Raw genomic sequence first — 57,671 nt, 5'->3', positions numbered from 1 at the left:
GAATATCAGTTCGGAAAATACGAGGCAACACCGTGAGTTGGTTTTTCATATGGATCGGTTTGATCCCGGGAATAATAGGAACGGTAATCCCTACATCGCGACAACGTTTCACGAAGTCAAAATATTTGCTGTTATCGAAAAACATCTGTGTCACAAGGTATTCAGCACCGTTATCCACCTTCATCTTGGTATAATAGATCTCCGACTCCATATTGGGCGACTCCTCATGTTTTTCGGGATAGCAAGCCATCCCATAAGAAAACAGCTCTTCGGGAGGCGTAAAAGAAGAACCGTCGAACGTGATCCCTTTATTGAAATTGTTCACCTGTTCCTGAAGACCGGTAGCATATGGATGGCAATCCATTTTCCGTTGCTCCGCATCCAGTTTCTTGGTATCACCTCTCAGCAGCAACAGATCGGTAACCCCCAAAAAGGAGAGGTCGATCAGCGCATACTCAGTCTCTTCCTTCGAAAAACCCTGGGAGATAATATGAGGTACTGCCCGTATTCCATACTTGTTCTGTATGGCGGCAGCAATAGCTACTGAACCGGGACGTCTTCGTACATTTACTTTCCGGTAAGTACCGTTTTCATCTTCCTTATAGATACTTTCACTGTGGTGCGTCGTAATATTGATATATTTCGGGTCGAACTCCTTCAGGCGGTCGATAGCATTGTACACTTGCTGAATACTGTTTCCCTTCAACGGGGGTAATAGTTCGAACGAAAAAGCAGTCTTCCCTGTATTGTTAATTAATTCCGAAACCCTCATCTCACATTGATTTATAGATTTGCTGATTTACTGATTTGTTGATTGTATGCAACTAAAGCGGAGACCTTTAGAGGCTTTGAGCAGTGCTAATTAAAAATAGCCCTTACCACATCCATACCATTTGCATACAAGACCAGCGCCAGTAGCAGGATCATCCCTGCCACTTGGGCATATTCCATAAATTTCTCGTTAGGCTTCCGCCGGGTGATCACCTCATAAATAAGGAACATCACATGGCCTCCGTCGAGTGCCGGAATAGGCAGGATATTCATGAAGGCGAGGATTACCGACAGGAAAGCGGTCATCATCCAGAATGCCTTCCAGTTCCACTGTGCGGGGAAGAGGTTTCCGATTGCTCCAAATCCACCTAAAGAAGAAGCACCTGCTTTGGTGAATACATATTTAAATTGTGCTACATAATCTTTTAATGTCTGTATGCCCAATTTTACCCCTGCCGGGAATGACTCGAAGAATCCATACTCAATTGTAACGGTCTGATAAACCTGTCCCAATCCCATTGCATAGAAACCTAAAGTTCCGGCTGAATCCACCTCTATAGTTGCGGTTTGTAATGTTCCGTTCCGGTAATAATCGAGCGTAACCTGTTGGTTGCGATTGTCGTCAAGAACTGCCCGCAGGTCACTGAAAACCGGTGTAGCAATACCGTTCACTCCCACAATACTGTCACCGGTAGTCAGTCCTGCTCGATCGGCAGCACTTCCCTCCATTGTCTGATACACAACAGCAGGAATCCTCTCAACGGCAAACCCTTCCTTATCTTTCAGCAGGTTTTCCATCAATCCTTCCTGCATGGTTAGTTGCACTTCCTCACCATTACGCAGTACTGTCACCTTTTCTGCATTGGCTACATCAAGCAGTGTACGCACACCGAAGCGTTCCAGTTCCTTATTGTCGGCCCTGAGCAAAATATCCCCGTCCTGAAAGCCGGCCCGGTGTGCCGCCTGGCTGAACTCCATACCTTGAGTCACATTTTTCAGGGGAAGATAGGTATCATTCCAGGTAAATAGCACCATAGAGTAGATAAAAAATGCCAGCAACAGGTTAAATACTACACCTGCAACCATTACCAGCAGCCGTTGACCGGCAGGTTTAGAGCGAAATTCCCACGGCTCTGCGGGACGTGACATCTGTTCCTTGTCCATCGACTCATCGATCATTCCTGCTATTTTCACATAACCGCCCAAGGGTAACCAACCGATACCATATTCAGTATGGCTGTTTTTGGGTTTGTAGCGGAAGAGTGCGAACCAGGGATCAAAGAAAAGATAAAATTTCTCTACCCTTATCTTGAACATCCTCGCAAAGATATAATGCCCAAATTCGTGTACAACCACCAATATCGACAAACTCAAGATGAGTTGTAACGCCTTAATTAAAAATGTCTCCATTCAGTTATTATTACACACACCTTACCGGCGTGCTATTTTTATCAATTAGTAAATTCAATTATTTGTTCTCTCGCTATTACTCTTGCTTCTGCATCGCTTTGCAGATAGTCGCTTAACGACGGTGATTGCACGAATGATACTTTCTGCATGGTTTTCTCTATTAAATGGCTCATTTGCATATAGCCTATTTTTTCCTGTAAGAACAGTTCCACCGCCACTTCGTTGGCAGCGTTCAGTATACAGGGCATATTCCCGCCTGCTGCAATCGCCTCATAAGCAAACAAAAGACCGGGAAATCTATCCGTGTCGGGTGCTTCAAATGTCAGCTGCGACAGTTCGAGGAAGTTCAGTGGCCTGACATCCGACCTGAGCCTGACCGGATACGAAAAGGCGTACTGGATAGGCATACGCATATCGGGGTCTCCCAATTGGGCTATCACAGAGCGGTCTTCGAACTGTACCATGGAATGAATGATCGACTGCGGATGTACGAGCACTTCGATTTGCGACGGTTCTACTCCAAACAACCATTTGGCCTCGATCATCTCTAATCCCTTGTTGATAAGGGTAGATGAGTCGACGGTGACCTTTTCGCCCATACTCCAATTAGGATGTGCCAACGCCTCCTTGCGGGTAACATGCCGTAATTGCTCTTTCGACAGAGTACGGAAAGGACCTCCCGAAGCCGTAAGCAATATTTTTTCCACCTTATTGTCGCCTTCACCGTTCAGGCACTGAAAAATAGCGGAATGTTCCGAGTCGACCGGCAAAATAGGCGTTCTATGTTTCAATGCCAATAAAGTTATCAGTTCACCAGCTACTACCAACGTCTCCTTATTTGCCAGTGCGATGGTCTTTCCCGCTTTTATTGCGTTTATAGTAGGTTGCAAACCCGAGAAACCGACCATGGCCGTAAGAACCATATCAATCTGTTCGTCCTGCACCACCTGCTCAACCGCTTTGCTTCCACACCACACCTTGATGGGCAGATCACTCAGGGCATCTCTCAACTGCTCATATTTCGATTCGTTGGCAATCACCACCACTTCGGGGAGATAGGTGCGTGCCTGTTCAATAAGCAGCTCGACCCGGTTATTAGCGACCAAAGCATATGCCCCGAATCGGTCGGGATGACGTGATATAACCTCCAGCGCCTGCGTTCCAATAGAACCTGTAGAACCTAAAATGGCGATATTTCGTTTTCCATCTTCCATAGGGAAATGATCATCTGCAGTAAAGCATGCAAAGATAATAAAAATTCAGGGTGGTTTTTTCCCGGATCGGGCAAGGAATTACGATTATTCCGGTCATACCGGTTTCATTCTTCGATCAATCCTTCCGGGAGATACATTTCAATCAGATTGTTCTCTTCATCGATAGCAACAATAAAATCCTCCGTAGCCGGGATCAGGTATTCCTTCCCATCTTTTCTCACCACAAAGAGCACATTCAGGGTGGAATCATCTACCTCCTCTATAACACCTAATTTTACTCCATGCTGATCGATAACAGTGAACCCGGTGAAGTAATCCCAATCGGCCATTGTTTGCTCTTCCTGAGATTTCACCAATTCCCGCGGCAGATAAACATCGGTGTTGACGTATCGAGCCGCCGCTATCTCATCGTCGACATCTTCAAACTTCACCCGGGCAGTAACATCGGTTGAATAAGTAAACTCCTCAACAAAGAAGGGCACGGGAATACCCTCTATTTCCAGAAAATAATATTCTGTTTCCACATCGGCATACTCCGCCTTACGAAACCGGATAATTATTTCACCCTTTATTCCGTAAGGTTTCTGTGTACTTCCAACCTGAAGGATATCTTTTCTGGAAATCACTCTCTGTTATTTTCTGCGTTGATACTTGATATTTTTCAATTTATCCCGGTTGGTATTTACTTTTACCTCGGGGATCACATACTCTTCGGTATCGATCTTTATTTTGCCTTCCGACAATACGTGCAGGTCGTGAAATATCTTCCGATCATCCGCCTCTTTGTTCCATTGGGAATAGGAGCGTTTCATCTGGCTGAGTAATAACTTCACCAGGTAGTTTTTCTTATCGCCTTCCTCCATATTGGCAGCGATCCTGATCATCCTTTCCATGATTTTGCCATAATGGCGGTACTGCATTGTGGGGCGGCTGTAATCAAGATGTCCCGGAGGAGTATTCAGATCCTCCCTGGTGATCACTTCATAGGGATATTCGATATCGAGTTTAAAGTCCGACATAATAGCCAGATGATCCCATAGAATATGTTTGAAATTGTTGACATCACGAAGGTGGGGGAACATACTCCCCATAATATCGATAACAGTATAGGCACATTTTTTGCGTTCTTCGGGATCTTCAATGCCCACGCAGTGATCTACCATATTCTGGATATTGCGTCCATACTCCGGCAGTGCCAGCTTTTTCATTTGTGTGTTGTATTGCATCTCTGTATTACTTTATTATTTATCCGGAAATACCAGAAACATATTCTGGCACCCGGTTTTACTTTTGTTATATATTATTTATCAGATTTCATTTTAAAATTTGACTACGTCGATTTGGCTCCGTCAAACGTTGTTTCAATTTAAAATTTCATCATTAAATCGTTAAATCATCACATTGGCACTACCAAATTACTTTTCCACCTTTCCACTTCAAAATCATCTCAACTTCAGAATATCACCCTCTTCGGGGACATATTCATAGCTTTTTTTATTAAGCCGGTATAAATTACGCAGCTGAATACCATATTTCTGTGAGATACTGTACATGGATTCTCCTACTTGTACAGTATGGAATTCATACGGCTTATCAGCACGCGTTTTCTTCTTTTGAAAATAGACTATATCACCTTCGCTCAGCGGAAAATCTTCAGGCACTTCGTTGAATTTCAACAGGTCTTTTTCTTTGAACCCGAATTCCCGTGCGATACTACTGAACGTATCGCCATCAACTGCAATCACGTATACCAAATCGTGTGTGATATACGGCTGATGCGTCCAGGTTACCTGCGCCGCCTCTCTTTCTCGTTGCTCATTTCGTTCCCTGCGACTAACTCCTTTACGATACTTTGTATCATCAAAACGATACAACTCGTAATCCTCGATCAGCTTTATCAATTTGTTGGCATACGCCCTGTCGGTGGCATAACCCGATTTTTGTAATCCCCTTGCCCATCCCTTATAATCAGTAATAGAGAGATCGAACAAAGCTTTATAACGACTACTATAGGCCAAAAACTCAGAGTGATCCTGATAAGAATCCTCTACGCTTTTATACTTCCGAAAGCAATCGTTGGGCGTATCATCGGCAGCATATACCGTTCCCCCATTCCATCCTCGATGGCATTTAATTCCGAAATGGTTATTGGAGCGGCGGGCCAGATCACTCAATCCTGCTCCCGATTCGAGTATCCCCTGCGCCAGTGTAATGGATGCAGGGATTCTGTATTTCTCCATATGCTCTACCGCCAGATCACTGTATTTACGAATATAATTCTCATAAGTGCTTACTCTGACCTGTGCCGCCAGGTGATGAGCAGGCGCAAATAAAAAGGAGAAAACAACAAAGAGCGGTAAAATATATCTATATTTGTGAAACAATTTCTGTAATATGCGATAATCAAGCATGTAACCCATTTTAAAGAGACTAGTTTGATGTGCTGATTTGATAATGTACTAATTCACTAATCGATAAACAGATAAATCAGTAAATCATCTGATTATTCTTTGCTCCCTTAATCAAAAAAATAATTATATGAGAGAAATCAATTTAACCACAAAGATAGCTGTTTATCCGTTAGTGGAATGCTCCGAAATGGAAAAAAAACTTATCGAGGCGGCAAAAGAGGCAACAAAAAAAGCATATGCACCTTATTCGGGGTTCAGAGTAGGTGCCGCTGTCTTGTTGGGAAACGGTGAAATTATTTCCGGCAATAATCAGGAAAACGCCGCTTATCCGTCGGGATTATGCGCTGAAAGGACTACCGTTTTTTTCGCCAATGCCACCTATCCTGATCAGAAAATTGAAGCTATTGCTGTCGCCGCCTGGTATAACGGCCGGTTCACCAATGAGGTGATTACTCCCTGCGGTGGTTGCCGACAGGTGCTGTTAGAGACGGAGAACCGCTTCAATGCGCCAATAAAGATATTGATGTATGGCAACGAAGCCGTCTATGTGCTGGAGAGTGCAAAAGATCTGCTACCGCTCAGTTTCGGAGATGAGATGTTAAAATGACGCTTCATACAGTGTCACCAAATACCACTTCTTATCGATCAGTGTAAAGTAGTAATCGGCATAAATACCATTATTGATCCCGCGGATCTCCACTACAGCGGTATCTTTCCCGTAGCGCACGCCTTGATAATACTGATCGTAAGGGCGTGTCAGATAAGTGCTATCATAGGTAAGGTCAAGCAGTTCCCATTCATACCTCCCGATCGTCTCTTCCATGGGAGCCATTCCTTCATCTTCATCATCAGGGACGATCACGTTGATCGGAAATTTGATCCGCTCCAGTTGGAAAGACTCCTGGGTACTGAATTTACGAATAAACTGATCGAAATTCTCCTCTCCGGAGATGTCTTCCTGTCCGCTGTCTGCCCTGCTTGCTTCCGTTTCAGCCTTTCCTTTACCCGCCATACGGCCTTTCTTTTCCGTAGCCTCCGTACAGGAGAAAAGGAAAAGGGCGAGCAAGCAGAAAAAGATATGATCCGAAATTTTCATTACTGAGTAGACATTTTGTGTTATTTATCACACAAAGGTATAAAAATTAAGGTGATAATCAAACAGCAATCCCACTATTTTTATTTCCCGGCACTTCCATAGAGAGTAAAAGAAAATATCCTTATCTTTGCTTTTATAAAAAATCGGTACTGAATGGATCTTCAAAGGGAAATAAGCCATTTGTTTTCTGCACAACAGATAGATTGGGAGCAATTAAGAGATGGTATTTTACAGTTGGATAACCTGCGGGAAAAAGAGTTTACATGGGGTGGCGATTACCAGGTAAGACTACAGTTCAATCCGGCACGGATGGTTTCTACAGCGGCAACAATCAGCAAAGAGGCGATTGAAAAGCGCCCCTGTTTTCTATGTGAGATCAACCGGCCCGCCAGGCAAAAGGGAGTTCCATTTATGGGAAAATATATCATTCTCTGTAATCCATTTCCCATTCTAAGAAACCATCTCACAATCCCACTCCATTCGCATGTACCACAACGTATCCGTAAAAAAACAGGAGACATGCTCACGCTGGCGGAACAACTTCCCGATTACCTGATCTTCTATAATGGTCCCAAATGCGGTGCGTCCGCACCCGACCACTTCCACTTGCAGGCAGGACTCAAAGTTCCTTTGCTTATGCAGGGTGATAACGAACTTCGTTCATGCCTGCAAATCGAAAGTGAAAACAAAAACGAAGCCCAGGAACTTTTTGAGGATGTATACCAGTACCTCCATCATCTTCAGCCGGAAGAGACGGAGCCTATGATGAACGTGATAGCTTTTACGGAGGATAACAAGTATAAACTCCACATCTTTCCGCGTAAAGCACACCGTCCGAGGCATTATTACGAGAAAGGAAAAAAACAGTTGCTCATCAGCCCGGGTGCGCTCGATATGGCCGGACTGATGATCTGCGTAAGAGAGGAGGATTTTGAAAAAATCAGAAAACAGGACATTGAAGATATTTATTCACAGGTATCTATGCCTGTTATTTGAAACGGGAAAAGAGACTGGCAACGAGGTTCAATGCTATAACAGTACAATATTATCGTAATAATAATGGAAAAATCAGAAATTATTTTGCTCAATATAAACGGAGAGGATAAGCCTGGTCTGACAGCGGCACTTACAGAAATTCTGGCCAGGCATGGCGCATTTATTCTCGACGTCGGGCAATCGGATATCCATAGGAATCTGTCGCTGGGTATCTTATTCAGATCGAAGACCAACATCTCCGGAGAGATAATGAAAGATCTATTGTTCAAAGCGTACGAGATGGATGTGAATGTCCGCTTCACACCTATTTCGGACGAAGAATACACCAACTGGGTGGGGCTGCAGGGCAAGAACCGGTATATTATCACGCTTCTGGGAAGAATACTTACGGCTAAACAGATCGCCGCCGTATCGAAGATTATAGCTGAGCAAAATCTCAATATCGATAATATAGTGCGTCTGACCGGCCGCATCCCGCTTGACGAGAAACAGCGGGCGGCACAGTCATGTGTGGAACTGTCGGTAAGAGGTACACCGGTCGACCGCCAACAGATGCAGCAAGCATTTTTGGAACTCACCTCTTCGCTCAACTTCGACATATCCTTTCAGGAAGAGAGTATGTTCAGGCGCATGCGCAGGCTTATCTGTTTCGATATGGACTCTACCCTCATTCAAACGGAGGTGATAGATGAACTGGCCGAAAGAGCGGGTGTGGGTAGCCAGGTAAAAGCTATTACCGAGCAGGCTATGCAGGGTGAAATTGATTTCAATGAAAGTTTCCGGCAGCGCGTAAAATTGCTAAAAGGGCTGGATGTTTCCGTGATGAAAGAGATTGCCGAGAATCTGCCTATCACCGAGGGTGTAGACCGATTGGTGAAAGTATTACAAAAAGTAGGATTTAAAACCGCCATATTGTCAGGTGGATTCACTTACTTTGGCAATTATCTGAAAGAGAAATACGGATTCGATTACATGTATGCCAACGAATTGGAAATTGAGAATGGAAAACTCACCGGAGACTATCTGGGTGATATTGTCGATGGCAAAAGGAAAGCTGAATTATTAAGGCTCATTGCCCAGGTCGAAAGGATCGATCTTCGACAAACGGTGGCGGTTGGCGACGGAGCCAATGACCTGCCCATGTTGGGAATAGCCGGTCTGGGCATCGCTTTTCATGCCAAACCAAAGGTAAAACGAAACGCAGGACAATCACTCTCCACGGTAGGGATTGACGGCATCCTCTATTTTCTTGGATACAAGGATTCTATGCTCGATAGCGAAATTATCAACAGTTAATTTGTTCACTAAAAACAGGGTGGTATGGATTTTGCAGATATGTTATTAAATCGCTTCGACGGTGAGGCGGAAATGAAAAAAAACAATAGTGCATTGATCTGTTTCTCTATGTTGGAAACAGGTAAAATATTGACCAGGCTGGCCACCCGAATTATCCGGTCGAAATCGGAAAAATCGTCTATCACCCTTCTCTATTTTATCGATAAATCGGAGGAGATACGACTCAGTGAAGAGATGGACGAATATAAGCACAAGATCATCTCCGATCTTATCTCCACGGAAGAGAGGGAGAGGATTACTCTGCGCCTGTTCATTCAATCCTCCGACGATTACTATGCAGATATCATAAGGATCTCTGAAGAGCAGAAATCCAATCTGATTTTATTGGGTATCAATAACAATGAGTTTAACTCCAGCTTAATAAAAAAGTACGGACAACTCAAAAGTGATCCCAAGTACTCTGACTCCTTCATACTCGAACAATTCGAAGAGAAGGAAGCCGAAAACCTGAAAAGTATCAATGCTCTGTTCAGTCGGAATACAGTAGCTACCGGTCTGTTCATAGACAGCGGGATTACGCAGTTCAGGAAGTTATTTATTCCCATTCTGCAGAAATCCGATATACATATCTTCACTTATCTCTACCGGATTGCCCAGCAGGAAAATGTGAAGATCATGATCTGGGATGCGATCGGCATTATTGAATCCGATGCGAAAATGCAGAAACTCTACCAGTTCATCGCAAAGAAAACCGAAGGACGGATCTACTTATGGGACAATGACAAAAAGATAGGGTGCGACTTTATTAAGGAGCAGGATCTTGTTATCATCGGCACGGAAGGATGGAGTAAATTGATCTGTACCCCACTGCCATGGACAGACTGTCTCCCGTCGACGCTGATCATCAAAGAGACTACAAATTCAATCCAATTATGAATTCATCCGATATAAGGAAAAAACTGGCAACCATCTACTCATACATCGAACAAAAGCAACTGAAAGATGCCCTTGAAGGGATAAAAGAGCTTTCTACCATACAGCAGAGTTGGGCGGTTTCGGAAAAAATAGCCGAGCTGACTACCAATTATCAATTCATGCTTCACTATCTGATTGAAGGTAAAAAAGACCCGGAACAAAAACGTGTTTACAACAAATTGATCCGCGATATATATACTTTGGCGGAAGATGCAGCTGAACAACTACTCCTGCAGGAAAGTTCATCCATTTTCTTCGATAAAATGAGATTGATGGAAGTGCGTACACCTGTAACGATAGAGGAGTACAGGACTATTATCACCAAACAGGCAGACACCCTCTCTTTCATCGATCTGCTGGAGGATGGCCCGGAGAAAGAGTCCCGTATAAGGCAGACTACAATCACACGCGAAAACACGCAACAAGATCTGTTCTATACGGTCTTTGTCTCTCCCCGGGCAAACGACGATTTCATCACCTCGTGCCGTAATTTCATGGAAGACCAGTCGGTTCCGCAGCAGGATAAAGCGCTGTTTATCCCGGCACTAATGATGAATATCCTGCAACGATTCGACGCACGGAAAATTGAATTGTTGCTCGACCTCTGCAACCACCCGGAAGCGGAATTGGCTATCCGGGCGATAACAGGTATCATCCCCATATTCCAGATATATAACTCCCGGTTAGAACTGTATTCAGGGTGCTGCGACCGGCTGAAACTGCTGTCGGATGACAAAACCTTCGGACATCGTTTTATTGCAGCTATTATCGGCTTCATTCAGGCGCATGAGACGGAAAAGATCACAAAAAAACTGACGGAGGAGATCATTCCCGAAATGATGAAACTGAGTCCGATGATCGGTAAAAAGATAAAATTAGATGAATGGATGGGTGAAACCGGGTTCGATGAGAAGAATCCCGAATGGCAAAAGATACTGGATGAAACCGGGCTGACGGATAAATTACAGGAATTTACCGAATTGCAGTTAGAAGGTGCCGACGTCTTTCATTCTACTTTTTCAAATCTGAAGTCTTACCCCTTCTTTCAGCAAATGAGTAATTGGTTCCTTCCGTTCACACCTCGGCACAGCAGTATTCAACAACTCTTCGCCAACCGTTCCGAAAGAGATTCGCTCGTAGAAGCTCTTTCCGGATCGTCACTTATCTGCAATTCCGATAAATACTCATTCTGCCTTAGCATAATGATGATGCCTGAAAATTACCGGAAGATGATGGCTTCCCAACTAGGGGCCGAAAGCGATGAGCTGAAAAAGATGCAGACAGAAGAAGAGGCACTCAAGCCTTTCCAAAAAGAAGAAACGATGATCAAGCAGTATATTCAGGATCTTTATCGCTTCTTTAAACTGTTTCCCCGTCGCAGCGAATTCCCCGATATCTTTGAACTGCCGCTCAACTACCACCGTTTGCCGGCATTTCAACCGATAGTAATGCAACCCAATCATTTAGAAAAGATAGCTCTCTATTATTTCGAGAAAAATAATTTCAACGAAGCCCTCAGTGCCTATACCCTACTGGCAGAAACGGGAAGCGGCAAGAGTGAGATATGGCAGAAAATAGGCTACTGCCGGCAGATGCTGGCTGATATGAAAGGGGCATTAGAGGCCTACCTGCATGCCGATCTGATAGAAGAGAACAATACATGGGTGCTAAACCGCATTGCCTACTGCTACAGGGTACTGAAAGAACCTATCACCGCCCTGGAATACTACCGCCGTCTGGAACAGTTTCGTCCCGACGACCTAAATATTCAACTCAATATCGGACATTGCCACCTGGAATTGAAAGAGTACGAAAAAGCGCTCAACTATTACTTTAAGGTGGAGATGATCAACAGCAATAATACCCGTGCATGGCGCTCTATTGCATGGTGTGCTTTCCTGTCGCGCAAACTCGATGTGGCAGAGAGATATTACTCCCGCATATTGGAAGCTAAACCCAATGCTCATGATTATCTCAATGCCGGCCATGTGGCTCTATGCCTCGAACAGACGAAAAGATCGGTCGAACTGTATAAACTTTCGCTCGACAAAGCAGGCAGTTTTGAGATATTTCAATCGATGCTCGACGAAGATAAGAAGGAATTGAAAGAGGCAGGGGTAGATACTACCATACTACCGATCATTCTGGACAAGATCAGGTACGACAAGGAAGGATAAACCCATCTATCTTATTTCTTTCGGTATAGTCCGTTTTGGACTATAAAATCATACACTTTGGGAGGAAGAAAAGCGCGCATGTTTTTTCCGTCGCGGATACTTTCACGGATAAATGTGGAAGAGAGTTCAACTATGGGAGCTTCCACAAGCCGGACAGATACAGCGAATTCATCCGGGATCACCACCTCTTCACTCAGTCTCGGATAAACAAGGATCTGATAGTTTTTTATCAACCGGCCGGACTCTTTCCATCTGTGGAATTGCTTCCAGTTATCGCCGCCTATGATAAGGGTGAAGTCTTTATCCGGATACTTGTTCGTCAGTTTTGTCAAAGTATCTATGGTATAGGAAGGACGAGGCATATGAAATTCCACATCAGAGACAGTCATATGATCGAATTCTTCCAGCGCCAGGCGCACCATCTCCAGGCGCATATCATCATCCAACAGATCTCCGGCCTCTTTGAGCGGATTGTGCGGTGTGACCACGAACCACACCTCATCCAAATCGGTGAATTCGCAGATATAGTTTGCCAGAATGAGATGCCCGGTATGAACAGGATTGAATGATCCGGAAAAAATACCGATACGCTGTTTTTGCATAAATCGGGTTATCTTTTAAACAGAAAAAACCGATGTGCATACACTTACACATCGATTTTTTTATTATTTCTCAGGTGTTCCGTCACCTGTTCTTTTTAAAGAGGGAAACGATCCAGAGCAGCAATATAGCACCTACAAGCGCCGTAACAAGACTGCCTATGACACCATCTCCGGTACTGATTCCCAACAGGCCGAAGACCCAGCCTCCAATAACGGCACCCACGATGCCTACCAGGAGGTTCACAAGAAAACCAAAACCTCCGCCTCTCATCAAATTACCCGCCAGCCAACCGGCAACAGCACCTACAATAATCCACCATAACCAACCCATAACTAATTGTTTTTAATGTTAATACTTTTTGATTAATTGGAGAAAAACGAGCATGAGAACTATTCTCACACAAGAACACTTTAAAAGCGAAGCTTGTCCCGATACGTCGGGATTCCATATAATACCATTGAAAATAAATCTTTGAATCATATGAAATCAAGTTTCTCAATTTGTTAAACGCTATCAGTCTGGAAATTGTTTAAAAATATCAACGTTTTCGTTAAGCAATATGAACAGAAGACAAGCTTGCCTGGAATGTTTTCGATAAGCGAACACATAGGAAAAACAAGTTTTTACTATGTTGAGCGTAGAAAACAACTAAGTTTACTTGAATGTTTTCGATAAGCAAATACACCGGTTTATTTAACTCATCCTCTGTTTATAATCCTCATAACCGAACCGACGATAGAGTTCGAACTCTCCTTTTGTAGTCCAAAGTCCGATAGACGGGTGAGATACACCATTGAACATAGTAGTCTTTACGATCGTATAATGGATCATATCCTCAAAAACTATCCTGTCACCCACCTGTAGCGGTTCGTCGAAAGACCAGTCTCCCATAAAATCACCACTCAGGCAACTGTTTCCTCCCATCCGGTAGGTGGGTTTGCCGGGAACAGGATCCTGGCTGGCTCCACGGATGCGCGGCTTATAAGGCATCTCCAGGCAGTCGGGCATATGACAGGCAAAAGATACATTCAGCATGGCGGTCTTTATCTCCCTGTTTTCCACAATATCTGCCACCGTCGCCACCAGTACGCCGGTTTCCCAGGCGAAAGCACTGCCGGGTTCCATAATAATTTCCAGATGAGGGTAACGTTCCTTCAAGCCGGTCAGTACCTGTATCAGGTGTTCCACATCATACTGCTTATGCGTCATCAGGTGTCCTCCGCCAAGATTAAGCCACTGTATCTGCCGGAAAAGGTGTCCGAACTTTTGCTCCACTACCTCCAGTGTCTTCTCCAGATCGTAAGAGTTATTCTCACACAGATTATGCAGGTGTAATCCTGTAATACCTTCGGGCAACTGTGCTCCAATCCTGTCGGACGTAACACCGAGTCGCGAGCCGGGGGCGCTTGGATTGTACAGATCTGTATCCACCACCGAAAATTCAGGATTAATCCTTATTCCGCATTCTATTTTTCTCCCTGACGTTCGTACTTGCGGATAAAAACGCTCGAACTGTGATAGGGAATTAAAGGTAATATGGCTGCTATATTTCAGGAAGTATGGAAAATCGGAGTCAGTATACGCAGGCGCATAAGTGTGGGCGGGGCTCCCCATCTCTTCGAACGCTAACTGTGCTTCAGCCACAGAACTGGCAGTAGAATGCCCTATATATTCCCGTATGACAGGAAATGACTTCCACATGGCAAATGCCTTGAAAGCCAGAATAATCTGCACGCCGGCACGCTCCTGTACCGATCGTATCAACCGGAGATTATTGCGAAGTAGTTCCTCCTCCATAACAAAACAGGGAGAGGGTATTTTAGAAAAATCGATCATCAAATTAAATTATTAATTACTAATTACCAATGGATAATCAGCTAATTCTTCATTTCGTTATCAATTGTCAACTTTCAATTTTCAATTGTCATCCGGCCTATATGTTCCGATATGTACTTTTTCCCAATGAAGATTCTCCAGATCGGCCGGAGTTCTCTCCTTCTCTTTTTTACCAAAGGCTATCACACACAATACTTCCAATGGCATAGGGATCTCCAGCAGTTCATTGATATATTCACCTGCCGATATAGTGTCGGAATAATTCCGATTCCTCACCTGCACCCAGCAACTACCTATACCCAATTCTTCAGCCTGCAACTGCATATTAATGGCAGCGATGGAGGCATCCTCTACCCACGCATCGCTTATCAGCGGGTTTCCCAAAACCACAATGGACAGAACTGCATCGGTAATAAATGAAGCACTACCAGGCTTACAAACCGATAATTTAGCCAGAGTTTCTTTCTCTTCCACAGCAATAAACTCCCATGAGTGTCTGTTCTTGGAAGTAGGTGAAAGCAGGGCCGCCTCAATAATTTTCCGGATCTCATCGGGAGATAGCAGTTCTGCACTGAATTTCCTGATACTGCGGCGCCGGAGTAATAAACTTTGAAAATCGAACATTTTTTTTTAATTAGGAGCGCAATAATACAAAAAAATCCGGGATAAAGTATCATTTTTCGGAAAATCGAGGCGGCTTACCAGATATTAATATAGAACCATTCTAAATTACCATCTTTTTTTATTATTTTTGCACAACTATTTCACCAAATGAAGGCAGAGACAAAATTTATTCTAAATGTTTCCGCTAAGGAACAGGGTCAGAAATAGTGGGATATAATTCAAACAGCCTAACTTTAGTGAAAAAAATAGACTCCAAGGTATGTATCATTCTTCAAGAATAAGAGTAAAGCCATATATGAAAATGGCCGATCTGATTGACGGCAACCCTTACCTGTTGCTTATGTTGCAACATTTCAACATCGACTTCCGGGTAAGCGATCGCACCGTGTTGCAGCTTTGCAATCAGTATGATATCAGCGAGCGGCTGTTCGTCAGCATTGCCAATCTTTATAATGGCTCCGGAACCAGAGGAGAACAACCATTCACCAGAAAGGATCTGCTGCAGGTGATCGATTTTCTGAAGAGTAGCCACAACTACTACAGATTCGATAAATATCCGCAAATCAGCGCTTATATTCGTCAACTTCAGGAAAATCATCCCGAAAAAGAATTGAAGTTATTGGAAAAATTCTTCAATGAATATTTTACGGAGGTCAGGGAACATCTCGATTACGAAGATGAAGTGGCTTTTCCCTATTTCATTACACTCTTAGGCAGCGATAAATATAAGAACGACCAGGAAGTTTATTCCTCCAGAGAATACAGCGACCATCACACCGATATAGAGCTGAAACTGAAGGATCTGAAAAATCTCCTGCTTAAATATATAAAGATCGATAACGATTTGGATCTTCGTCGTAAATTGTTCATGTCGCTTTATGAACTCGAGTTCGATCTGTACATTCACTCTCTGATAGAGGAAACCATCCTGATTCCGTCGGGGGTGGATATTGAAAGGGAACAAAATGAATAAGTCTACACTCCATATAGCTATTTTGGAATCTTCGAAAATCATCTGCGAAGGTATACAGGCCATTCTTTATCAATCGGACATGGATTGCCGGATCCACAGGCTGGAAACATTGGACGACTTAATCGAACTTCTCGAATCCAATCCGGTTGACATACTAATAGCCAATCCGGTACAGTTTGTAAACCGGGAAAAGGAAATCAAGAAGATCAGGAAGAGTTATCCTTCCCTATCCGTTGCAGGCATCGATTTCGGCATGATGCATAAACCGTCGACACTGACCGACGTCACTTTCACTCTTTACGATTCAACCGAACATATTGTACACCTACTCCTGAAACTCGACAAAAAGAGCCAATCCCAGCCAAACGAAAAAGAGGGAGAAGAGAACCTCACCAAGAGAGAGATCGAGGTGCTGACCGGCCTTGTCAACGGAATGTTAAACAAGGAAATTGCCGATGCGCTGAACATCAGTATCCACACAGTGGTAAGGCATAGGAAGAACATTGCAATGAAAACAGGGATCCGCAGTCAGTCGGGACTCACTATCTACGCTATTTCCAAGAAAATCATCTCCATTGAGGATATTGATATTTAGTTTAACGAGAAAGTTATGATTTTGTTAAACAATTTAACGCAATGAAGCGTTCTCCATTAACACTATTGGATTTCTTAATTCAAAATAATTTAATAGCTTTACAACAATTTTTAATCATCATAAAATTATATAGGAAAAGGCCCCATGAAACGAGCATGACAATTGTTCCCTCACAGGAACGTTTTCGATAAACGAATACAGAGGAAAAACTTGTTTTTACTATGTTGAGTGCAGAAAACGACTAACTTTAGTGAACATGATTAAATGCGAGTTCCATACGATACCTTTGAACTATTCGCGTTAAGCTAAATAAGCAGAGCCAAGCTTGCTTGAACTATGCTATAGCGAGCGAATATCTAACTTTAGTGAAAATAAATAGTTTTAATCGTATGAAAATTCATGAATATCAGGCAAAAGAATTATTTGCAACGTATGGAATACCCGTCGACAGGAGTATTGTGTGCCGTTCAGTGGAGGATGCAGTCAAGGCGTACAGCCAACTGGATTCACAAAAGGTAATCGTAAAAGCACAGGTACATACCGGAGGCAGGGGAAAGGCCGGAGGAGTCAAGTTGGCTAACGGAGAAGTAGAATTACGCAAGCATGCCGCTGCAATTCTCGGGATGGATATCAAGGGATTCACTGTCGACCGTATCCTGGTAGGCCAGGCAATCAACATTGAAAAAGAGTATTATGTGAGTTACGTCATCGACAGAAAATCAAAATCCGCTATCCTCATGTTAAGCAAAGAGGGGGGGATGGACATTGAAGAGGTGGCCCGTATCTCACCGGAAAAGATCCATAAGTTCGTGATTGACCCTTCGACAGGTATGCCCGATTATCTGGCCCGCGAGGCAGCATTTAAACTATTTGACGACATCAAGCAGGTGCGCCAGGCTGCCGTAATCCTCCAAAAGCTCTATAAATTGTTTATCAGTACTGATGCCTCTCTGGCAGAAATCAACCCGCTGGTACTTACCAAAGAAGGAGAGATCATGGCCATCGATGCAAAGATGACATTCGACGACAATGCACTCTTCAGGCATTCCAAAATAGCGACTCTCAATGAACCGACAGAAGAGGAGAAAAAAGAGCAGAATGCCAAAAACAAAGGGTTCAGTTATGTGAATCTGGGAGGAGAGATAGGATGCATGGTAAATGGCGCCGGCCTGGCAATGGCCACCATGGATCTGATTAAGCTCTATGGCGGCAACCCGGCCAATTTCCTTGACATAGGAGGAAGTTCCAATCCGACAAAAGTGATTGAAGCAATGAAACTGCTGCTAAGCGACCAGAATGTAAAAGTGGTATTGATCAATATCTTCGGTGGCATCACCCGGTGTGACGACGTGGCAAAAGGATTGCTGGAAGCCTTCAAACAGATAAAAACAGATATTCCCGTTGTGATACGGCTTACCGGAACCAATGAAAAAGAGGGACGTGCACTATTACAGGGCAGCGGCCTTCATGTAGCCGAAACTATGGGAGAAGCTACCGAAAAAGCGGTCTCGATGTGCCAATGAGACTAATATACCAATAAGACTAATGTGTTGTGAATAATAACTTAATTGGCACTACTTGTCCCGATCTATCGGGATTGGCATATTAATAAATTAGCACATTTATTTTTGTTTTTCACTTTTAATTTACAAAATATGAGTATCCTGATAGATAGTAATACCCGAGTGATCGTACAAGGGATAACAGGCCGTGACGGAGGCTTTCACTCATCAAAAATGAAAGCATATGGTACCAATATAGTGGGAGGAACATCACCCGGTAAAGCAGGAGAGTCTGTAGACGGAATTCCTGTATTTAATACGGTAAGGGATGCAGTAGCAGAAACCGGTGCCGACACATCGGTCATCTTTGTCCCGGCTCCATTTGCGAAAGATGCCATGATGGAAGCTGCCGATGCCGGGATAAAACTGATCGTCACCATTACTGAAGGCGTACCTACACTCGATGTGATAGAAGCGTATCACTATATCAAACGCAAGGGTGCCAATCTCATCGGCCCCAATTGCCCCGGATTGATTTCACCGGAAAAGAGCCTGGTAGGGATTATGCCTTCCATGGTTTTCAAACAGGGAGGTACAGGTGTGATCAGTCGCAGTGGTACGCTTACTTATGAAGTAGTTTATAATCTTACCCAAAAAGGGATTGGACAATCCACTGCAGTTGGTGTAGGAGGTGATCCGGTGGTAGGGCTTTATTTTATAGAATTGCTTGAAATGTTCGAGAATGATTCTCAAACCGATTCCATCGTATTGATCGGCGAAATCGGGGGTGATGCCGAAGAACGGGCTGCAGCATATATCAGGGAACATATAACCAAGCCGGTAGCTGTATTTATTGCCGGTCAGCAGGCGCCCCCCGGAAAGCAAATGGGGCATGCAGGTGCCATCATTTCCAGTGGAAGTGGCACCGCAGCCGAAAAGATAGCTGCTTTCGAGGCTGCAGGAGTACCTGTCGCCCAAGAACCGAGTCAGATCCCGGAGCTATTGAAAAACAGGAGATAGGCTATAAATGCACATAACAGTAACAGAGGGAGGCTGATCATCAAAATGGTATAGCCTCTTTTGTTTTTCCTGTATGCACCGCTTCATTCACAAGCAAATTAACCAATTCATCTACATTACTCTGCTGTGGATTATGATCTGCGGTCATGATAATCATCTTCCATCCTCTTTCTCGTGCACGTTCAGCAAAAAAGAAAAAGTGATCCTCTTCCGGTTTCTTCCCTTGATCTACAGTTAAGATGTAAGTGGCGGGTAATGACAAGGCTTGCTGATTTTTACGGGATACCGGTGTGGTAAATGTCTTTAAAGATTGAGGTACGTCGCGGGGTAGTGGATCATCCTCTCTTATCCAGCCAGGAACCACAAAACCATTGGTTGATTCACTCTCAGGTCCGGTCTTTCCATCCATACGCGCACTTATCACACTTTCACCATCATCAGGCACAAAAGCATCTAAATAAATTAAATGTCTTATTCGTTCAGGAATGCTGTCGGCAACACCTGTGATTACCATACCTCCATAGCTGTGACCAACCAGTATGATGTCATTCAGATTCTCATACAAAATTGTATTTACCACATCTGAAATATGTGTATTAAGATCAATATCGGGCGAGGCAAGATGTACCCGTTCCCCCTGACCGGTAAGACTGGGGCGATACACGGTGTAACCTTTTGATGTAAGTATTGAATCTGTTTGCTTGAATGACCAGCTACCGCCCCATGCGCCATGTACAATAACGAATGCTGGTTGCCTCTGTCCAACAACAGTTATAGTTGCTACAATAACTACTACAATCAATAAAATTGTCCTCTTGATTATATTTTTATGTGTTTTCATTTTATCCATTTATTTTGATTTTCAAACATCATCCAGATGAAGGAGAGATTGGTTACGCAACATTACCATTCTATAAAATAAACCCTAAAAATTAAACTGAACTTTTAGGGTTTATTGTCGAATTCATTTCTTCAGATCATATCAGTCCACGAATGCGTGCCTGAATCCCCGGACTTTGTCCCAGTTGCCACGGGTGAAGTCGGGCACCTCCACCGGAGAGTTGTTGTTCTCTATCGAGATACGGCTCAACTCGGCTAGGCTGCACCATTCCGCCAGGTCATACACATCCATGTCCAACGGTAGTCCATTCCGAAGACAGTAGATCAACCGGTAATCCATGATAAAGTCCATTCCCCCATGGCCGCCCACTTCCTTCGCTTTCTCCTCCAACTCGCGGTGGATACGGTGCTTGTACTTGTCCATCAAGGCATCACGCACATCCTGCGATACGTAGTTATGGGCATTCAGCTCCTCATGGTTGGGCACATCCCCTTCGGCCAGGACATCACCCTGCAAGGCGTAACCCTGCGTCGGGTACTTGTTGGCAAAACCCTTCGTGCCGCTCACCTGGTACATCCGGCTGTAGGGACGCGGTGAAGCCACGTCGTGCTGGATATGGATCGTCTTCCCTTTTTCCGTGCGGATCATCGTCATCGTGTGTTGTCCGTTGGCAAACCGGTAAGCGCTGTCGCGGTCCACGCCCCTCTGTTCGATCAGGTATTCGGGGATATTCACCGGTTTGGTGTCCATCGACACCAGGGTGTTCATCTTGTCTCCACGGTGGATGTCCAGCACCTGGGCGGCAGGCCCCATACCATGGGTGGCGTACACGTCTCCCCGGAACTCCCTGTTGTACTGCAGGCGCCAGTCCCCTTCATAATAACCCCAGAAATCGCTCAGGTCGTGGATATAGGCGCCCTCGGCATGGAGTATTTCACCGAAAAGGCCCTGTTGCGCCATGTTCAGCGTGGTCAGTTCAAAGAAGTCATACACGCAGTTCTCAAGCTGCATGCAGTGTTTCTGTGTACGCTCGGCGGTGTTCACCACGTCCCATATCTCTTCCAGGGTCATTGCGGCGGGTACTTCGCAGGCCACATGCTTGCCCTGCTCCATGGCGTAGACCATCATCGGGGCATGCTTTTTCCAGTCGGTGGCGATATAGACCAGGTCGATATCATCACGCTGGCAGAGTTCCTTCCAGGCTTCTTCACTGCCGCTGTAGGAGGCGGCACGGGGCAAGCCGGCCTTTTCGAGGATGCCCTGTGCCTTCTCCACCCTGTCTTCGTGCAGGTCGCACAGGGCCACAATCTTCGTTCCCGGGATATGGGTAAAACGCTGTACGGCACCCGGGCCGCGCATGCCCAGGCCGATAAAGCCGACGCGTACGGTGTCCAGCTTTTCGGTTACCAGCCCCAGTACGTCTTTCTGTCCCGACGGCCGGCCGGGCACTTCCGTGCGGATGGGTTGGCACTTCCCGTCTTGTCCTTTTGTCCCCTGCGTACCGTTGGTACAGCTGAGCAGGAAAATAGTTGCCAGTAATATGGCCAATGTTGTCAGTTGTTTTTGCATAAGATTGTTTATTTAACGTTGATAATATAAATCCATACCATTTTATATCCGTCTTACCTTCATGAAAAGCTACAACATATACTTTAAATGACTACGGTTTGCTAAAACCTCATCAACACCTCATTCCCGAGGGATTTTGCTTTGGCAACCGAATGGGGGTCTGCCGCATTAATGGAATAGACAGACCTGTCAGGAAGAACCAATACCGTGCCCGCTGGGACTTTATTGGGATTAGGAATTTTATCTTTATTCTCAAGATAGATGTATACCCAGAATTCGCGGTCTCCAAAGATATCCAGTGCCAAAAGCCGCAACGTCTTACCTTCCGGTAGGGTTATCTTTTCCATTTCCTGTTCTTGCGGCAGGACAGCAACTGCTCCCCTCTGGGAAGGAATTGCTGACTGTGCTACAATCGGTTCCTTCTCAGAAAATGACACAGAATCCACTTGAGAAGTTACTACCTCCGCCTTACCTGTCCTTATCCCCTTTGAAAAAAAAAAGTGATGCCACGACAATGGCTATCCCTCCCGCAATCGGGATCCAAACAGATGATGTTCTTTTATTGTTCCTCAATCCTCGATGGGAGCGATATCGAGGTGGAGACTGCTCCGGACTTTTATCCGGTTCTGTAACTTCAACTGAAGCAACAATTCTTTGAGATTCTTTCGGAACAACAGGAGTCTCAACTTCAGGTTCCGGATGAGAAATTTCCTCAGGCAAAACATTTTGTTCTTCCCGCGAAAGCGACGACTCCGGGATTTCATCCTCTGTTTCCTGTTCCCCAACAACTATTTCGGGAATACCGGGAAACTGTACACCCTCATTCAATGGTGTCGGTTCGAACTGGGAGAAAGAGCTGTTTACTTCATTATATAATGTTTCATCCGGCGTAAAACCGGCATAGGATAATGAGTTTTCTCCGTTTTCCTGAGAGAAGGCTTCAAAAACGATCTCAACGGCAGGAGGCATCAAATGCCGTTCTTTGGTTTCCGGATTCACCAGAATATATTCCGGCTGAATATCGGTTTTCAAAGTACCAAAATTATCGAGGATCACGGAATTATTCATTTTCAACTCCGCGCTCACCACTTCCAGAATTGTCTCAATGATACCGGAAGTTTTTTCATCCGGCCACTCAAGGCGTCTGGCTACTTCAGCAATAAAATCTTCGTAGGTCATGTCAATCAAGATATTTTGTAAACAAAAACGCAGTTCTCAAATCCGAAATCCGAAATTCAGAATCAAACACTCACCGTTCCCATCAAGTCGAAAGGCATTGCAGCATTGATTTTCACATGGCAGAACCGGCCAATTTCCAACACTCTCGACTTATCGATCAACACCTCCCCATCCACTTCCGGCGAGTCAAATTCAGTTCGACCGACGTAGAACTCAGGATCTTCCCGGTCGACAATCACTTTCAGGGTCTCTCCCACTTTTGCTTCATTCACTGACAGGGCGATCCCCTCCTGCAGTTCCATCAGCTTGTTCATCCTTTCCTGCTTCACCTCCGCAGGTACGTCATCGGAATAATACTTGTAATTATGAGTATCTTCCTCGTGCGAATAGGGAAAAGCACCAAGCCGTTCGAACCGGGTCTTTTCGACGAATTCAAGTAGTTCCAGGTAATCCTCTTCCGTTTCTCCGGGATGTCCTACCATCATAGTAGTACGCAGATGAATACCCGGCACTTCTTCACGAAAACGTTGAATCAGATCAATAGTCTGTTGCCTGGTAATATTACGTCGCATGGTTTTCAGCATATGGTCGCTGATATGCTGTAGGGCAATGTCAAGATAGTTACATACATTATTCCGTTCGCGTATCACCCGTAACAGATCGGTTGGAAAATGAGTGGGATAAGCATAATGAAGACGTATCCATTCCACACCTTCTATGTCTGAAACACGTTCTACCAGTTCGGGTAATTTCATCTGTCGGTACAGGTCAAGTCCGTAATAGGTTAAATCCTGCGCAATAAACTGGAATTCTTTCACTCCTTTCCCCACTAATCGCCGGATCTCTTCTTCGACCTCTTCGATGGGGCGAGATCTGTATTTTCCGGTGATCAACGGGATGGAGCAGTATGAACAGGTCCTGTCGCACCCTTCCGATATTTTTACATAGGCATAATGAGGCGGAGTTGATAACGACCGATCAAACTCCCACTCCTTATAATAGGATTTACCCAGATCAGTAATAAGGCCTTTCCAGTCGAATTTACCGTAAAACCTGTCCACTTCGGGTATCTCTTCCAACAGTTCCTCCCTGTAGCGTTCCGAGAGGCAACCCATCACAAACAGTTTTTTGAGTTTGTTCCGTTTTTTGGCTTCGGCAAAAGAGAGGATCATATTGATCGATTCTTCTTTTGCATCGCCAATAAAGCCACAGGTATTGATCACAGCAATATCGCCGCGCGGTGTTTCAGGATCATGTTCCACGGTATACCCGTTAGCAATCAGTTGCCTCATCAGTAATTCCGAATCGACAAGATTCTTTGAACAACCCAGCGTAACGACATCTATCTTGTTATTAACCATATATTCTTATATTCATCACTCACCAAACAGGGAATCCACAAATTCTCGTCTGCGGAACACCTGCAGATCCTCTATTCCTTCACCCAGGCCGATATACTTCACAGGGATGCGAAACTGGTCGGAAATTCCGATCACTACACCACCCTTGGCAGTTCCGTCGAGTTTGGTGATGGCAAGGGCAGTCACTTCTGTAGCCGCTGTAAACTGCTTGGCCTGTTCAAAAGCATTTTGTCCGGTAGAGCCGTCAAGGATGAGAAGTACTTCATCGGGAGCCCCGGGAACGATCTTCCCCATTACATTTTTTATCTTGGTCAGCTCGTTCATCAGGTTAACCTTGTTATGCAGACGGCCGGCGGTATCTATGATTACTACATCGGCATCATGCGCTTTGGCCGAACTGACCGCATCAAACGCCACAGAAGCAGGATCAGAACCCATTTTTTGCTTGATCACCGGCACACCTACCCGTTCACCCCAGATGCCGAGTTGTTCTACTGCGGCTGCACGGAACGTATCGGCCGCTCCCAGATAAACAGAGTATCCTTTTTGCTTGAACTGATAAGCGAGTTTTCCGATAGTGGTTGTTTTTCCTACGCCATTCACACCTACTACCATGATTACGTAAGGCTTTTTCCCTTCGGGAAGGGTGAATTCCGACAGGTCGTCGCTGTTATTTTCGGTCAGGAGCAAGGCGATCTCATCACGGAGCATAGCGGTCAACTCATCTGTCCCCACATATTTATCCCGGGCTACACGTGCTTCAATACGCTCGATAATTTTGAGGGTAGTATCCACGCCCACATCGGAGGTAACCAATATCTCCTCCAGGTTGTCGAGCAGATCATCATCGACCTTCGACTTACCGGCAACGGCACGAGTGATCTTCGAAAAAAAGTTCTCCTTTGTCTTCTCGAGACCTTTATCCAGTGTCTCTTTTTTCCCTTTTGTGAATCTATCAAAAAAGCCCATAGAACAATTATTAAGATACCTTTGATTTTTCCATCTGTACGATATGGCAGGCAACCCGCACAATCTACAAAGCTACAAAATAGTCAATAAAAAACTTCCCTGCGTTTGAGCACAGGGAAGCTTTTATATATTTTTAACTGACTCTTTTCATCAAGCTCCCACAAAAAATAAACTTATCTATTTTGGCGAGCAGAGTAAAAAGTCTGAATGGAACAGATTTATTTCGAAAAATAATCTTTCACCTGGTCGTTCAGGATCATCTCTTCTTTAAAACTGTACGCACCGGTCTTAGGCGATTTTACCATTTTGATAACTTTGGTATGACTACGCCCGGTAGTTGTATTTTTGTCACGGAATCCCGCCACTGCTTTCTTTGCCATAGTCTATCTTGTTTTACTTGATTTCTTTATGAACAGTCATTCTTTTAAGGATGGGATTGTATTTTTTCAATTCCAACCGTTCTGTAGTATTCTTTCTGTTCTTTGTAGTGATATACCTCGAAGTGCCAGGCATACCACTTTCCTTATGCTCAGTGCATTCAAGGATCACCTGTATCCTGTTTCCTTTTACCTTTTTTGCCATTGCTGCTTCCTCCCTATCGTTAAGCGTTTAAATATCCATTTGCAGCGGCTTTTTTCAAGGCTGCATCCAAACCGATCTTATTGATGGTACGCAAACCGGATGCCGATATATTGAGGCTGATCCAGCAATCTTCTTCCACCCAATAGAATTTTTTTCTGAACAAATTGACGTTGAACTTACGTTTCGTTTTCCGATTGGAGTGGGAAACGTTGTTGCCAACCATTGCTCTTTTTCCTGTTATTTGACAAATCTTAGACATTGCTATATACTGTGTTTACTTTATTATTCACCAACATTTATATCCATGGATCACACCCACAGCACTTCACCGAAACATCATTTTCCGGTAAATCAGGGCGCAAAATTAAGCATATAATTTCAAATTACCAAAGCTTTCTGCAAATTAATTTGCAAAGAAAGGAAGCAGATAAATCGATCACGTCCAATTGTATGACTGTAGGTAGTTTATTAAAACAGCCCCGACACCTCTTTATATAGACTATTCAGAAACGAGAGGGTAGCTTTTCGTGTACTACTTCTTATTTGCCCCTCTTCTCCCGGAGCACCCACGGCCTGATCGGTAATGGTCTGTTCAGCAGTAATGGTCCTCGGAAAAGAAGATGTCCCCTGCTTTGGTGCACTTTGATAGGTAATATCTCTTACCACCAATACACATCCGGCATTGGCTACGGAGAGGTCGAACCGGTAATTCATTACAGTATTCCCCGGCACCCCCGTCAGCTCCGTTTTTGCACTTACCGTCGCGGATTGGTTTTTATCATCAAAACGAATACTCGACACCAATGGACTGCCGGTATACTTATCCTTCACCCATTTTTGCAGGGTGACATATTTCTGATTAGCCGAAAGTCCCTGATCCGTGAGAATAAACTGCTCAAAAACCACCTTTCCGTTCACCACCGGAACAGTATTAAAACCGGCATCCACCTGTCCCTCCATACGCGACAGGCCAATTATGAGCAGGCTTACAATCAATATATATTTCTTCATATCAAATTCTTTTTTAGAGTCAAGACAAACTAATGTGCCAATTTGCTAATTGAATGACTAATTATCGCATCAACATTACCACTTTTTCACCTTTTCACCTTTATAAGACTACAAACCTACGAAAAAGATTAAAACAACCTCTCATTTTTATAAAAAACAGGTGTTGAAATTTTATTTATCATTTAAAAAACTGTACTTTTGCATCTCGAAAAATAAAAACGTAACATTTTTTCAAAGAAATATGTCTGCTAAAAAAACAAAAGAGTCGAAAGCCGAAAAGAATTTCGAAAATATCGGAGAGGCACTTACTACTTCCGAACAATTTCTCGAAAAAAATCAGAAAATCATTGTAACAGGATTGCTGATTGTAATTGCCCTTGTAGGTGCTTTTCTCGCCTATCACTATTTACACAAAACACCCCGCGCCGAGAAAGCACAGGCTGCTCTCTTTAAAGGAGAACGCTATTTCCAGAATGGAGACGATTCTCTGGCTCTCTTCGGAAACGGCAACGATTACATAGGATTTGAATCCATCATAGATCGTTATAAAGGAACCAAAACGGCTGATCTTGCACGCGCCTATGCAGGCATCTCTTACAGCCGGATGGGCAATAATGAGAAAGCACTTGAACACCTGAAAAAATTCAAGGGAGGAGATTTGTTGATCACTCCGGCCGTCACCGGTGCCATAGGCGACGTATATATGAATATGGGGCAGGCAGATCAAGCTATAAATAACTTTCTCAAGGCAGCCAAAGAAGCCAACAACGAAATGCTCAGTCCCATCTATTATAAAAAGGCCGGCGAAGCATATTTGAGCAAAGCCGACTACGACAAGGCTATTGAGATTTTCACGCAGATCAAGGAGACCTATCTTAACTCTCCGGAATCACGGGAAGCGGATAAGTTTATCCAGCAGGCTCTTTTTCTGAAAGAAAATAACTAAGCAGTCATGGCAACAGCATTGAGTAACCTCTCGTCATACGATCCGACGGCAGTTCCCGATGGGAAAGGAAAACGGGTAGGCATTGTGGTATCCGACTGGAATTCGTCTGTCACCCATAGTTTGCTGAACGGAGCAACCAATACATTGCTGAAATTCGGTGTATCGGCCGATGATATAATCATTGAACACGTGCCCGGTAGTTTTGAGCTGACCTACGCTGCAAAGGTGATGATCGAGAAGGCGAAAGTTGATAGCATTATCATCCTGGGATGTGTCATTCAGGGGGAAACGCCGCATTTCACATTTGTCTGCCACAGCGTGACCGAAGGTACCACCCAACTCAACCTCAAATACGATGTACCGGTAATTTTCGGTCTGCTCACAACCCTTACGCTCGACCAGGCGCAAGCCAGGGCCGGCGGCAGGCACGGTAATAAAGGCGACGAAGCGGCCATCACCGCGTTAAAAATGATGGAACTTCAAACAAGATACAAATAATTTTTGTATCTTTGCACCCGCAAAGGGCAGTTACCAGAGTGGCCAAATGGGGCTGACTGTAACTCAGCTGGCTTACGCCTTCGGTGGTTCGAATCCATCACTGCCCACTTTAAATTGACAATGGACAATTGAAAATTGACAATGAAGGGAACACCCGATGAATTGAAAATGGACAATTAAATCTTGAAAATGAGTAATAGAAAATTGACAATGGACAATGATAGAGTCCCAATTTAATTGTCAATTATCCACTGTCAATTGTCAATTAAATCGCGGAAGTAGCTCAGTTGATAGAGCATTAGCCTTCCAAGCTGAGGGTCGCGGGTTTGAGCCCCGTCTTCCGCTCCAAAGAGGAGAGGGGAATTTATTCCGGTACACCGGAAAATCTCCTCTTTCTCTTATCTAAAAGCAGAGCCTAAGAGAGTGAATCACAAATAGAACTGCCCCCAAAAAGTTTTTATCCAACTTTTTGGGGGCAGTTCTATTTTTCCTTATTCCGTAACAAGCTTAATGTCTATTGTAAGTCATCTTTTTTAGTAAATATGATGGCGGTTCCTCCACCAGGAGCCTGCTTAATAACCAGTACCGAGTCGGCTGTAACTTCAATTTCCTCAATATTGAGAGTATAAGGATCCGTTTCATAGTGTGCACCTTTGCCATCTTTAAATATCCTGGCTTTGTAGGTAACTCCTTTATCCAAAAAATCCAGTTGCATGAACATTTCGCGCGCATTCTCAGCGGTAATACTTCCTGCAAACCAATTCTCACTATTACGGTCTTTTCGGGCAATGGTTACATACTCACCGATTTTCGCTTCCGCGACAACGGTTTCAGACCAATTTGCAGGACATTGTGTGATGAATTCGAAAGGGGCCGGGTTTGCTTCGTAATTTTCAATCATGTCCGATGCCATCTGTAACGGACTGAACAATACGACAAACAGGGCCAACTGCTTTGCCAATGTTGTTTGTACCCGTGTTCCGGGCATGGCTTTATTTGTGAAATTAAATGTTCCCGGCGTAAAATCCATTGGTCCTGCCAGTCCGCGTGTAAATGGAATGATAGTAGTATGCTCCGGCGGATTTCCCCCATCGTTCGACCACGCATCCCATTCCTGCCCTCTGACGCCTTCCATTGTCATCAAATTCGGATAGGTACGCTGCAAGCCCGTCGGCATTACCGGCTCATGATTATCGATCATAAGCCGGTATTTTACCGCTGTTTCAATTACTTTACGATAATGGTTTACAGCAAATTGCCCGCTGTGCATTTCCTTGCCGTCCAATAATGTACCTACATATCCGGTTTTCACTGCATTTACTCCATGGTCCCGGTATAAAGTGAAAGCTTCCTCCATCTGCGGTTCGTAATTGGAGACCCAGCCGCCCGTTTCATGATGCCCGATCAGTTTTACGCCTTTCTCGGCTCCGTAACGGGTCACCTCTACCATATCGAAATCGGGATATGATTCGGTGAAACTGAAACTCCTCCAATCTTCCCAACCTTTGTTCCAACCCTCGACCAATACGCCGTCGAATCCGTGTTTCGAAGCAAAATCAATATAACGTTTGGTATTCGCAGTAGTGGCGCCATGCTTTGGTCCCGTTTCCCAGGTATACTCTTTCATGTGCATCCCCCACCAGATACCAATATATCGTCCGGGTTGTATCCACGAAGTATCTTCTATCCTGTTGGGTTCGTTCAGATTCAGCATTAAACGCGACAATAACAAACCGGCCTCGTTATCGGCAATGATCATGGTTCTCCAGGGGGTAACGTGAGGTGCCTTCATAAAAACCTTCTCACCGGTAGACCACGGGGTGAGATAGCATTTTAATGTGGTACCGTCGTTCCGGGGATGCAGGTTCATCGCTGCATAATCCGTAAGATTGGCTTCATGGATCGCTAAAAACAATCCATCGGAAGTTTCCATTGTAAGTGGAGTACAAACTGTATCTAAAGCATTGATCGAAGATGGCCTGTATAAACCTTCATACGCTTCAATATCATAAGGGATCGACCATGTTGTATGATTACCGGCCAGGGCAAATTCGGTCAATTCGTCCATAATCACAAAGTCGTTCAGATTTTCCTGTTCGGGAAACTCGTACCTGAACCCGAATCCATCATTGAATACACGGAACAGGAGATCAAACCGGCGGGACATTCCGCCAGCTTCCTGTATGGAAAGCTTCATCTCGTTGTAGTGGTTGGTCACAAATCGTTCCTCACCCCAGACCTGTTCCCACGTTTCGTTGAATGAATCAAAAGTAACATCTGTGATTGTAAGCCCTTTATAAAGATCACTGTCCTGCAACACAAATCCCAGTAACGATCTGTTTAGAATTGGCTTGTCGGATTTGCTTACAGCATAATAGATCTGTCCGTCTTCCGAACTTACCTGTATCTTTATTTTTCCATCGGGAGACATGACTGTATCTTTAAATCCACCTGTACAAGCAGACAATCCTATTGCAAGATAAAAAATTATAGAATAAATTATTTTCTTCGGGTAATTAATCGTTATTATACTCATATCTGGTTTATGTGTTCGAAAGATCAGTGAGCAGAAAAGGCCTGACTTTAGTGAAGAGTTCTCAATCTCATTTCTTTAAAATATAATACTGGTAAGGAGCCAATTCAATTGTTCCGGTTACTGTAAAAGGAGCATCATTCATCATGTTGGTACGGTTTTCGCCGACAAATGTTTCCGGCAGGGTGTAGGAAACATTCGAATTCCTTACGTTGACAATGACCAGTACCTCTTCATTTCCGGTCGATCGGGTAAAGCAAACGACATCCGGGTTTTCAAAAGTAATAAGGCCTCCATTTTTGAATGCTTCTGTTGATTGGTAAACCTCCATTATCTTTTGGTATTCCCGATAGATGTCTGGATTATCGCTCCAGTCAATGTTCACATACCGGAAAAAGTTTATTTCAGAAGGATACCCTACTTCCTGTGAACCGTATATTAACGGGACACCGCCTAACATAGTGGAGATAACATAGGCCGAAACTGCACCTTCCTGGCTTTTGAACATTTTTACCGGGCTGTTCTCTGAAGCGCGGTCATGATTGGTTATGAAGCGCAACTTCTGCTTTCCTGCCGGGATCCGTCCGTACTCATTCAAATGCGATGTATAGAGTTCGGAGATACTTTTGCCGTTGTTGTAAACGCCTTCGAGCACATCACAAAAGTTCCAGCCATAATCCAGATCAAAACCGGCCTGGAGATTCTTAGGATCAGTGCCTTCCGCCAGCATCAATACTTCCCGTCCGGGCTGTAAATTCTTCAACTGGTAAACCGCATCCCTCCAGAAGTCACCCGGCACCCAGTCCGCCGCATCGCACCGGAAGCCATCGATATTGGCTTCGCGTATCCAATACTTCATTGATTCTATCATCTCTTCACGCATCTTCCGGTTATTGTAGTTTAAATCAACCACATCGTTCCAGTTAGTTCCTGCCGGGGGGCCGACATTTCCATTCGGGTCCTGCGTGTACCACTCTTTATGGTCTTTCAACCAATCATGATCCCATGAAGTATGATTGGCAACCCAGTCCATGATCACGGCCATTTCCCTTTTATGCGCTTCTTCTACCAACTCCCGCAAATCCTCCAACGTACCGTATTCAGGCTCTATCGTTCTGTAATCCCTGATACAATAAGGTGATCCGAAAGCTTTCTCTTTTCCCTGCTCATTCACCGGCATCAGCCAAAGCACATTGGTGCCCAATGACCGGATATTGTCCAGACGAGCTGTAATGGCTTTCAATGAGTTGCTCTGGGCAAAAACCCGTGGATTGGCCTGATACATTATAACTTCGTCCAACGCGGGCATTTTACCGAACGCTTCCCCATAGAATGTTTCGGTCTCCCCTGTCTGATCCGGAGTATCAGGCCCGTCATCATTGCAGGAAGTTATGAACAATAAGGCAAACAGAAGGTATATTAATAATGATATTTTATTCATAAGATAAATTTTATTCTTTATACTATCGACTTACATCTCATACGACCTTCCATAATTAATTACAATCGACAACTGTAAATGAACCGGATGTTATTTCAAAACAGATATCATCGGTTATCTGCATGGTAACATCAAACTGATTTCCCTCGCCACCACTGCCGTTGTTGAATATTACATTTCCAACAGTTTGTCCGGCGGGTACTGTTACGCTGCACCATCCTTCGGCATCGGGCTCTATCATTGTGCCGGGCCATCCACCGAAGGTATCGGCAAGCGGACTGCCTCCCCAGGCGTAAATACCGAACGAGGTCCAGTCTGTTCCTATATATTTCCACCGGATCGTTATCGGCAATGAGGGACAGTCTACGGCTGTAAATGAATTATCTTCGGTATTGAACTCATAACAGGCATCTCCGGTCGGATCACTTATGAAATCAAACTGTTTTCCGCCTCCATTGTTATTTATAATCAGATTGATCGGCCTGCTGACAGGCACGGTAAATGAATACCAGCCTTCTCCATTCGCCTCTAATTTTTTCCCGGGCCAACCGCCATAAGCTTCTTCAGCCCCCCAGGCATATACGGCAAACTCTTCCCAATCGCCGGCAGCCTGTTTAAACCTGAGAGTGACTTCCACCGGTTCCCAGGATGCTGCTTTTGATACGACCAGGATCACCGAATTGGAGATCAGTTTTTCGGTATTTCCATCGTAATCGGCAACAACCCGGAGTTCTATGTTTTGCGTTTCATCAAAATCCCCATCAATCAGTTGTTCGATGGCATTGTATAGTTTCCCGGAAAAAATATCGGCGAAAAGCTCGTCCGTCTCCGCAACGACTACCTCTTTGGCAAAGTTCTGACTTAAAATACCTGCCTGAAGAGTGTATCTCATATTTTCAACTTCAACCGGCAGACCATTCTCATACGAAATACGCGGGCGTGACCAGGACGTACGGAACAGGAATTGTCCGTCTACGTCATCTTTGGGCGCCTCAATGGTAAATTCATTTTCCGACAACGCGTTCAAAACCGGATTTGTCGATACGGTTTCGCCGCCGGGAGTGCGTTCATAGTTGTCTTCACATGCAAATAAAATAAGGGAAAGACAAATTAAACCGAACATATATTTACTATTTCTCATGATTATATTCATTTTACTGTTATTCTTGAATCATTACAATATAATGTCCTGTCAGGTCATTGAAACGAACATGATAATTGCCTGTACCCTGATTGGAAATATCAATGTTATTGTCGTGCGCCGTCGGGTTGAATTCGGCTATACCATAAGGACTGTCGGTCGGCACTTTCGGACACCATCTATTGTCCCAACTATTGTTTGCACGGAATTTCACTCCATATTCAATGGTATTCAGATTGATATCCAGGCTCCACTGATGGGGATCATAGCCTGACGATACCATATTCGGCTCGTTTACGGCTCCCCACTCGGAGAATGCTCCCACAAAATTCAGTATCTGCCAGGTAAGTGCGGCGCTTGCATCATATTCTTCTATAGACCAGGTCATAGCGCCAATATCGATTGTAAGCGTGTAATAGCCCTCATTCTCAATATAGAATGCGCCCAGATCTCCCTGTTCCAATACGCCGTTGGCACCCGCACAATACATATTATCGAATGAACCCAATGAACTTTCAGGACAGAATTTGAAGTAGGTATTGGCTTTGATCAGTCCGGTATAAGTGTATACATAATCATCCGATGCACTGCTGTTACGATACATCATAAACTCCTTGCTACTATTGTTCCAACCTTGCATATCGCCGATGATATAAATCGGTTCTATATTTCCCGGTGGTGTGTAGGTCGTGATCGTTATCGGGAGCGAGTTGGAAGAATTGACAGTTTGGGAAGTATTCCCCTCTCCGTAAGTCGTACGTATTCTCATTTCATAATTCACTGCCTGACCTGGTTCTACCTCAAACTCCCTTAACAGTAACGTATTAAGATCTGCGGTAAAGATATCGGTAAAAAGCCGCGAAGTAGAAGCAAGTGTTTTTGCACCCGCAAATTCATTTCCTTCTGTATCTATTTGCAGGTCATAGCTGAGCGGACCTGCAGGCATGGCTTGTTTACTTCCGTCCATATAGAAAAAGGTCTCGGTCCACGTAACCGTGAATACCAACGGATTGACACCTTTCTCCGGCAACTCCAGTTCAATCATGTTAGAAGGCAGCCAATTCAATTTACTTGCTTCTATATCGGTTAGCACGGGAGCTTTCTCATCGTCACTGCAACTGAATAAAATAATCGGCAATAACAACAGGCTCCAATATATAAGTTGTTTCATATGATATCTAATTTTGTTTTGTTTTTCTTTGACCATATTATTCATAGATATGTACTTTCTACAAAGCGATTCTCTGCCGGAAAAATCAATATCCGGGATTTTGCTTGATATTAGGGTTAGCGACCAGTTCGGCTGCCGGAATCGGGAATATCTTGTAAATATCGTCAAGTGCCGCAGTACCACTGTACACTCCGTTTTTCCACGGCCATGCATAATTTGCGGTAAAACGGTCAAAACGGATCAGATCGGTACGACGATGTCCTTCCCAGTATAATTCACGCGCCCGTTCTTCTAAAATGAAATCCAGCGTAAGTTGACTATCGGTGATCTGCGAAACACCAGCTCTTTCACGAATTTCATTCACATAATTCAAGGCAGTCGCCCGGTCTCCACCCGAACCTCCGCGAAGTACCGCTTCGGCATACATCAAATAAGCATCCGCCAAGCGATACATGGGAAAATCGGTATCGGGGAATTGGTTGTCCGATCCGAATTCACGCTCCTCAACCGGCACATTCAACGGATCACTGCGTTTGACATTGGTAAATTTGATGACAGAATATCCATAATTAAAGTCGTTCAATACGTTTGTTTCCTGCGTTCTTTTATCGGTCCAGAACATAGCACGGGCATCATTCCCCTCAAACAATGTACTTAAAGTTTCTTTGGCACGGAGTCCCGACCATGACTGTCCTAAACCGAAATTGCTGCCCGGCTCCATATCCGATCCCCAGGCTGCCGCCATTAAGTAGGTGGTACCTCCATAGGTGGTTGCCTTCTTACCATCGAAAACAACAGGGAAAATAATTTCCGGCGACAAATGGTTGTCTGCACCGAACATATAACTGTATCTGGTATCCAGCGAATAGCCTTCGTCCATTATTTTATTCAGGTAAGTCAACGCTTCGTTGTACCTGGCTTGTCCGATATATACTTCGGCATTTAAATACATTTTGGCCAGTACCATCCAGATTGTCCCGTTATTTACTTTGCCGTAGTTTAAAGTGTTTTTTACCGGCAATTTGTCTTCGCATGCTTTCAGTTCGCTTTCAATCCACGGGAAAAAGAAGTCACGTCCTCTTTGTTCGGGCAGGAAAGCGCCAACTCCCTCCTCTTCCGTCAGGAAAGGCACATTCGCAAACAGATCCATTAAAAGATAATACTTTATGGCACGTACGGCCCTTACTTCGGCCCTGTATTCCTCTATTTTGGTTTTCAATGCTTCGTCCACACCACGGGAATTCAGCAATTCGACTTCCGTTTCCCGCAAAAACTCGTTGCAAAAGGCAATGGTTATCAGGATCCGGTTGTAGGTCAATTCACAAAAACGATTGCTTGAAGTCCACTGACAGAAGGTCAGCCCGTTGAGCCCGTCATCCGACCAGGCGCAAACCGCTTCGTCGGTCGTAAGCTGCTGCAGGTTCCAGTAGGAGCGGAGGAAAGTGGCTTCACCCTGGTCGTCGCTCACAATATCGTCATAACCGTTGGGGCCCTGGTTTCCCGAAAGCGCAAAAGATGCATAAATTTTAGCGACAAATTTATTGTAGGTAGTTACATCGTTCCATGCTTCCTCGGCTGTAGTTTCCTTTCCTCCCGGCGGGATCGTATCGAGATCATTCAGGCAGGAGGAGAAACCGATCATCAGCGCCATGGCGCAAAGTATTGTTATTTTATTCATTTTCTTCATTTTTGTTTTATTTAAAAGTTAACATTGAGGCCGAATAAAATTGTGACGGGACGCGGATAAAAGTTGTTGTCCACACCCCCGAAGACTTCGGGATCAAGCCCCTGATATTTCGTAAAAACAAATGGATTTTGTACTGCCAGCGACAAACGTGTTTTGGCCTTATGGCCTAAAATTTCGTTGAAAGAATAACCCAATGTTATATTATCAATCCTGAAAAACGACGCATTCTGTATGTAATAATCCGATAGTACGCGTTTGTACTGGAAATTGGTATCGAACGCCGAAGCATGGCGGTTACTTAAAAACTCGTTGGCATACACACGCGCCGGGGCGAGTTCCGCATTATTGGCCGCTATCGCATTATAATTATAATTCCCGATACTTCCATGCGACGCGATGGACAAATCCCAGCTTTTCCAATTCAGTTTGGTGTTGAAACCCAATGTCCAGTCCGGGGTAAATTTGTGATACAGATACAGATCTTCTTCATTGATCTGTCCGTCATTGTTCCGGTCCACATACATTCCTTCAATCGGTTTTCCGGCTTCGTCATAGACCTGTTCATACACATAGTACATCGAGTGCGGATGTCCCACTGCATGCGCCAAGAGATTAAATCCTCCGTCGCCACCGGTATTTCCGAAACGGTTCATGGCAGATTGGTCGTTGTAAGTCAGTGCAGTAATCTCATTCTTATTATAAGCAAAGTTGAATCCCGCTTCCCAATTCCAGTCCCTGGTGGCTATCGGTACCACATTGAGTGAAAATTCAGTACCTATATTTTCCAACGTACCTATATTTGCTACTACATACTCACTGAAATTACTTCCTGCTGCAACCTTTACTTCACGATTCAGTAGATCCCGTGTTTCACGACGATACACATCAATTGTACCGTTGACACGGTTGTTGAAGAAGCCGTAGTCGATACCTGCATTCCAGGTGGTTGTCGTTTCCCATTTCAGGTCCGCATTGTACGACAAAGGTTTGATGAGCGTTACCCATTCTCCGTCACGGTAATAATTGGCCGCCTCCCCGACACTATTCTGATAAACACGTATGGCTGGATAGGTATAACCGATATCCTGCTGGCCGGTAAGCCCCCATCCCAGACGAAGTTTCAGGTTCGAAAGATTGGTGAAATCTCTCATGAAATCTTCTTCATTGAGTCTCCAGGCAAATGCCGCAGCGGGGAACAATCCCCAACGATTGTCCTTGTTAAAACGTGAAGAACCGTCCTGACGAACCGTAAATGTGAACAGGTACTTATTATAAACGTTCCAATTCAGTCGGCCGAAAAATGAAAGCAGGTAATACTCTTCAGCAAAAGGAGCATTGTCTTCGATCACTTCCCCATATCTTTCGGGAGCCGTGCGGATCGCCAGGTTGTTGTTTTCCCACCAGAAATGCTGCCAGGAGTATCCGCCCATTATATCGAGGTTACTTTCCAGGAAGTCCATATCGGTTTTATACTGCCCGTAGAAATCAAGCAACGAATTATTCCGTTTGTTTTCCCAATTATTTTGGTATCCGCCGGCATTTGCTTCGGCCGGTGCATTATGCGGAGTAGCATTTTCACCGTTCGTGTTGGAATAATCCATCCCGAGGTTCAGGTTGAAATTGATCTTCGGGAAGAAATGGAGTTTATAATCTACCTGCGCATTTCCTACGAATTGGTACCCTTTAGAAGTATCATGACGCATTTCGAGGAGCGAAACCGGATTTTTCGTGGAAACACCCAATATTTTCCCATCATTGCCGATCCATGACCAATAACCGCCATAAGGACTGTTCTCATCATAAACAGGCTGTGTCGGATCCATGGCTATGGCTGCTCCGATCGCACCCTGGTCGGCAAAACGGTTCTTAATATACATCCCCCTGGCGTTCAGGTTGACGGACAAATGTTTATCGAGCAATTGGGGATTCAATGAGATACTTCCGGTGAAGCGTTCCATATTCGATGTTTTCAAAATACCGTTCAGGTTGGTATAACCGAAAGAAGCCCTATACGGCATCATCTCCTTATAAGAACCAAAAGCGCTCAGGTTGTGTTCCGTATTGTAACCCGTTCTGAAAATAGCGTCCTGCCAGTCGGTATTGGCTGTTCCGAGCTTTCCGACCACTTCGGCTTCGTTCGATAATCCGGCAAATGTTTCCTGTATAAAACTCCGGAATTCATCACCGGTAAGCACATCCACTCCTTTTCTGCGTTGGCTGACGGATACATTCGCATCGTAATTAAAACGAACCTTACCGCTCACGCCTTTCCTGGTTGTAATCAAAATAACACCGTTCGAAGCGCGTGAACCGTAAATAGCGGTTGCCGAAGCATCTTTTAATACGGTAAATGTTTCAATATCGGTCGGGTTGATAGTACTCAACATGTTACCGACTCCGCCTGGCCCGCCAGCCAGGGGAATTCCGTCTACCACAATCAACGGGTCGTTGTTTGCCGACAAGGAAGATCCGCCGCGGATACGGATAGTTGCTCCCCCACTCGGCGATCCGCCGCTTGAAACGATTTGTACGCCGGGGATCTTACCGACAAGCATATCCTGTGGATTCGGCGACAAGCCACGTCCTTCCAGGTCGGGCTGAATAACCGCTACCGAACCTGTTAAATCGTCCTTTTTAACAGCTCCGTAGCCGATAACAACCACTTCGCCGAGCAGTTCGATATTCTCCTGCATTACAACGTGAATCGGGCTGGTTCCTGTAAATTCAACTTCCCGGGTAATGTATCCGATATAGGAAAACAGGAGAGTGGAGCCAATCGGTACATTCGTGAGGGTAAAAGCCCCATTGAAGTCTGTAATTGTCCCGTTTGTAGTCCCTTTTACCGTAACATTCGCACCGATAATCGCTTCACCGGCTTCGTCCGTTACGGTACCATTTATTGTCTGTTGCTGGGAAAAAGCGTTTACAGATAAAAGGAACAGAAATCCTAAGAGAAAAAATGTTCTGTTCATGATGTTAAACTTCATTTGTTTTTGCATGCCTTAATTTTTAGTAAATGAAAATGGTTTATTAAATCCCGCCATGGCAGAATTCAAACGAAAACGTTCATGGAATCAAATACGTAAATCGTAAAAGAAAACGTGTTGAATCTGTACAAAGGTATCCCGGTCAATACCCTCTTCCAATACAAGGTAACCCCAATGTAACTTTTTTTACATTGATTTTTTATAATATAATGATAATCAATAAGAAAACAAAGGCATTATCAGACGTTAAGTAAATCCGGTTGTCCTAAGGTGTGTTATTTTTAACTACAAAGTTGTCTTACTTTTTCTTCAAAGTCCTCTTTTTGGTTCAAAGCTTTTGATTTTACTTTGCTGCGGTAATTATAAATAGTACGTAAACTGTAATGAAGAAAAACAGCCATTTTATTACTGTCGTTAATACCCAGGCGTATTAGTGCAAAGATGCGCAATTCCTGATTTAAAGTATTATTATCATAAATGGTATACCGTTCTTCAGGGCGTAATAATTTATTAAACTCTTCTACAAAATCGGGATAAATATTCAGGAACGCTTTATCAAAATTCTCATATAGTTCTTTTAGCTCTTTGGTAGAATCGGCCGTGGAACTTGTCATTCTCAATATATCGTTCGTTTGGCCCACTTTCAATTTGATATGGACAGACTGCTTAAACTTTTCAAGTTTCCCTATGTATTCGGTACATATCTCCAAAAAGTTACTGATAAAATTTTCCTTTATGTGGTTTGCTTCAGCCAATGACTTGTTGGTGAGATGCTGTTGTTCATTCGCGTTTTTCAACTCCATATTCAATTCATTCAGACGCGCATTGATCTCCAGTATCTTTTTCTGGGCTCTGGCCAGTTTCCGCATCTGGCGTATGACAAAAAAAATCGTAACCAGTAAAATGAAAGAAAGGATACTGATTGTGATTAAAAGATTGGTAAGTTTCTTTTGTTGCCTTATGCGGTCCTGTTGATAAGCATTATCAATAATAGGCAGTATTCTGGCGGTTTGCAGGTTACGAAGGCGGGCATTGTAAAAGTTTGCATCTTCCATGCTTTTCTTTATATACCTGTTTGCTCTCTGTATCTCATTCTCATTGAACAACAACAAGGCTAACGTTCGTAAAGAAGTATTTTCCAGGATCGCTCCGCGTATATCGGATAATGCAGAAAGTGCCAGGAATTCTTTCTGTTTCTCAATATCTCCCTTCCGTTCATGCAGATAAGCCAGCAAAGAGGTAAGCACGGCATAGTCGCGGTTATCGGGTGTTAATTTTGAAAAAATCGATTGCAACACAATTTCAGCTTTATCGAACTCACCCCGTTCAATATATTTCGTACCGAAATGTACAGCATAATCATAGGAATCTATCGGAAGTATCTCTATCAGCGAATCCTGTGCAGCCTGCCTTTTCTCAATCAATGAGGAATTATCTAATCCGTCAAGATATTCCAACCAGTATATGTAAGTATCTGAGCCGGCTTTGTAATAATCTATCAATTGTTGTCTGGTAAGCAGGTGCCTGTCCATATTATCTAAAATATCAATGGCTTCCTGAAAAAGACCTTTCTGGGCTTCCACCAGAGCTAAATTTATTTTGCTGTCGACGATCCAGGAATAATTATTTATGGTCTCGGCAGTCAACAATCTTTCTGTTGAATATTTTTTCAAAGAGTCGGATTGGAAAGCTTTATACTCATTCACAAGCTGGGTATATATGATATACCGGCTTTCGGGTGTTTGTCCGGAATACCCCAGTTGAGACTTGATTTTTTGTATGTAATTTTCTTTTTGTCCTATATAGGAATTCTGGTTCTTTATTGCATTATCAATTTCTATCAATAAAGAATCCAGATTTGGATTATTCGCAGCAAAAAACCCGGTTGGATTCAGGATGAATAGCATTAAAAAAACAGATGCCAAAAATTTCATGGAAAAATCATCTTTTTGCGAAGGAAATAATGTACACTAAACTATGCAAATATACAAAATATGTTCGAAAAAGTATGAAATTATAAGGCAAAACAGCGGTTATTGTTTATAAGTGATCCTGAAAAACAGACAACATCATTCATGCAAAGGGTAAACAAATAAGAGGTCAAACATTTGCACATATTGAAAATGATAACTACTTTTGAACCCGAAAAAAGAAATCTGAGGGAGTAACGTCAAAGGTTACTTCCTTTTTTAATAAAGAGGGTTGCCGGTGGAATCTCAATCTTTACAAACATCTGCAGTGCGCGATCTTACCCGGGGAGGCATTTTCCGGCAGTTGCTCACGTTAGCCCTCCCGTTGATGGCGATCAGTTTTATCCAGATGGCCTACAATCTGGTGGATATCATCTGGATAGGACGGTTGGGCAGCCAGTCGGTCGCAGCAGTAGGCTCCGTCGGGATGCTCATGTGGATGATGAATTCGGTGGCGCTTATTTCCAAGGTGAGTGCCGAGATCTCCATCGGGCAATCCATCGGCGCCCGGCGATTAGACCAGGCGTCGCTCTATGCTTCGCATACTACCACCATCGCCATACTATTGGGACTTGCTTTCGGCATATTCTTCTTTCTTTTTCCCCAACCGTATATATCCTTTTATAAACTGGAACAGGAGATTGCGGTGGAAGCGACCGGATACCTGCAGATCATCACCTTAGGGATTCCGATCATGTTTCTGATCCTCAACTTCTCCGGCATTTATATCGGTTCCGGACGGAGTGATATTCCCTTTTATTTCAACGCCACCGGCCTTGCTTTAAATATTGTGCTGGACCCGCTTCTGATCTTCGGGGCAGGACCTGTTCCTGCTATGGGTGTCAAAGGCGCAGCACTGGCTACTATCCTGTCTCAGAGCGTAGTACTCCTATTGTTCGTCCGGCACCTGAAAAAGAAGAACGGATTGTTGGGGAAATTCCCATTCCTGATCCGCCCCCGCAAAAGATACACCCTGAATATCCTGAAATTAGGACTGCCAGTGGCCGCCATGAATACCTATTTCGCATTTATCAATATGAATCTCGCTCGCATAGCGTCACTATATGGGGGACATCTGGGTATCACCAGCCAGACCACCGGCGGACAGATCGAGGGAATCACCTGGAATACCTCCACCGGATTTTCCACCGCCCTGGGGAGTTTTGTGGCGCAGAATTTTGCCGCTCACAAGATAAACCGTGCCAACAGGGCTTTTCGTTACACTTTGATGATGATGGGAGCATTGGGAATTGCAGTAACCCTGGCATTTGTGTTATACGGAGAAGGGATCTTCTCGGTTTTCGTACCCGAAAAAGCGGCATACGAAGCCGGGGGCGAGTATCTGTTGATCATAGGGATCTCTCAGGTTTTTATGATGCTGGAGATCACCACCCAGGGTATGTTCAACGGCCTGGGCAGGACTACCCCACCCGCCATCATCAGCATTGTGTTCAACACATTGCGTATCCCGATTGCCATGATATTGGGCACCCGCATGGGTGTGACCGGCGTATGGTGGGCGCTGTCTATCACTTCCATATTTAAAGGGATCATCCTGTTCACCTGGTATCTGATACTGCAGAAAAGGTTGTCTGCCGAACCCGTTTCGGGAAAGTAGTTTATTTCATATCGATCTTGGCGGGGGATTATTTTTCCTCTCCAGTTGAATATTCAGTAAGTCAATCCAAATTGCCATAAGGGGATCACATCCAGATACATTTGCACTCACACAGTGCAATATTTCCACATTTTTGCACTATGGCAGTGCGATTAATTTCGAAGTGAGGATAAAATCCCCGTCGCGGTGGAAGATTGATAAAAAACTCATCAACAATTAAAAAAAGAGTATATTTACCGTACAAAATCAATTAAACAATAGAAAAAATGAAATATGTAAGAACAGTAATCTTGTGCATCACAGTGGGATGCCTCTCTTTTTTCCAATCCCAGGCACAATCGAATTCCAAATCGATATTAAATAACGTCCTGAACAAAGTAGTAGAATCCAAAACGGGGGTTGGGGATATCACCGGTAGATGGACTTATCAGGGAGCAGCCTGCAATTTCGAGAGCACCAATATCTTGAAACAGGCGGGAGGAGCGGTTGCCGCCGGTCAGGTAGAAAAACAGTTCGACGAATACCTCACCAAACTGGGAATCAGGGAAGGTGCTGGTGAATTTACCTTTAACGCTGACAAAACCTATTCGGCCATTCTGGGAAAAGCAAAACTAAACGGGGACTATACGCTCGACGAATCATCCAACACCGTTACCCTCACCTATTTAAAAGGCGTAGGCAAAATAAACGCTTCGGTTGCGAAATCGGACAATCACTTAAAACTGCTTTTTGACGCCGATAACTTACTGAAATTACTGAAAGTCGTCAGTTCCGCGACCAATAACAGCACGCTGAAAGCCATCACGGCGATTACCGACACATACGACGGCGTTCAACTCGGATTCGACCTGCAAAAACAATAAATCCTCCCGAACATCCAGTAAACAATATGACTTCGCTGTTGGCAATATCAATAGTGAATGAAATATTTCAATACCCCGGTAGAAACAGTCCGATATCGGTTACGGGAATATTGAAGTGGTTGCCTACATACCGGTTGACCATTTTGCCGGCGTAAAGATAGAAACCGCCGGCAAATCCGCGGTCGAACCGGGCAAAATGGTCGATCCCGCCACAGTCGGCCATGGCGGAGAACATCGACACGAAGATATTGCTCAAGGCGATGGAAGCGGTACGGGCTACACGCGAACTAAGACTCATCTCACAGAAATGCAACACACCGAATTTCTCAAAAACCACCGGATGGCCGGGCAGGCAGGCTTCCATGGTGGTTTCGAAGCATCCTCCCTGTGCCATCCGCACATCGATGATAACAGCCCCCTGCTTCATCTCCCTGATCAGGTCATTGGAAATGCGGTAAAAATGAGTTTTATTGATATATTGCATGGCACCGATTACCACATCGGCAGAACGAAACACGTTCCTCAACACATTGGGCTGGAGCGTGGAAGTAAATACTAAATTGCCCAGTTCATGACGAATAGTGCGCAGCTTCATGATGTCGTTGTCGAACACCTTTACCGATGCTCCCATGGCCAACGCCGCGCGGGCAGCCATAGTACCTGCTACCCCTGCACCGATAACGACCACCTCGGTAGGTGATATGCCAGGGATACCTCCCAATAAAATGCCTTTTCCACCGTGGGCATTGCTTAAGAGTTCTGCCGCCAGAGTAATGGAATAAGTACCTTCGATCTCGGATATGGAAGTCACAAACGGAGAGATGCCCGTATTGTCGTACAAAAGTTCATAAGCCAGCGCGTTGATCTTCTTCTCAGACATCAACTCCAACAAAGAAAGAGATAATTTATGGATATGGAGAAACGAAAAAACAGTAGCACGTGGCCGCATCATACTCACTTCTTCCAATGTAGGAGGTAATATCTTCAGGATCAGGTCGGCCTGGAAAACCTCTTCAGGAGTCTCGACTATCTCTGCACCCGATTCGGCATAATAGCTGTCGGTATAATTGATGGTCATTCCTGTCCCGGCTTCAAGTAGCACCCTGTAGCCCGATTCAACCAGCAATGATACGGTTTCCGGTGTCAACGGCACCCGTTTTTCATGTTTCTGGTCTTCCCGGGGAATCCCGATCACTAAGGATGCTCTCTGCTTTTCTACCTTTTGCAGCAATTCACGCACGACAAACGAAGTGCTTCTATGGGAATCGTATATCATTCTGCGTTCCTCCTTTCTAATTGTTCTTTAATTCCATGTACCGTCAAATGTATCTCATCCTTTGTGATCATGCGGTCTATAGGATAAACGATCTGCGCTTTCCGGTAATGACATTCCCTGCGGGCCAAATGCTCCGTAATAAAAGGAATAAGCTCTTCTCTCGACTTTCCGGTAATGAGTGGCCGCACGGTTTTCGACACCAGCAGATGATTGGCAAGATCTTCGGGGTGAGCCTCAAGATAAATGGTGAGACCGGCACGATTCATTATCTCCATATTATCAAAAAAACAGGGTGTTCCTCCTCCCGTGGAAATCACTACATCTTCAAACTCAGCGACCTCCCGGAGCGACTGGTTCTCTATCTTCCGGAAACCTTCTTCTCCTTTTTCCGCAAAAAGAGCCGGAACAGTCTTTCGATACTTATTCTCGATATAGGCATCGAGATCGACAAACGAGAGTGAAAGTAACCTGGCCAGCCGCTTCCCTATGGTGGTTTTGCCGGAACCCATATAGCCTATAATAAAAATTCGTTCCATTCTCTCTTGTTTTCTAATTTCTAAGTTGAATAAATAAGTAATTGTCAATTGTCTTTCCCACTTCCCAAATCCCTACAGCAAAGGCGCAAATAGACGCATAAAGGAGTCTACAAATCGCTTCGATACAGTCCGTTTAGACCATTCCCTCATGGAAACCGACTCTGAAAAGCGCTGATCTTCCACAAAAATACTATCTGCCCGCATACCTAATTTTTTATCATAGATAAAAGCCTCTACTTCAAAATTCTGCTCGAAGCTGCGTGAGTCGAAATTGGCTGATCCGACCAAAGTAAGTGAACCGTCAAATACCATCATCTTAGAATGCAGGAATCCTTTGTGATACATATATACTTTCACTCCGGCCTTCAACATATCCTTGATATAGGAGTAAGAAGCTCTTTGTGCCAGTACCATATCGGATCGTTTGGACATCATAATCCTCACGTCAACTCCTCTGATGGCAGCCGCCTGTAATGCGTCGGCCATCGCGTCGGGAGGCAGGAAATAGGGTGTCTGGATAAAGATCGATTCACGGGCATCATAAATAGCCTGCATAATCCCGTGAGAGATCTCGTTCTCTCCACTCAGAGGGCCACTGTTCACTATCTGCATGGGACATTCTCCATAATTTCCCAATATGGGAAAATAGTCGCGTGAAGTGATCAGTGTTTGTGACACAAAATACCAGTCGATCAGAAAGACCGACTGCAGTCCCTGTACTCCCTTACCTTCGATCCGGGCATGGGTATCGCGCCAGCATCCCCAGTCGAATCCTTTCAGGTAACGGTCAGCAACGTTCATTCCCCCCACATAGCCTATCCACCCGTCGATAACAACTATCTTACGATGTGTACGGTAATTAAGCCTTGAAGTAAGTGCCGAAAGGCTTAACCTTAAAAAAGGCTCGGTTTCGATTCCCGCTTTGCGGAAATCTTCAAAAAATTTCTTCTTTGCTTTCCGTGATCCGAAACTGTCGTAGATAATACGTATCTCCAACCCTTCTTTCGCTTTTCGGATAAGTGACTGCTGTAGCTTCAGCCCCAGTTCGTCGTCAAGCAACACATAATACTCTATATGGATATGCTTCTCGGCCTTTTCGATATCGGCAAAGAGATGCTCAAACTTTTCCTGCCCACTAGTGAATAAAGTCACATCATTCCCCCCCAGCAAAGGGGTATAATCCATATTCTGAAGCAGGTTGATAAGATTGGTATACTCTACGGGAAAAGTGTGTTCCACCACAGTCTCCATCCCATCGAGCGGACGTTTCTTCAGCTTACTGTACATCCGCCGGGAGATCACTTGTTTCTTTGTGGCATCCTGTCCGAAAAAGGCGTACCAGATAATACCGATGAAGGGCAGAAAAACCACTGCCAGTATCCATGCCACCGTTTTGATGGGATTCCGGTTCTCGGAGATTACCACCACAACGATACTTACCACAGTGAGCAGGTAGAGTATCTCAATAATCAGGAGCAAAGCACTGTTCAGTTGTATAGTCATAGCCGGTATTTTCCTTCCTCGATGTCTTCCAGTATATTCAGGTATGAGTTATAGCGGCTTTCACTGATATAATGTTTTTTCACCGCTTCCAGCACTGCACAGCCAGGTTCATTGAGATGCAGACAGTTGCTATATTTGCAGTTTTTCGAGATTTTGAATATCTCAGGGAAATAGTGTGATACCTCGGCCCGGCTCATATCGATTGTGCCGAATCCTTTAATACCCGGAGTATCGATCAGGAACCCTCCGTTCTTCAATTCGATCATCTCCGAGAAAGTAGTGGTATGCATCCCTTTATGATGGTAATCGGATATCTCCCTCACTTTCTGTGCCTTATACCCCACTAACAGATTGACGATACTCGATTTCCCTACTCCCGAGTGTCCTGCCAGTAAAACAATTTTCCCTTCGGCAAGCGCCTCTAACTGGTCTTTCCCTTCGCCGGTTACTGTCGAGGTTTTCAAACACTGGTAACCGATCGAAGAATAAAGATGTATCAATGCATTCAGGTATTCATTTTCCTCGTCATCATACAAATCTATCTTATTGAAAATAAGACAAACAGGCACCGAATAGGCTTCGGCAGTAGTCAGGAAACGATCGACAAAGACGGGAGTCGTTTCGGGATAACTCACTGTGATGCAAAGAAATGACAGATCTATATTGGCTGCCAATATATGTGCGTGTTTAGACAGATTGGAAGCTTTGCGGACGATATAATTTCTCCGTTCGGCTATATCTGTGATAAAAGCGGTACCGTCGGGATTCAGAGCCATAAAGACCCGGTCGCCCACTACAATAGGACTTGTACTCCTGATCCCTTTGAGTCTCAGGTTTCCTTTTGCTATGCCAATGATATCGTTGCCGTTATCATCACGCACCAAATAGGCATTCCCGGTATTCCTGACGACCAGTCCCTGCAACCCTATCCCATTGCTTTCATCACCTCCTCTTGCCATTAAACGGTAAGTATCTCCTTCTCTTTTTCAGCGAACATCTCATCCACTTTCTTGATATATTTATCATGAAGTTTCTGTAATTCGTTCTCGCTGTCTTTTCCTATATCCTCAGCCAAACCTTCTTTGACAGCCTTCTTCACTTCATCGATCCCCTCACGGCGTGCATTGCGGATACTGATCTTTGCCTCCTCTGCCTCTTGTTTGGTTTGCTTTACCAGTTGTCGGCGACGTTCTTCCGTAAGCGGCGGTATACCTAAACGGATTACCTCTCCGTTATTTTCGGGTGTGATACCCACGTCAGAGTCCAGAATGGCTTTTTCCACTACTTTCAACATCGCTTTTTCCCAGGGCTGCACCATAATGGTCTTTGCATCAGGAGTAGTCACCGTTGCCACATTCGACAACGGAACAAGACTACCATAATATTCCACACGTATGCCATCCAGAATACGGGCATTGGCACGGCCTGCACGAATACGTGAGAATGTTTCATCCAGGAATTCGATGGTCATCTGCATCTTTTCTTCGGCTTCTTTTCTGATTGTCGTTGTTTCCATATGTATCTTTCAATAAATTTAGTTGACTTCAAGTTTTGGGCAAAAATAGTGAAAAAATTCTAATCATCTCCTATTTTCAGCAGATACATAGCCTGACAAACAGTAAACAGTGATATTGGCACTATCAAAGCGCCGGACTAGACATGCACTAATGTTCCGATATCTTCGCCTTCGATCACTTTTTTCAGGTTACCGTAACTGTCCATATCAAACACGACAATAGGAAGATTATTCTCCTTACACAGGGTGGTAGCGGTCAGATCCATTACTTTAAGGCCACGGCTGTAGACTTCATCGAAAGTGATTGTCTGGAATTTAGTAGCGGTAGGATCTTTCTCCGGATCGGCCGTATAGACACCGTCGACCCGTGTACCCTTGAACATGGCGTCAGCCTCAATCTCAATTCCCCGAAGCGCAGAAGCAGTATCGGTCGTAAAGAAAGGATTTCCGGTACCGGCGGCAAGGATCGCTATCTCCCCTCTTTCCAACGATTCAATGGCTTTCCATTTGGAATAAAGTTCACCTACGGGTTCCATACGGACTGCAGTGAAAACACGATTTTTCTGTCCAACAGCGATGAGCGCCGAACTCAGCGCAAGACTGTTGATCACAGTAGCCAACATCCCCATCTGGTCGCCCTTTACCCGGTCGAACCCTTTGGTAGCGCCACTCAATCCCCGGAAAATATTCCCTCCACCAATCACGATACCTATTTGTACCCCTGTCTGCGCCACCTCATGTATCTGTTCGGCATATTCCTGCAGACGTTTTTCATCAATCCCGTACTGTTTATCGCCCATCAGCGACTCCCCGCTGAGCTTGAGTAAAATCCTATTAAATTGCATATTTATATTAAAGAAGTTTGAAATTAGAAATTAGAAGTTGGGAGTGAAGAAGTGGAGAAGTCAGAACTTAGAACCGGAAGGAGACCTTCCCACCTCCCACCTTCCCACTTTTCCACCTTTTCCACCTTTTCCACCTTTTCACATTCATTCATCTACAAAAGTAACCTCTTTGAACGCGTACGTTCGCACCTCCTCGGTATCCATTGTTTTCAGCACCAGATGACCGGAAGGAAGCACTTCATCGATCTCGGCCATAAAGCGCCCGTTTTCATCTTCATACCAATAATAACCGTTTGCGCGGTAGAGATCGAGCATATACTCGTCTTCAATAGCTTTGATGTCACCCTTCTGAAAATCACGATAGAGTAAGAAAAATTCCCTCTGAAAAATGTCGAGGATATAGTCCCGGTCTTGTATTGAGCCGGTAATCTGCCGGAGAGAAACAGGATTGGGGAGATCAGGCGGAAACAGTTTCTGATTAACATTGATACCGATCCCAATCACAGAATTTGTAATATGTTTCTCTTCTATATCGTTCTCTATCAGTATTCCTGCTATTTTCTGCTCTTTCCAGTAGATATCGTTTGGCCATTTGATGCGAATATCGTCCGTAAACCGGTCAAGCGTATTTTTGACAGCTAATGATGCGATACGGGAAATAATGAACTGTTCATTGGCCCGTACATCCCGGGGATAGATAAGAAGGCTGAATAGCAGATTTTCGCCTTTCGAAGAAAACCAGGAATTCCCCATCTGTCCCCGCCCGACGGTCTGAAAATCGGCTATAACCATTGAACCCTCTTCCAAGTGTTCCTCCCTGAGGAGTTGCTTTAAATAGAGGTTTGTCGATTCCGTCGCTTCCAACCGGATTATCCGGCGCTCTTTACTTAATTGTTCCATAATATTCACTATAGTTAGATATTTTGAGTCGCCTTCGCTAGTTAGATATTTTGAGTCGCCTTCGCTCCTCGATTGTTAATTGAGTCGCCTCCGCTCCTCGATTTTCAATTCTGCGTTCGGCAAAGTAAATAAATTTACTCTGCTCTCACTTAACGAAATAGTTCTACGCTCAACATAGTAAAAACTTGTTTTTCCCCTGTGTTCGCTTATCGAAAACATTCAAGCAAGCTTGCCTTCTGCCCGTATTGCTTAACGAAAATATTGCTGTTGCTGTTTTTTGGGCAATTTCTTTATAACCTCCTCTACAGAATGATCGATCCATACCTTGAGTTCATCATCGGGCATATCCCCGTTTAAATAAATAGTATTCCAATAGGTTTTGTTCATATGATAGGCTCCTTCTACGCATACATACTTTTCTCGCAATACAATAGCTTTTCCCGGATCACATTTGAGACTGATACTGAACCTGTCTGCATCCGTAGGTATCAACGCAAACATCTTCCCCATCACTTTCATAACAATGGTTTCCTCATCAAAGGGAGTAGTTGCCTCCGCTCCCTGAATAGACTGACAATAATCAAAAAGTTCCTCGATATTCATACCCTGTTTGATTGCCGTTTTATAAAATTAAAATTGTTCAGCCTCACTATATCCTTCCAAAGCTATGTTTTACAAAAAGGGTAAAAACGCATCTTCAATATGCTCCAGTTCGAAATACCGTTCATTTCCTATTACGGCAATAATATCAAAGCGAGCCGGTTTATCGATATGGTTTATTTTCAGATAGTGACTGGCAGCCCTTATCATACGTCGCATGCGCTGTTCAGTGACGGCATCGACCGGATCGCCCCACTCAGCCGAAGTACGGGTTTTCACCTCTACAAACACGATAAATTCTTCATGTTCCGATACTATATCGATTTCGTAACCGGAAAAAGACCAGTTTCGCTCCACAATACGGTGTCCCTTCTTTTTAAGACAGGCTATTGCCACTTCTTCACCTTTCCTTCCCAACTCATTGTGTTCGGCCATCTCTTTTTTGACAATACAACTTATAAACTTCGTAAAAATACAAATTTACACCGTAAACTCTTCTTTTTGGCGAAAATATTTTGTTTTTTTGCATCTGCAAAGGGAAAGCGGATATTTTTGTTGAATCTTTCCGTTTTCTATGAAGCAGAAATTTCAATGGATATTTGATGAGAACAAAGCAATACAAACCGCAGGGAAAGATAAAGCCTCGCACGAAAAAGGCTGTATTCATGCTCAGCGATGAGGAATACAGCATGATCCATTTTTATCTGAAGAAGTACAAGATCACCAACCGTTCCCGGTGGTTTCGTGAAACTGTTCTCAACCATGTGCTGAAAAATATGGAGCAGGATTATCCTACGCTGTTCGAAGAGAATGAAATGAGGAGATGAATTTTGATATGATGATTTGGTAATGTGATGATTTGTTGATTTCAGATTCAAGATTCAATATCCTTGACTTCTCAACTTCTTGGACTTCCGATTAGTAATTAGTAATTGGTAATTAGCAATTTACAAGTAATGTTAGACGATCAATATTTTATGCAGCAGGCCTTGCGGGAAGCGCACAAGGCTTTCGAAAACGAAGAGGTTCCTGTAGGTGCAATAGTCGTGGCGAACGACCGCATCATTACCCGTGCACATAATCTGACAGAAACTTTGAATGATGTAACAGCTCATGCCGAGATGCAGGCAATTACTGCCGCCGCCAATGTGCTGGGAGGAAAGTATCTGACTGATTGTACCCTCTATGTGACGGTAGAACCTTGTCCGATGTGCGCCGGCGCACTGCGATGGGCGCAGATATCACGTATAGTGTATGGGGCGTCGGATGAAAAACGGGGTTACTCACAGATTTCTCCTTACCTGCTCCATCCCAGAACAACCGTTACTTCCGGTATTCTGGCCGATGATTGTGCTGATCTGATGAAACTTTTTTTCGCCCGCTTCAGGAAATAATTTAAAGGCTAATCCTGACAACAGATTTTTTACTGCTTCTCTCTGCTGTTATTCCGAAACCGAGACCGATAGCCTATCAATATTTACTATCAAACAAAAGCCATGGAAAAAGCGTTAATACTAATACAGAAATTTTTATGTATAAATCTGCAAATCAACTAAAAAACAGGTGTTATGAGTAAAAAGAAAATAGCTGTCCTGGTAGGCAGCCTGCGAAAAGAATCAGTCAACAGAAAGTTGGCAAACGAAGTGATCGGATTGGCTCCGGAGTCTCTGGAGTTAGAGATCGTAGAGATAGGCCAGTTGGCCCATTACAACGAAGACCTCGAAGAGAATCCGCCCGTAGAATGGGTAGAATTCCGCAAGAAGATCGGTGAAGCAGATGGATATCTCTTCTTTACTCCCGAATATAACCGAACTACTTCAGGAGTACTGAAAAATGCGCTTGATGTAGGATCAAGGCCATACGGACAAAACAATTGGGGAGGTAAACCCGCCGGAGTGGCAAGTAGTTCTGTAGGGGCATTGGGAGGCGTATTGGCTAACCACACACTCCGTCAATCTATGGTATTCCTCAACGTTTATACGATGCAGCAGCCGGAAGCATATATCGGGGATTCCTGGCATTTGTTCGACGAGCAGAACAACCTGAAGAAAGAGGAGACCCGCAAATTCCTTAAAAGCTGGGTAGATGCGTTCGCCGAATGGGTATATAAGTTCTAAAATATCTTCATACTTCAAAAAAAATCGCTCCTAAAGTGATTATACTTTAGGAGCGATTTTTTTAATTTAACTGAACTTTCCCAAGTAGGCTAAGAAATGATTAAACTTTCGGTAATTTCCAGGGAGCCCGGTAATTGGCTTTGATTAACCTGTTGGCTTCGTCATTCCCTGTAAATTTTCCGGCTTTGTTATCCCAGTTCAGTGCAGTTCCCACACGACAGGAGATATTGGCTATATGGCTCAGTTTAGCCACTTCAGCACCAATGGCGATATCGGCATTGGGTAATTCACGCGTGCGCATACAATCAAGCATATTGCCCGCATGGAGGTAGAGGCCTTTCCCCGTACCGGTTCTTTTTTCCACGGCTTCCATCCGGAGCGTATTGGGTTTCCTCTCATCATCGCAGGGATAACAATAAGGAAATGTACGGCTATTGATAGCCTGCTCGGGCACTACTTCCCACCCCTGACGGGTAAGTATCAGCGTACCATTCTCACCGAAAAAGGCAACTCCTTCCCGCAGGCCGAACATCCCGGCGCCTATTCCGCAGGCATGATCCCACATAATATTGAAATCGGGATATTTATAAGTTACCATCAGCGTGTCGGGTGTTTCCATCGCATCATCCGGATAACCATACTTTCCTCCGGCACCATAGACATACGAAGGTAATCCCACATTCATACCTTTCATCGCATAATCGAGCAGATGCACCCCCCAATCGGCCATCAACCCACCGGCATAATCCCAGAAGAAACGAAAATTATAATGGAATCTGTTCTGGTTAAATGTGCGCTTGGGTGCCGGACCTAACCACATGTCATAATCCACACCGGCCGGTGGTGCCGAATCGGGAACTACCGGCAATGTCCACTTACTGGTCTGATATGCCCATACTTTTACAGTTCTAACACGCCCCAATTCTCCACTTTGTACGTATGCAGCCGCTTCGTCCCAATGCGGATCGCTGCGTTGCCACTGTCCCACCTGCACGATACGGTTATACTTTCCGGTAGCTTTTACCATCAGGTCGCACTCCTCGATAGTATTAGCCAGCGGCTTTTCCACATACACATCCTTACCTGCTTCACAGGCGGCAATTAACTGGAGACAGTGCCAATGGTCGGGGGTTCCGATGATTACCATATCCACATCTTTGTTATCGATCACCCTTCGCCAGTCCTTCACCAACTGTGGTGGTTTTTTACCGGTCAACTTCTCTAAATCGGCTGCTCGTTGATAGAGCCACTCATCATCCACATCACACATGGAGATACACTCCACTCCGGGATACTGAAGAAAAGCTTTCAGATTACTCCATCCCTGATTGCGGCAGCCAATCAGGCCTACTTTAATTTTATTGCCGGGGGCGGACTGACCGAAAACAGAAGAATAGGATCTTCCCATCAACGGTGCCAGACTTAACCCTGTGGCTGAAATGGCGGATTTCTTTAAAAAATTTCGTCTGTCCATGATAAAGTATTATTTAAAATTTATATTTGGTCTGTTTCGATATATTTGGTCTGTTTCGATCTGTACAAACTATCCATCGGAAAATTATCGGGTTGGCAATCATGTTCACGTCAACACCTCGGTACTGCAATAGAAAAGAAATAACACCAAAGTAAAAGCAAAGATAATAAAGTTTATATAAACACGACGCAGGAATCTTTTTTTAAGTGAATGTTTGATTTTTTAAATGAATAACTATATTTGTAAACTGTTCATCGATTACCCACCAAATAATCTGTTTTATGCAACAGCTCAACGAATTCTTTCTCTTTATACATCAATACATTGCAGGAAATAACTGGTTTATTTTTCTACTTTTGGGAACAGGCGTTTTTTTCACATTCTATCTGAAGTTTCCACAAATCAGGTATTTTTCACATGCTATCCGTATTGTAAAAGGAAAATACGACAAAAAGACAGACAAAGGCGACACATCCCATTTTCAGGCGTTGGCTACCGCCCTTTCGGGAACCGTGGGTACCGGGAATATTGCCGGAGTAGCGCTGGCTGTCCATTTGGGAGGGCCGGCAGCATTGTTCTGGATGCTGATGACTGCATTACTGGGGATGTGTACTAAATTTGTGGAAGTGACTTTGTCTCATAAATACCGGGATTTCGACGAAAAAGGGATGGTGGCCGGCGGGCCCATGTATTATATGAAAAAGCGGTTGAATATCAATCTGAAAAACGGGAAGCAAATTAAAACCGGATATTGGATAGGCGGCTTTTTTGCAATTGCCACCATTTTGTCTTCGTTCGGAACAGGCAACCTGCCGCAGGTCAACAGCATCTCCAATGCCATGTTTGCCACTTTCGGCATACAGCATATGGTGACCGGTACCGTATTGTCGGTTTTACTGGCATTAATCATTATTGGCGGCATCAAGCGGATTGCACAGGTAACCGAAAAACTGGTTCCCTTTATGGCAATTATCTATTTCGTAGGAGCTATCGCCGTTATTTTTTCCAACTATCAGAATATTATCCCTTCCTTCAGTGCGATGTTTCGTGATGTCTTTACAGGGACAGCTGCCGCAGGCGGATTTCTGGGAGCCGGATTCGCTTTTGCTTTTAATAATGGGGTAAACAGAGGTCTGTTCTCCAACGAAGCCGGCCAGGGTTCCGCCCCCATTGCCCATGCTGCAGCCAAAGCACATGAACCGGTTTCAGAAGGAATGGTTGCTATTCTGGAACCTTTCATCGATACCATTATCATCTGTTTTCTCACCGGTATGGTGCTCCTATCGTCGGGAGTATGGAACGAGAAACGGCTCAATCAGTTCCAGCAGACGGATATCGAAATCCTGGCAGATTATTATCATGAACATAACGAAGAAAATCTGACAGATCTCAAAAACCACTTGAACAATAAAGAAAAAGTAGCCCTTTTTTCAGGTATACTGCAGGTGGAAGAGGGCAAAATCCGGGATAAAATCTCCGTCATTCACGCACGTTCATTGGCCGAAAATATTGAAATACGAAGAGGCGGAGAACTATTCTCCGGAGAGATTCCGGTCACCAACGGAAAGATAACCGAGCGGTCAGGCAGTTTAACTTTTACAGGCCACTCGCTTATTCATAGCGCGCCTCTTTCCGCAGCAGCTTTTTCGAAGAGTGTGTTGGGTAACTCCGGACAGTATATTGTGGCTATCGCATTGCTACTGTTTGCTTTCTCTACTGCTATCGCCTGGTCTTACTACGGTGACAGAAGCGTTACCTATCTGATCGGTGCAAAATATGTTGTGGTTTACAGGGTCATATTTGTATTGGGATTTTTCCTTGCTTCCTTTACCGATACTACTATTATCTGGAATTTGTCGTTGATCACAATAGCCTTTATGACGGTTCCCAACCTGATCGGACTACTTATTCTGCATAAGGAAGTGAAATCGACTATCAAAGATTACTGGATCAATTTCAGGAAAGAACACCCCCGGGAAAAAATTTAATGTGCCAATGTGAGAATGTGCCAATGTATTAATTTAATAATGTGATGATTTGATGATTTAATGATTTGATAACTGCTAATTAGTAATTTGGCAATTATAATCTATTAATTGTTTATCAGACCCAAAAACAGGATTGTAGTAAGTTTCAAAAAAATCATGTAAATTTCCATAATATAGGATGCGCTTCGGATAAGCTCAAACAAGTTTGGCTTATCTCTCAGCTTTCACTATATTTGCAGGCTCTAATGAAAGGGGTGTTTGTCTATGTGAAAACGTTTTTTCGAAGCATGAGCACACAGTCCGTAATTTGAAATTCGAATATGTCAAAACAATTTAAACGCACGCTCATTACATCGGCACTACCGTATGCGAACGGTCCGGTACATATCGGACATCTGGCCGGAGTGTATGTCCCTGCCGATATCTATGCCCGGTACCTGCGCCTGAAAGGGGAAGAGGCACTTTTTATCGGCGGTTCCGACGAACATGGAATTCCTATCACCATCAAGGCCCGTAACGAGGGAGTTACTCCCCAGGATATCGTGGATCGCTACCATACGCTGATCAAAAAATCGTTCGAAGAGTTTGGCATTACATTCGACATCTATTCACGTACCACATCGGATATCCACAAGAAAACAGCATCCGATTTTTTTCGTACCTTGTACGACAAAGGTGAATTCTCTGAGCAGGAGAGCGAGCAATATTACGATGAAGAAGCCGGACAGTTTCTCGCCGACCGTTATATCACCGGCACCTGTCCCCACTGCGGTAACCCAAAAGCCTACGGCGACCAGTGCGAACAGTGCGGTACTTCACTCAGTCCCTCGGATCTGATCGACCCGAAATCAACGCTTAGCGGCAGCAAGCCTGTGATGCGAAAGACCAAACATTGGTACCTGCCTCTGGATAAACATGAAGCATGGCTGCGTCAATGGATTCTCGAGGATCATAAGGAATGGAAGACAAACGTGTACGGCCAGTGCAAATCGTGGCTCGACTTAGGATTACAACCACGTGCCGTGAGCCGCGACCTTGACTGGGGCGTAC

General features: G+C 44.3%; 56 protein-coding genes and 2 tRNA genes (2 of these 58 cut by a window edge). 20 read left to right on the top strand and 38 right to left on the bottom strand.

Annotation, left to right across the window (positions count from 1 at the left end; all coding sequences use genetic code 11):
• From F597_RS0109725 to F597_RS0109700, 6 genes are all read right to left on the bottom strand, one after another.
• On the bottom strand, positions 1 to 772 hold the 5' portion of the coding sequence (locus F597_RS0109725; RefSeq protein WP_019539546.1) for a methylenetetrahydrofolate reductase. It extends 179 nt beyond the left edge of the window; 772 of the gene's 951 nt are visible here — the first part of the coding sequence; it begins with the start codon at positions 770 to 772; the stop codon falls past the left edge of the window.
• Between the two features lie 86 nt (positions 773 to 858).
• On the bottom strand, positions 859 to 2,181 hold the full coding sequence (rseP, locus tag F597_RS0109720; protein ID WP_019539545.1) for an RIP metalloprotease RseP: 1,323 nt from the start codon (positions 2,179 to 2,181) through the stop codon (positions 859 to 861).
• 41 nt (positions 2,182 to 2,222) lie between these two features.
• Positions 2,223 to 3,395, bottom strand: a complete 1,173-nt coding sequence (locus tag F597_RS0109715) for a 1-deoxy-D-xylulose-5-phosphate reductoisomerase (protein ID WP_019539544.1) — start codon at positions 3,393 to 3,395, stop codon at positions 2,223 to 2,225.
• Between the two features lie 104 nt (positions 3,396 to 3,499).
• Complete coding sequence (gene rimM, locus F597_RS0109710; RefSeq protein WP_019539543.1) at positions 3,500 to 4,021, bottom strand: ribosome maturation factor RimM; 522 nt, start codon at positions 4,019 to 4,021, stop codon at positions 3,500 to 3,502.
• Between the two features lie 6 nt (positions 4,022 to 4,027).
• Entirely contained in the window at positions 4,028 to 4,621 is a 594-nt protein-coding gene (locus F597_RS0109705) for a DUF4290 domain-containing protein (protein WP_019539542.1), read from the bottom strand.
• Between the two features lie 216 nt (positions 4,622 to 4,837).
• Positions 4,838 to 5,815, bottom strand: a complete 978-nt coding sequence (locus F597_RS0109700) for a glucosaminidase domain-containing protein (protein ID WP_019539541.1) — start codon at positions 5,813 to 5,815, stop codon at positions 4,838 to 4,840.
• A 118-nt stretch (positions 5,816 to 5,933) separates the two neighbouring features.
• Here F597_RS0109700 and cdd point away from each other — a divergent pair, with 118 nt between their 5' ends.
• The gene (gene cdd / locus F597_RS0109695; RefSeq protein WP_019539540.1) at positions 5,934 to 6,413 is read left to right on the top strand and encodes a cytidine deaminase; all 480 of its coding nucleotides are present in this window, start codon (positions 5,934 to 5,936) and stop codon (positions 6,411 to 6,413) included.
• Here cdd and F597_RS0109690 read toward each other — a convergent pair.
• The gene (locus F597_RS0109690) at positions 6,405 to 6,902 is read right to left on the bottom strand and encodes a DUF4348 domain-containing protein (RefSeq protein ID WP_019539539.1); all 498 of its coding nucleotides are present in this window, start codon (positions 6,900 to 6,902) and stop codon (positions 6,405 to 6,407) included. The genes cdd and F597_RS0109690 overlap by 9 nt on opposite strands.
• Before the next feature lie 153 nt (positions 6,903 to 7,055).
• Here F597_RS0109690 and F597_RS20500 point away from each other — a divergent pair, with 153 nt between their 5' ends.
• From F597_RS20500 to F597_RS0109670, 4 genes are all read left to right on the top strand, one after another.
• Positions 7,056 to 7,898, top strand: coding sequence for a DUF4922 domain-containing protein (locus F597_RS20500; protein ID WP_044060177.1), 843 nt, complete (start codon positions 7,056 to 7,058; stop codon positions 7,896 to 7,898).
• Between the two features lie 63 nt (positions 7,899 to 7,961).
• The gene (serB, locus tag F597_RS0109680) at positions 7,962 to 9,194 is read left to right on the top strand and encodes a phosphoserine phosphatase SerB (protein ID WP_019539536.1); all 1,233 of its coding nucleotides are present in this window, start codon (positions 7,962 to 7,964) and stop codon (positions 9,192 to 9,194) included.
• Between the two features lie 24 nt (positions 9,195 to 9,218).
• Positions 9,219 to 10,130 (top strand): hypothetical protein, encoded by a 912-nt coding sequence (locus F597_RS0109675; protein ID WP_019539535.1) that lies wholly within the window; start codon positions 9,219 to 9,221, stop codon positions 10,128 to 10,130.
• Positions 10,127 to 12,346, top strand: a complete 2,220-nt coding sequence (locus tag F597_RS0109670) for a tetratricopeptide repeat protein (protein WP_019539534.1) — start codon at positions 10,127 to 10,129, stop codon at positions 12,344 to 12,346. Before F597_RS0109675 ends, F597_RS0109670 begins: the two co-directional genes overlap by 4 nt.
• A gap of 11 nt (positions 12,347 to 12,357) precedes the next feature.
• Here F597_RS0109670 and nadD read toward each other — a convergent pair whose 3' ends face one another.
• The 4 genes from nadD to F597_RS0109650 form a co-directional block, all read right to left on the bottom strand.
• Positions 12,358 to 12,948, bottom strand: coding sequence for a nicotinate (nicotinamide) nucleotide adenylyltransferase (gene nadD / locus F597_RS0109665; protein ID WP_019539533.1), 591 nt, complete (start codon positions 12,946 to 12,948; stop codon positions 12,358 to 12,360).
• 82 nt (positions 12,949 to 13,030) lie between these two features.
• Positions 13,031 to 13,279, bottom strand: a complete 249-nt coding sequence (locus F597_RS0109660) for a GlsB/YeaQ/YmgE family stress response membrane protein (protein WP_019539532.1) — start codon at positions 13,277 to 13,279, stop codon at positions 13,031 to 13,033.
• Between the two features lie 363 nt (positions 13,280 to 13,642).
• A complete protein-coding gene (nspC, locus tag F597_RS0109655) occupies positions 13,643 to 14,785 on the bottom strand; it encodes a carboxynorspermidine decarboxylase (protein ID WP_019539531.1) in 1,143 nt (380 codons plus the stop codon).
• Between the two features lie 81 nt (positions 14,786 to 14,866).
• Positions 14,867 to 15,409 carry a nitroreductase family protein gene (locus F597_RS0109650; RefSeq protein WP_019539530.1) on the bottom strand — a complete coding sequence of 181 codons (543 nt, stop codon included), beginning with the start codon at positions 15,407 to 15,409 and terminating at the stop codon, positions 14,867 to 14,869.
• Positions 15,410 to 15,704: 295 nt separating this feature from the next.
• On the opposite strand from F597_RS0109650, the gene F597_RS0109645 reads away from it, so the two are divergent.
• The 4 genes from F597_RS0109645 (at position 15,705) to sucD (ending at position 19,499) form a co-directional block, all read left to right on the top strand.
• Positions 15,705 to 16,382 (top strand): hemerythrin domain-containing protein, encoded by a 678-nt coding sequence (locus F597_RS0109645; protein WP_019539529.1) that lies wholly within the window; start codon positions 15,705 to 15,707, stop codon positions 16,380 to 16,382.
• A complete protein-coding gene (locus F597_RS20495; protein ID WP_019539528.1) occupies positions 16,375 to 16,977 on the top strand; it encodes a helix-turn-helix transcriptional regulator in 603 nt (200 codons plus the stop codon). The genes F597_RS0109645 and F597_RS20495 overlap by 8 nt, the downstream gene beginning before the upstream one ends.
• A gap of 389 nt (positions 16,978 to 17,366) precedes the next feature.
• Complete coding sequence (gene sucC / locus F597_RS0109635; protein ID WP_019539527.1) at positions 17,367 to 18,500, top strand: ADP-forming succinate--CoA ligase subunit beta; 1,134 nt, start codon at positions 17,367 to 17,369, stop codon at positions 18,498 to 18,500.
• A 132-nt stretch (positions 18,501 to 18,632) separates the two neighbouring features.
• Positions 18,633 to 19,499: a succinate--CoA ligase subunit alpha gene (sucD, locus tag F597_RS0109630; protein WP_026327330.1), complete on the top strand. Its 867-nt coding sequence runs from the start codon at positions 18,633 to 18,635 to the stop codon at positions 19,497 to 19,499.
• Between the two features lie 40 nt (positions 19,500 to 19,539).
• Here sucD and F597_RS0109625 read toward each other — a convergent pair whose 3' ends face one another.
• The 10 genes from F597_RS0109625 to F597_RS0109580 form a co-directional block, all read right to left on the bottom strand.
• Positions 19,540 to 20,340 (bottom strand): alpha/beta hydrolase, encoded by an 801-nt coding sequence (locus F597_RS0109625; protein ID WP_169337972.1) that lies wholly within the window; start codon positions 20,338 to 20,340, stop codon positions 19,540 to 19,542.
• 141 nt (positions 20,341 to 20,481) lie between these two features.
• Positions 20,482 to 21,909 (bottom strand): Gfo/Idh/MocA family protein, encoded by a 1,428-nt coding sequence (locus F597_RS0109620; RefSeq protein WP_019539524.1) that lies wholly within the window; start codon positions 21,907 to 21,909, stop codon positions 20,482 to 20,484.
• Positions 21,910 to 22,010: 101 nt separating this feature from the next.
• Positions 22,011 to 22,355, bottom strand: coding sequence for a LysM peptidoglycan-binding domain-containing protein (locus F597_RS0109615; RefSeq protein WP_019539523.1), 345 nt, complete (start codon positions 22,353 to 22,355; stop codon positions 22,011 to 22,013).
• Positions 22,356 to 22,377: 22 nt separating this feature from the next.
• Positions 22,378 to 23,088: an HU family DNA-binding protein gene (locus F597_RS0109610; protein ID WP_019539522.1), complete on the bottom strand. Its 711-nt coding sequence runs from the start codon at positions 23,086 to 23,088 to the stop codon at positions 22,378 to 22,380.
• A 62-nt stretch (positions 23,089 to 23,150) separates the two neighbouring features.
• Entirely contained in the window at positions 23,151 to 24,449 is a 1,299-nt protein-coding gene (rimO, locus tag F597_RS0109605; protein ID WP_019539521.1) for a 30S ribosomal protein S12 methylthiotransferase RimO, read from the bottom strand.
• Between the two features lie 15 nt (positions 24,450 to 24,464).
• Positions 24,465 to 25,418: a signal recognition particle-docking protein FtsY gene (gene ftsY / locus F597_RS0109600; RefSeq protein ID WP_019539520.1), complete on the bottom strand. Its 954-nt coding sequence runs from the start codon at positions 25,416 to 25,418 to the stop codon at positions 24,465 to 24,467.
• Positions 25,419 to 25,636: 218 nt separating this feature from the next.
• The gene (locus F597_RS21935; RefSeq protein WP_019539519.1) at positions 25,637 to 25,798 is read right to left on the bottom strand and encodes a DUF4295 domain-containing protein; all 162 of its coding nucleotides are present in this window, start codon (positions 25,796 to 25,798) and stop codon (positions 25,637 to 25,639) included.
• A gap of 13 nt (positions 25,799 to 25,811) precedes the next feature.
• Positions 25,812 to 26,000 carry a 50S ribosomal protein L33 gene (rpmG, locus tag F597_RS0109590; protein WP_019539518.1) on the bottom strand — a complete coding sequence of 63 codons (189 nt, stop codon included), beginning with the start codon at positions 25,998 to 26,000 and terminating at the stop codon, positions 25,812 to 25,814.
• A 19-nt stretch (positions 26,001 to 26,019) separates the two neighbouring features.
• Positions 26,020 to 26,259 carry a 50S ribosomal protein L28 gene (gene rpmB, locus F597_RS0109585; protein ID WP_026327329.1) on the bottom strand — a complete coding sequence of 80 codons (240 nt, stop codon included), beginning with the start codon at positions 26,257 to 26,259 and terminating at the stop codon, positions 26,020 to 26,022.
• A gap of 209 nt (positions 26,260 to 26,468) precedes the next feature.
• Positions 26,469 to 27,011 (bottom strand): DUF4468 domain-containing protein, encoded by a 543-nt coding sequence (locus F597_RS0109580; protein ID WP_019539516.1) that lies wholly within the window; start codon positions 27,009 to 27,011, stop codon positions 26,469 to 26,471.
• Between the two features lie 241 nt (positions 27,012 to 27,252).
• Here F597_RS0109580 and F597_RS0109575 point away from each other — a divergent pair, with 241 nt between their 5' ends.
• The 4 genes from F597_RS0109575 (at position 27,253) to F597_RS0109560 (ending at position 28,803) form a co-directional block, all read left to right on the top strand.
• On the top strand, positions 27,253 to 27,957 hold the full coding sequence (locus F597_RS0109575) for a tetratricopeptide repeat protein (RefSeq protein WP_019539515.1): 705 nt from the start codon (positions 27,253 to 27,255) through the stop codon (positions 27,955 to 27,957).
• Between the two features lie 6 nt (positions 27,958 to 27,963).
• Complete coding sequence (gene ribH / locus F597_RS0109570; RefSeq protein ID WP_019539514.1) at positions 27,964 to 28,455, top strand: 6,7-dimethyl-8-ribityllumazine synthase; 492 nt, start codon at positions 27,964 to 27,966, stop codon at positions 28,453 to 28,455.
• A 24-nt stretch (positions 28,456 to 28,479) separates the two neighbouring features.
• A tRNA-Tyr gene (locus F597_RS0109565) sits at positions 28,480 to 28,562 on the top strand.
• 165 nt (positions 28,563 to 28,727) lie between these two features.
• A tRNA-Gly gene (locus tag F597_RS0109560) sits at positions 28,728 to 28,803 on the top strand.
• Positions 28,804 to 28,969: 166 nt separating this feature from the next.
• On the opposite strand, the gene F597_RS0109555 is transcribed toward F597_RS0109560, so the two are convergent.
• The 7 genes from F597_RS0109555 to F597_RS0109525 all read right to left on the bottom strand — a co-directional run bounded on the left by F597_RS0109555 (position 28,970) and on the right by F597_RS0109525 (position 41,349).
• Positions 28,970 to 30,991 carry a glycoside hydrolase family 97 protein gene (locus F597_RS0109555; protein ID WP_026327328.1) on the bottom strand — a complete coding sequence of 674 codons (2,022 nt, stop codon included), beginning with the start codon at positions 30,989 to 30,991 and terminating at the stop codon, positions 28,970 to 28,972.
• Positions 30,992 to 31,058: 67 nt separating this feature from the next.
• Positions 31,059 to 32,429, bottom strand: a complete 1,371-nt coding sequence (locus F597_RS0109550; protein ID WP_019539512.1) for an alpha-amylase family glycosyl hydrolase — start codon at positions 32,427 to 32,429, stop codon at positions 31,059 to 31,061.
• Between the two features lie 55 nt (positions 32,430 to 32,484).
• Positions 32,485 to 33,570, bottom strand: a complete 1,086-nt coding sequence (locus F597_RS0109545; RefSeq protein ID WP_169337971.1) for a starch-binding protein — start codon at positions 33,568 to 33,570, stop codon at positions 32,485 to 32,487.
• A 19-nt stretch (positions 33,571 to 33,589) separates the two neighbouring features.
• Entirely contained in the window at positions 33,590 to 34,741 is a 1,152-nt protein-coding gene (locus tag F597_RS0109540) for a SusE domain-containing protein (protein ID WP_026327326.1), read from the bottom strand.
• An 85-nt stretch (positions 34,742 to 34,826) separates the two neighbouring features.
• Positions 34,827 to 36,419 (bottom strand): RagB/SusD family nutrient uptake outer membrane protein, encoded by a 1,593-nt coding sequence (locus F597_RS0109535; protein ID WP_245542018.1) that lies wholly within the window; start codon positions 36,417 to 36,419, stop codon positions 34,827 to 34,829.
• A gap of 20 nt (positions 36,420 to 36,439) precedes the next feature.
• Positions 36,440 to 39,427 (bottom strand): SusC/RagA family TonB-linked outer membrane protein, encoded by a 2,988-nt coding sequence (locus tag F597_RS0109530; protein ID WP_019539508.1) that lies wholly within the window; start codon positions 39,425 to 39,427, stop codon positions 36,440 to 36,442.
• A gap of 269 nt (positions 39,428 to 39,696) precedes the next feature.
• The gene (locus F597_RS0109525; RefSeq protein ID WP_019539507.1) at positions 39,697 to 41,349 is read right to left on the bottom strand and encodes a DUF6377 domain-containing protein; all 1,653 of its coding nucleotides are present in this window, start codon (positions 41,347 to 41,349) and stop codon (positions 39,697 to 39,699) included.
• A gap of 268 nt (positions 41,350 to 41,617) precedes the next feature.
• Here F597_RS0109525 and F597_RS0109520 point away from each other — a divergent pair, with 268 nt between their 5' ends.
• On the top strand, positions 41,618 to 43,003 hold the full coding sequence (locus tag F597_RS0109520; RefSeq protein WP_019539506.1) for an MATE family efflux transporter: 1,386 nt from the start codon (positions 41,618 to 41,620) through the stop codon (positions 43,001 to 43,003).
• Between the two features lie 266 nt (positions 43,004 to 43,269).
• The gene (locus F597_RS0109515) at positions 43,270 to 43,866 is read left to right on the top strand and encodes a DUF4923 family protein (RefSeq protein WP_019539505.1); all 597 of its coding nucleotides are present in this window, start codon (positions 43,270 to 43,272) and stop codon (positions 43,864 to 43,866) included.
• 67 nt (positions 43,867 to 43,933) lie between these two features.
• Here F597_RS0109515 and F597_RS0109510 read toward each other — a convergent pair whose 3' ends face one another.
• The 9 genes from F597_RS0109510 to F597_RS0109465 all read right to left on the bottom strand — a co-directional run bounded on the left by F597_RS0109510 (position 43,934) and on the right by F597_RS0109465 (position 51,477).
• Positions 43,934 to 45,142: an alanine dehydrogenase gene (locus F597_RS0109510; RefSeq protein ID WP_019539504.1), complete on the bottom strand. Its 1,209-nt coding sequence runs from the start codon at positions 45,140 to 45,142 to the stop codon at positions 43,934 to 43,936.
• Positions 45,139 to 45,678 carry a shikimate kinase gene (locus F597_RS0109505; RefSeq protein WP_019539503.1) on the bottom strand — a complete coding sequence of 180 codons (540 nt, stop codon included), beginning with the start codon at positions 45,676 to 45,678 and terminating at the stop codon, positions 45,139 to 45,141. Before F597_RS0109505 ends, F597_RS0109510 begins: the two co-directional genes overlap by 4 nt.
• 72 nt (positions 45,679 to 45,750) lie before the next feature.
• The gene (gene cls, locus F597_RS0109500) at positions 45,751 to 47,181 is read right to left on the bottom strand and encodes a cardiolipin synthase (RefSeq protein WP_019539502.1); all 1,431 of its coding nucleotides are present in this window, start codon (positions 47,179 to 47,181) and stop codon (positions 45,751 to 45,753) included.
• Positions 47,178 to 48,104 (bottom strand): ribosome small subunit-dependent GTPase A, encoded by a 927-nt coding sequence (gene rsgA / locus F597_RS0109495; protein WP_026327321.1) that lies wholly within the window; start codon positions 48,102 to 48,104, stop codon positions 47,178 to 47,180. Before rsgA ends, cls begins: the two co-directional genes overlap by 4 nt.
• A gap of 35 nt (positions 48,105 to 48,139) precedes the next feature.
• Entirely contained in the window at positions 48,140 to 48,697 is a 558-nt protein-coding gene (gene frr, locus F597_RS0109490; protein WP_019539500.1) for a ribosome recycling factor, read from the bottom strand.
• Positions 48,698 to 48,834: 137 nt separating this feature from the next.
• Positions 48,835 to 49,542 (bottom strand): UMP kinase, encoded by a 708-nt coding sequence (pyrH, locus tag F597_RS0109485; protein ID WP_044060175.1) that lies wholly within the window; start codon positions 49,540 to 49,542, stop codon positions 48,835 to 48,837.
• Positions 49,543 to 49,686: 144 nt separating this feature from the next.
• Positions 49,687 to 50,442 carry a biotin--[acetyl-CoA-carboxylase] ligase gene (locus F597_RS0109475; protein WP_019539497.1) on the bottom strand — a complete coding sequence of 252 codons (756 nt, stop codon included), beginning with the start codon at positions 50,440 to 50,442 and terminating at the stop codon, positions 49,687 to 49,689.
• A gap of 249 nt (positions 50,443 to 50,691) precedes the next feature.
• Complete coding sequence (locus tag F597_RS0109470) at positions 50,692 to 51,045, bottom strand: MmcQ/YjbR family DNA-binding protein (protein WP_019539496.1); 354 nt, start codon at positions 51,043 to 51,045, stop codon at positions 50,692 to 50,694.
• A 69-nt stretch (positions 51,046 to 51,114) separates the two neighbouring features.
• Complete coding sequence (locus tag F597_RS0109465) at positions 51,115 to 51,477, bottom strand: YraN family protein (protein ID WP_019539495.1); 363 nt, start codon at positions 51,475 to 51,477, stop codon at positions 51,115 to 51,117.
• A 167-nt stretch (positions 51,478 to 51,644) separates the two neighbouring features.
• On the opposite strand from F597_RS0109465, the gene F597_RS22360 reads away from it, so the two are divergent.
• From F597_RS22360 to F597_RS0109445, 3 genes are all read left to right on the top strand, one after another.
• Positions 51,645 to 51,869 (top strand): hypothetical protein, encoded by a 225-nt coding sequence (locus F597_RS22360; protein ID WP_044060174.1) that lies wholly within the window; start codon positions 51,645 to 51,647, stop codon positions 51,867 to 51,869.
• A 129-nt stretch (positions 51,870 to 51,998) separates the two neighbouring features.
• The gene (locus F597_RS0109450; RefSeq protein ID WP_019539492.1) at positions 51,999 to 52,436 is read left to right on the top strand and encodes a nucleoside deaminase; all 438 of its coding nucleotides are present in this window, start codon (positions 51,999 to 52,001) and stop codon (positions 52,434 to 52,436) included.
• 174 nt (positions 52,437 to 52,610) lie between these two features.
• Positions 52,611 to 53,159 (top strand): NADPH-dependent FMN reductase, encoded by a 549-nt coding sequence (locus F597_RS0109445; RefSeq protein WP_019539491.1) that lies wholly within the window; start codon positions 52,611 to 52,613, stop codon positions 53,157 to 53,159.
• Between the two features lie 100 nt (positions 53,160 to 53,259).
• On the opposite strand, the gene F597_RS0109440 is transcribed toward F597_RS0109445, so the two are convergent.
• Positions 53,260 to 54,633, bottom strand: coding sequence for a Gfo/Idh/MocA family protein (locus F597_RS0109440; RefSeq protein WP_019539490.1), 1,374 nt, complete (start codon positions 54,631 to 54,633; stop codon positions 53,260 to 53,262).
• A 281-nt stretch (positions 54,634 to 54,914) separates the two neighbouring features.
• Between F597_RS0109440 and F597_RS0109435 the strand changes: the two genes are divergently transcribed.
• Together F597_RS0109435 and metG are read left to right on the top strand one after the other, a co-directional pair.
• Entirely contained in the window at positions 54,915 to 56,621 is a 1,707-nt protein-coding gene (locus tag F597_RS0109435) for an alanine/glycine:cation symporter family protein (RefSeq protein ID WP_019539489.1), read from the top strand.
• Between the two features lie 320 nt (positions 56,622 to 56,941).
• On the top strand, positions 56,942 to 57,671 hold the start of the coding sequence (gene metG / locus F597_RS0109430; protein ID WP_019539488.1) for a methionine--tRNA ligase. The gene runs 1,313 nt beyond the window's last position; the window shows 730 of its 2,043 coding nt (coding positions 1-730); its start codon is at positions 56,942 to 56,944; its stop codon lies off the right edge, out of view.

The organism is Proteiniphilum acetatigenes DSM 18083, from assembly GCF_000380985.1.
Classification (GTDB): domain Bacteria; phylum Bacteroidota; class Bacteroidia; order Bacteroidales; family Dysgonomonadaceae; genus Proteiniphilum; species Proteiniphilum acetatigenes.
Note: the sequence above shows the minus strand (reverse complement) of the source record. Positions and strands in the feature narration are given on the sequence as shown.

What these genes read in the sequence shown, in the direction of transcription:
- rseP (WP_019539545.1), bottom strand. Translation starts at nt 2,181, where the DNA reads ATGGAGACATTTTTAATTAAGGCGTTACAACTCATCTTGAGTTTGTCG.
- F597_RS0109715 (WP_019539544.1), bottom strand. Translation starts at nt 3,395, where the DNA reads ATGGAAGATGGAAAACGAAATATCGCCATTTTAGGTTCTACAGGTTCT.
- F597_RS0109705 (WP_019539542.1), bottom strand. Translation starts at nt 4,621, where the DNA reads ATGCAATACAACACACAAATGAAAAAGCTGGCACTGCCGGAGTATGGA.
- F597_RS0109700 (WP_019539541.1), bottom strand. Translation starts at nt 5,815, where the DNA reads ATGGGTTACATGCTTGATTATCGCATATTACAGAAATTGTTTCACAAA.
- cdd (WP_019539540.1), top strand. Translation starts at nt 5,934, where the DNA reads ATGAGAGAAATCAATTTAACCACAAAGATAGCTGTTTATCCGTTAGTG.
- F597_RS0109690 (WP_019539539.1), bottom strand. Translation starts at nt 6,902, where the DNA reads ATGAAAATTTCGGATCATATCTTTTTCTGCTTGCTCGCCCTTTTCCTT.
- F597_RS20500 (WP_044060177.1), top strand. Translation starts at nt 7,056, where the DNA reads ATGGATCTTCAAAGGGAAATAAGCCATTTGTTTTCTGCACAACAGATA.
- serB (WP_019539536.1), top strand. Translation starts at nt 7,962, where the DNA reads ATGGAAAAATCAGAAATTATTTTGCTCAATATAAACGGAGAGGATAAG.
- F597_RS0109675 (WP_019539535.1), top strand. Translation starts at nt 9,219, where the DNA reads ATGGATTTTGCAGATATGTTATTAAATCGCTTCGACGGTGAGGCGGAA.
- F597_RS0109670 (WP_019539534.1), top strand. Translation starts at nt 10,127, where the DNA reads ATGAATTCATCCGATATAAGGAAAAAACTGGCAACCATCTACTCATAC.
- nadD (WP_019539533.1), bottom strand. Translation starts at nt 12,948, where the DNA reads ATGCAAAAACAGCGTATCGGTATTTTTTCCGGATCATTCAATCCTGTT.
- F597_RS0109660 (WP_019539532.1), bottom strand. Translation starts at nt 13,279, where the DNA reads ATGGGTTGGTTATGGTGGATTATTGTAGGTGCTGTTGCCGGTTGGCTG.
- nspC (WP_019539531.1), bottom strand. Translation starts at nt 14,785, where the DNA reads ATGATCGATTTTTCTAAAATACCCTCTCCCTGTTTTGTTATGGAGGAG.
- F597_RS0109650 (WP_019539530.1), bottom strand. Translation starts at nt 15,409, where the DNA reads ATGTTCGATTTTCAAAGTTTATTACTCCGGCGCCGCAGTATCAGGAAA.
- F597_RS0109645 (WP_019539529.1), top strand. Translation starts at nt 15,705, where the DNA reads ATGAAAATGGCCGATCTGATTGACGGCAACCCTTACCTGTTGCTTATG.
- F597_RS20495 (WP_019539528.1), top strand. Translation starts at nt 16,375, where the DNA reads ATGAATAAGTCTACACTCCATATAGCTATTTTGGAATCTTCGAAAATC.
- sucC (WP_019539527.1), top strand. Translation starts at nt 17,367, where the DNA reads ATGAAAATTCATGAATATCAGGCAAAAGAATTATTTGCAACGTATGGA.
- sucD (WP_026327330.1), top strand. Translation starts at nt 18,633, where the DNA reads ATGAGTATCCTGATAGATAGTAATACCCGAGTGATCGTACAAGGGATA.
- F597_RS0109625 (WP_169337972.1), bottom strand. Translation starts at nt 20,340, where the DNA reads ATGAAAACACATAAAAATATAATCAAGAGGACAATTTTATTGATTGTA.
- F597_RS0109620 (WP_019539524.1), bottom strand. Translation starts at nt 21,909, where the DNA reads ATGCAAAAACAACTGACAACATTGGCCATATTACTGGCAACTATTTTC.
- F597_RS0109610 (WP_019539522.1), bottom strand. Translation starts at nt 23,088, where the DNA reads ATGACCTACGAAGATTTTATTGCTGAAGTAGCCAGACGCCTTGAGTGG.
- rimO (WP_019539521.1), bottom strand. Translation starts at nt 24,449, where the DNA reads ATGGTTAATAACAAGATAGATGTCGTTACGCTGGGTTGTTCAAAGAAT.
- ftsY (WP_019539520.1), bottom strand. Translation starts at nt 25,418, where the DNA reads ATGGGCTTTTTTGATAGATTCACAAAAGGGAAAAAAGAGACACTGGAT.
- F597_RS21935 (WP_019539519.1), bottom strand. Translation starts at nt 25,798, where the DNA reads ATGGCAAAGAAAGCAGTGGCGGGATTCCGTGACAAAAATACAACTACC.
- rpmG (WP_019539518.1), bottom strand. Translation starts at nt 26,000, where the DNA reads ATGGCAAAAAAGGTAAAAGGAAACAGGATACAGGTGATCCTTGAATGC.
- rpmB (WP_026327329.1), bottom strand. Translation starts at nt 26,259, where the DNA reads ATGTCTAAGATTTGTCAAATAACAGGAAAAAGAGCAATGGTTGGCAAC.
- F597_RS0109580 (WP_019539516.1), bottom strand. Translation starts at nt 27,011, where the DNA reads ATGAAGAAATATATATTGATTGTAAGCCTGCTCATAATTGGCCTGTCG.
- F597_RS0109575 (WP_019539515.1), top strand. Translation starts at nt 27,253, where the DNA reads ATGTCTGCTAAAAAAACAAAAGAGTCGAAAGCCGAAAAGAATTTCGAA.
- ribH (WP_019539514.1), top strand. Translation starts at nt 27,964, where the DNA reads ATGGCAACAGCATTGAGTAACCTCTCGTCATACGATCCGACGGCAGTT.
- F597_RS0109555 (WP_026327328.1), bottom strand. Translation starts at nt 30,991, where the DNA reads ATGAGTATAATAACGATTAATTACCCGAAGAAAATAATTTATTCTATA.
- F597_RS0109550 (WP_019539512.1), bottom strand. Translation starts at nt 32,429, where the DNA reads ATGAATAAAATATCATTATTAATATACCTTCTGTTTGCCTTATTGTTC.
- F597_RS0109545 (WP_169337971.1), bottom strand. Translation starts at nt 33,570, where the DNA reads ATGAGAAATAGTAAATATATGTTCGGTTTAATTTGTCTTTCCCTTATT.
- F597_RS0109540 (WP_026327326.1), bottom strand. Translation starts at nt 34,741, where the DNA reads ATGAAACAACTTATATATTGGAGCCTGTTGTTATTGCCGATTATTTTA.
- F597_RS0109535 (WP_245542018.1), bottom strand. Translation starts at nt 36,419, where the DNA reads ATGAATAAAATAACAATACTTTGCGCCATGGCGCTGATGATCGGTTTC.
- F597_RS0109530 (WP_019539508.1), bottom strand. Translation starts at nt 39,427, where the DNA reads ATGCAAAAACAAATGAAGTTTAACATCATGAACAGAACATTTTTTCTC.
- F597_RS0109525 (WP_019539507.1), bottom strand. Translation starts at nt 41,349, where the DNA reads ATGAAATTTTTGGCATCTGTTTTTTTAATGCTATTCATCCTGAATCCA.
- F597_RS0109515 (WP_019539505.1), top strand. Translation starts at nt 43,270, where the DNA reads ATGAAATATGTAAGAACAGTAATCTTGTGCATCACAGTGGGATGCCTC.
- F597_RS0109510 (WP_019539504.1), bottom strand. Translation starts at nt 45,142, where the DNA reads ATGATATACGATTCCCATAGAAGCACTTCGTTTGTCGTGCGTGAATTG.
- F597_RS0109505 (WP_019539503.1), bottom strand. Translation starts at nt 45,678, where the DNA reads ATGGAACGAATTTTTATTATAGGCTATATGGGTTCCGGCAAAACCACC.
- cls (WP_019539502.1), bottom strand. Translation starts at nt 47,181, where the DNA reads ATGACTATACAACTGAACAGTGCTTTGCTCCTGATTATTGAGATACTC.
- frr (WP_019539500.1), bottom strand. Translation starts at nt 48,697, where the DNA reads ATGGAAACAACGACAATCAGAAAAGAAGCCGAAGAAAAGATGCAGATG.
- pyrH (WP_044060175.1), bottom strand. Translation starts at nt 49,542, where the DNA reads ATGCAATTTAATAGGATTTTACTCAAGCTCAGCGGGGAGTCGCTGATG.
- F597_RS0109475 (WP_019539497.1), bottom strand. Translation starts at nt 50,442, where the DNA reads ATGGAACAATTAAGTAAAGAGCGCCGGATAATCCGGTTGGAAGCGACG.
- F597_RS0109470 (WP_019539496.1), bottom strand. Translation starts at nt 51,045, where the DNA reads ATGAATATCGAGGAACTTTTTGATTATTGTCAGTCTATTCAGGGAGCG.
- F597_RS0109465 (WP_019539495.1), bottom strand. Translation starts at nt 51,477, where the DNA reads ATGGCCGAACACAATGAGTTGGGAAGGAAAGGTGAAGAAGTGGCAATA.
- F597_RS22360 (WP_044060174.1), top strand. Translation starts at nt 51,645, where the DNA reads ATGAGAACAAAGCAATACAAACCGCAGGGAAAGATAAAGCCTCGCACG.
- F597_RS0109450 (WP_019539492.1), top strand. Translation starts at nt 51,999, where the DNA reads ATGTTAGACGATCAATATTTTATGCAGCAGGCCTTGCGGGAAGCGCAC.
- F597_RS0109445 (WP_019539491.1), top strand. Translation starts at nt 52,611, where the DNA reads ATGAGTAAAAAGAAAATAGCTGTCCTGGTAGGCAGCCTGCGAAAAGAA.
- F597_RS0109440 (WP_019539490.1), bottom strand. Translation starts at nt 54,633, where the DNA reads ATGGACAGACGAAATTTTTTAAAGAAATCCGCCATTTCAGCCACAGGG.
- F597_RS0109435 (WP_019539489.1), top strand. Translation starts at nt 54,915, where the DNA reads ATGCAACAGCTCAACGAATTCTTTCTCTTTATACATCAATACATTGCA.